Genomic DNA, 53898 nt, shown 5'->3' with positions numbered 1-53898 from the left:
TCGCCTCCCTTGAACGGCTCGTCGAGCGGATGCTCGCTGCCGGCGTCGACGGCATCTTCGCCCTCGGCAGCTCCGGCGAGACGGTCTTCCTCACCGACAGCCAGCGGGACCAGGCTCTCGAAACCATCGTGAAGACCGTCGGCGGCACCGTCCCGGTCATCGCGGGCTGCATCGAGCCCACCACCCGCCGGGTCGTCGACCGGGCCGAGGCCTCGACGCGTCTGGGTGTCGACGGCCTGGTGGCCACCGCACCCTTCTACGCCATCGTCGGCCCGCACGAGGTCGAGCGGCACTTCCGGTCGCTCGCCGCGGCGGTCGAGCTGCCGCTGCTGGCGTACGACATTCCGGTCTGCGTGCACACCAAGCTGTCGCCGGGTCTGCTGACCCGGCTCGCGGCGGACGGCGTCCTCGCCGGCGTCAAGGACTCCAGCGGCGACGACGTCTCCTTCCGCCAGTTGGTGCTGGCGATCGCGGAACACTCGCCGAACGCCGACTTCAGCCTGTTGACCGGCCACGAGGTGGTGGTCGACGCGATGATGCTCGCCGGCGCCTCCGGTTCCGTCCCCGGACTGGGCAACGTGGACCCGGCCGGTTACGTACGCCTGCACCGGGCCTGCGTCGACGGCGACTGGGATGCCGCCCGCGCCGAGCAGGACCGCCTGACCCGGCTGTTCCGGATCGTCGACGCGGCCGATCCGGCGACGGCGGCCGGGGCCACCCGCGGGGTGGGCGCGTTCAAGACCGCCCTGGCCCTGCTCGGTGTCATCGACAGCAACGCCGTGTCGCTGCCCCTGCGACCGCTCGACGCCGACGAGGCGGCCCGGGTGCGGGGCCACCTGGAACTGGCGGGGCTCGTCTAGCCATGCCCACGGTACGCACGCCCCCGGTTGTCGCCGCGCTCGACATCGGAGGCACCAAGACGGCCGCCGCCATCGTGACCCGCGACGGCGAGGTCATCGACCGACTCACAGCCCCGACCCCTGGCCGGGCCGGGGCGACCGCCATCCTCGACAACGCAGCCGATCTCGTCGGTCGGCTGCGGTCGAGGGTGGCGGGACGAGTCGGTGCCCTCGGTGTCGGCAGTGCCGGTGTGATCGACCCCCGGACGGGCCTGGTGCTGTCGGCCACCGACGCCCTGGCCGGCTGGGCCGGTACGGACCTGCGGGGACGACTGCGCGAGCAGTTGGGCGTACCCGTGTCCGTCATCAACGACGTCCACGCGCACGCCCTCGGTGAGGCGCGGCACGGCGTCGCGGCCGGCTACGACACGACGCTCTTCATCGCCGTCGGCACCGGCATCGGCGCCTCCTTCGTCGTCGACGGCGACGTGCTCACCGGCGCCCACTCGACGGCCGGCCACGCCGGCCACCAGCCCTCGCCGTACGCCGGGCAGTTGCAGTGCACCTGCGGCGGCCAGGGCCACCTGGAGGCCATCGCCTCCGGCCCCGCCCTCACCGAGGAGTACGTGCGGCGCACCGGCCAGCGGGTCGACGACCTGCGGTCGGTCGCCGCGCGGGCCGCGGACGGCGACGCGGCGGCCCGGGACGTGATCCTGCTGGGCGGGACCGCCGTCGGCTCGGCGGTCGGCGGGCTGGTCAACATGCTCGACCCCGGTGCCGTCGTGATCGGCGGCGGCGTCGCCGGCCTCGGCGACCTCTGGTGGCAGGCCCTTCGCGCCGCCGTACGGCGGGAGACCCTGCCCAGCCTGGACGACGTGCCGGTGCTGGCCTCCACCCTCGGTTCGGACGCCCCACTTCTCGGGGCCGCCACGCTCGCCTGGAAGGGCATCTCATGAACGCGCTCATCGAAGGACTCCGCCACCGGCTGGTCGTCTCCTGCCAGGCGTACCCCGGTGAGCCGATGCGCACCCCGGACACGATGCGCCGGGTGGCCCTCGCCGCCGCCCAGGGCGGAGCCGCCGGCATCCGCGCCCAGGGCCTGGCGGACATCGCGGCCATCCGGGAGGCCGTCGACCTGCCGCTGATCGGCCTGTGGAAGGACGGGAACGACGACGTCTTCATCACCCCCACGCTGGAGCACGCGCTGTCGGTGGCCCGGGCCGGCGCGCACGTCGTCGCGCTCGACGCCACCGCGCGGCCCCGGCCGGACGGCCGGAGCCTGCGCGAGACCATCGCCGCCGTCCACCAGTTGACCGGGGCTCTGGTGATGGCGGACTGCTCCACCCTCGCCGAGGGGATCGCCGCCGCCGCGGCGGGCGCCGACCTGGTCGGCACCACCCTGGCCGGCTACACCGCGTACACCACCAAGCAGCCCGGACCGGACCTGGACCTGGTCGCCCGGCTCGCCGCCACCGTCGACGTGCCGGTGGTAGCTGAGGGCCGGATCCACACGCCGGCGCAGGCTGCGCAGGCGCTGCGGGCGGGGGCGTGGTCGGTGGTCGTGGGTACGGCGATCACCCACCCCGCCACCATCACCGGCTGGTTCGCCTCGGCGATGGCCGCCCGGTAGCGCAACCCCCCCACACACTGACAACCCTGCTGTCACGGAGGCCATGCTGTGGCTCTGAGCGATCTCACCCTCGCCGAGTGCTGGGCGTACCGACCCGAGTTGGACGTGCCGAAGGACCTGGACACCTTCTGGGAACGGACGCTGGGCGCCGACGAACCCACGGCGGCGACGTACGAGCCCGTGGACACGGGTCTGACCCAGATCCGCACGTACGCGGTCACCGTCGCCGGCTTCGGCGGCGAACCCGTGCACGGCTGGCTGCACCTGCCGGCGACCGCCACCGGGCCGTTGCCCTGCGTCGTCGAGTACCTGGGGTACGGCCGTGGCCGTGGCCTGCCCCACGAGAAGCTGTTCTGGGCCGCGGCGGGCTTCGCCCACCTGATCATGGACACGCGGGGTCAGGGCTGGAGCGCGGCGCCCGGCGTCACCGCCGACCCGGACCGGTACCCGGCGGGAACCGTCCCGGGTTTCCTCACCCGCGGCGTCACCGACCCGGACGACTTCTACTACCGCAGGCTGATCACGGACGCGGTCCGGTTCGCCACCGCCGCCGCCGCGCATCCCGCCATTGACGCCGACCGGATCGCCGTCACCGGCATCAGCCAGGGCGGCGGCCTGTCGCTGGCCGTGGCCGCGCTGGTCCCCGGTGTCGCGGCGGCCATGCCCGACGTGCCCTTCCTCTGTGACGTCCGGCGTGGCGTCCAGGTCGCCGGGGCGGGCCCGTACGGCGAGATCACCGAATACCTCGCCCTCTACCGCGACCGGGCCAGCCAGGTGTTCCACACCCTGTCGTACGTCGACGCCGCCGTGCTCGCGTCCCGCGCCACCGCGCCCGCGCTGTTCTCCGTCGCCATGATGGACCGGACCTGCCCGCCCTCGACCTGCTTCGCCGCCTACCACCGGTACGGCGGTGACAAGGAGGTGCGCGTGTACGAGTTCAACGACCACGAGGGTGGCGCGGCGCACCAGCAGGTCGAGCAGCTCACCTGGCTGCGCGCGCTCTTCGGCTGCTGAGGGCGGCCCCGCCGCCCGGCGTCAGCGTGGTTCCCAGGCGTCGGGCAGGGCGGTGAGCTTGCGGACGTGCGCGGGCAGCCGACCGCTGACGATCTCGGCGAGGCTCACCTCGTCGACGACCCGCCGTACGGCCGCGCGGACCGCCACCCACAGGCCGGGCAGGTTCTCCGCCGCGCCCTCGTAGCGGGTCTCCTCGGGCCGCAGGCCGCGTACACCCGCGAGGGGGCCCTCCACCGCGCGCAGCACCGCGCCGACGGTCACCTCGCGGGGCGGACGGGCGAGCGTGTAGCCACCCTCGGCGCCGCGCTGGGCGCGCACGATGCCGGCCCGGCGCAGATCGGCCAGGACCGCCTCCAGGAACTTGCGGGGCATGTCCTGTTCGGCGGCGATGGCCTGGGTGGACATCAGCGAGGGGTACGCGGTCGCGAGGCTCAGCGCCGCCCGTACCGCGTAGTCGCCGCGCGCGGAGATCTGCACTCCGCCATCATGCCCGCCCGGTGCCGCCGCCCGCCCCGGTGGGCTTCCCGGACCGCGTGGCGTGACCGCCGTTGGCCGGTTCGGCGGCGGCGCCGGAGCGGAACCGCCCGCCGTTGGCGCCCGTCGGTTCGGCCGCCGCTCGGGGCCGGACGACCCGGCCGGTGGCCGGCTGATCACGGGTGGCGCGGAACGCCCCCGGGCTGACCCCGATCTCACGGGTGAAGAACCGGCCGAAGTTGGTGGGCTCGGAGAAGCCGAGCTGACGGCCGATCTGGGCGATCGGTTCGTCGCTCGCGGCGAGCAGCCGGGCGGCCTGCAACGCGACCCGCTCGTCGATGACCTGTTTGGCGCTGCGACCGGTCACGGCCAGGCAGGCCCGGGTCAGGGTCCGCACCGAGCAGCCGAGCGCGGCGGCATAGTCCTCGACCCGCCGGGTCAGCTGGTAGCCGTGCTCCACCTCCCGGCCGAACCGCTGGAACGTCTCGACCTCCGGCCGGTGCCCGGACCGGGCCAGGCCGGGCAGGGTCAGCCGCAGCAGCAGCACGGCGAGCTGGTGGCGCAGCAGCGCACGACCGGCCGGGGCGCCGCCATGCCGCTGGCAGTCCACCGCCAACTGGCTCACCTCGTTGATCACCGCGTCCTCGTCCTCGCCGGCCAACTGTCGCCAGGTCTGCGGGGCGTCCGGATCGACGGCCAGGCCGTGCAGCGCCTCGGCGGTCCAGCCGACCACCGTCGCGTCGAACTGTGGGCCGACACAGCGCAGCACCTGGCCGGCGCGGACCCGCAGCAGCGTGCCGGGCCGGCACGGCAACAGGTGGAAATCCAGCTCGGCGTCGCCGTGACCCCTGGTGGTGAGGATCAACAGCTCCCGCTCGACGAACACCGGCCGCCGCCAGCCGGGGTCGCCGGCCAGGTCGGCAAGCGCGAACGTGGAAATCTCGTCGGGTACGGGTGACGCCGTTCCGATCGATGGCGCGGGGGAGGGATCGGTGGAGACCATCGCCTGCGACGGTAGCCCGAACCGCAGGTCACCGCATCCCGATCTCGTGTGCGGCGGCGGCGAGGCTTGTCGCGATCCCCGCGGCCGGGCTACGTTACCCGGCGGTAGCGCTGTGCGGTCCGCGGCCGCCCGGCGCCCGCCGTCCGCCCGACCGCCCGGCGGACCCGCCGACACGCGATGGGATGGGCATGACGCAGCTGTTCTCGGTCGAAGGCAAGACGGTCCTGGTCACCGGCGGATCGCGGGGGATCGGGCTGATGATCGCCCAGGGCTTCGTCCGCGCCGGCGCCCGCGTGATCATCTCGTCCCGCAAGGCGGACGTCTGCGAGGCGGTCGCCAAGGAACTCTCCGCCGAGGGCCACTGCGAGGCCATCCCCGCCGACCTGGGCACCGACGCGGGCGCCGAGGCCCTCTCCACCGCCGTCCGGGAGCGCGTCGACCGCCTCGACGTGCTGGTCAATAACGCCGGCGCCACCTGGGGCGCCCCGCTGGACAACTACCCGGAGGCCGCGTTCGACAAGCTCTGGGCGGTCAACGTCAAGGCCGTCTTCCGGCTCACCACCGCGCTGCTGCCGGCGCTGCGCGCCGCCGCCAGCGCCGACGACCCCGCCCGCGTGATCAACATCGGGTCCATCGACGGCATCCGGGTGCCGTTCATGGAGGTGTACGCGTACTCCGCCACCAAGGCGGCAGTGCACATGCTCACCCGCAGCCTCGCCCACCAACTGGCCGGCGAGCAGATCACCGTCAACGCGATCGCGCCCGGCCCGTTCGAGAGCAAGATGATGGCGTTCGCCCTCGACGACCCGGCGAGCAGGGCCGCCATCGAGCAGCAGGTGCCGCTGGGCCGCATCGGTCGCCCCGAGGACATGGCCGGCACCGCCATCTACCTCTCCTCGCGGGCCGGCGCGTACCTCACCGGCGCGGTCATCCCCGTCGACGGCGGCATCACCACCCACGGCTGAGCGCCGGCCACCCCCGGTCGGGCTGCCCGCGTACCCCCGGGGTGTGCCAGGGCCGCGCGGACTCGGCAGATCCGCGCGGCCCTGTCTGGCCGGTGTTGCTCTTTTTCTCAGCGACCGGCGAGCAGCCGGTTCACCGCCGTGTCGACGTCCAGGTGCTCGGCCTCGCGGCCGCGCGGGACGACGACGTACGTCCGTCGAAGGAAACGCACCAGGACGCTGCGCGGCACCTCGAAGAGGGCGTTGCCGTCCGGTGACGAGAGGGCCAGCGCGACGAAGTCGCCCCGCGGTGTGGCCCAGGGCCAGACCCGCACATCGCCGATGCCCGCCGGCTCGTCCAGGCCGGTGACCAGAAGTTCGCGAGCGAACGACCAGCTCACCGCCTCGCCCCCGGCCGATTCGGCATGGAACAGGACATGGACCGCATACGGGTCAGCAGGGTCGTAACGCAGACTGGCACGCACCGGCAAGGCGGTGGCGTCAGGTGCGACGAGCCTTAGCGACGTCTCGACCTCTACGGTCGTCGGTCGGATGACACTCATGGACGTTCTCCCCCCGGCACCGCTGCGGAACGCGCGTGTCCCGCTTTTCCCATACTCAGGTGCTACTCCTGGCTACGCTCCGCCATACGCTGACTTCACCCAGTGGTGGGAAGGGGGACGGAAAGACCGCGTGAATGTGAGCATTCATGTAGGATTTCCGGTTCTGCCCAGTGCGTGATTCCGCCCGGCGTCGGGTGGCTCAGTCGTCGACTTACTCCGGTAACGTCCAGTCGGCCGTTGCAGTGACGGGCCCGAGCGACACTGGGGGGTGAAATGGTCACGAACCGATCCTCAGTGGATCCGGTGGCCGCGTCCGGTCCGCCGAAAGTCGCGGTCCGAGCAGCCGAAAAGCGGGGGTACGACGTGCCGATGGAGCAGCCCGAGCGACCCGGACGGTCGACGCCCGACACGGGCCGTACCGGCGGCGTCCTCGTCGTCGGCGAGCCGCCGAAGCGACCCCACTGGCGGCAGCGGATCTCGACGACCCTCGACCTGATCCGCGCCAACCCCACCGGCCGGATCGCCCTCAAGATCTTCATCGCCATCGCCGGCGCGCTGGTCGTCACCATCGGCATCGCCCTCATCCCGCTGCCCGGGCCGGGCTGGCTCCTGGTCATCGCCGGCCTCGGCATCTGGGCCGTGGAATTCCACTGGGCCCGCCGACTGCTCGGCTTCACCCGCCGACACGTCCACGGCTGGACCCGCTGGGTGACGCGACAGTCGCTGCCACTGCGCTTCGTGCTCGGGGTCGTCGGCCTGCTCTTCGTGGGCGCTGTGGTCTGGCTCTCACTCAAGCTCAGCTTCGGCATCGACGTGGTGGCCGAGGCGATGCGGTACCTCACGACGCACTGACCCCGGATTTCCGGTCTCGTTCCACGATCGGGTAGAGTCAACGGCGCTGAGGGCGATTAGCTCAGTGGGAGAGCGCTTCGTTCACACCGAAGAGGTCGCTGGTTCGATACCAGCATCGCCCACTCTCAGTTTCTGCAGGCCAGAAGCCCGTTGCCGGATCAATCGGTAACGGGCTTCGCCGTGGGCGTGCTCACGCTGCTCACCCTGGTATTCGTCGCCCTCCTCCCGTCGGGGCTGACCGCCCTGCTCGGCTCGTTCACCAATGTGGCCGTGGCGGCGTTGCTCGTGCTCGGCGGGTATGCCTGGGTTGTGAGCCGCGCGGTCCGGCGCCATGGCACCGCCCCGATCGCCGCAGTGGGTGTCACGCTGCTGGCCACGGCGGCCTGGCTCGCGGTGGACGATGCCTGGCGGAGTCGGCCGGAGCCGCGCGGCAGCGACGCCTTCTACCAGACGGGTGTCAGTGTGTCGGTGGCCGTCGAGACCGGGCCCGACGTCGAGACCGCCGTCGCCGTCGCGGCGCTGCTGCTCGGAGCCGCCCTGACCGTGCTGGCCTGCGCGAGGCTCAGCACGACCCACAGCGAGACGCGCTGAGCCCGGCGCCCTCCAACGGTGACTTCTGAATGTCGAGCGCGCGCGTCTGCCGATGAGCGGCTGTTCGCTTCGCGTTGCGCTCCGGATTGCCTACCCTTTTCCCTATGACCGTCATCTCCGTCATGCTCGCGGTGCCCGATGCCGCAGCAGCCTCTGCTTGGTACCAGCGAGCCCTTGGTGCCACTGAGCTGTGGAACCTGGGATCGGTTGTCGGACTCCAGCTCGACGGGGCACCGTTCTTCGTCGCGGAACCCGCGAACAACGGCTGGGAGAGCCCGACGGCGCTCGGCAGCACCTCGGCGCGGGTCGAGGTCTTTGTCGACGATCCAGACGCCGTCGTCGGTGGTGCTGCTGCGGCAGGAGCCGACTACCACGATCCGGTACGCGACCACTCCGCGCCATGGGGCACGCACCGCCAGGGCGGCTTCTTCGACCCATGGGGTCATCTCTGGCTCGTGGGAGACAAGTCGCCGCTACGGCGTCATGGGTAGTCGATGTGGCGTGGGGACGGACCGATCTCGACAGACCGCCGGGCTGAGAGAGCGTCCGGAACTGCCGCTGACAATGCGCGACGATTCGTGAGCGACGCTATCCGGACACCGAGCATCGGCGCCGACTCGTCCGACCCGTTGACTCGCCACGGGTCCGGGTCTGGCCGGATCGTCCAGCCGGGGCAGCAGCGATCATGTGATGCCGCGCCTCCGGTAGTCGGTGCCTGAATTATTTAGCGGCAGCGGTGGCATGCCCGTCGGGTAGTCGCCGCCGATGCGGTACGTGAATGCAACTTGGACCGCGCGCGGGTGAGAGCGGCGACCAGGTCCATGTGGTCGTTCGTGGTTTAGCGGACGACGAGCGCGTCGCCGATGCGTAGGACTTCGCCGTCGTGGTGGATGTGCTGACCGTCGTTGAACGCGGTGCTGGTTATTCGGAACCGTGACGGGTGGGTGAACTCCTCGCTGGTGAGAGTCCACGGTACTGCGGGGTCCGCGCCCGGCACTGCGGCGAGAAGGACGGCACAGCCGTCGTGAGGTACGTCGTAGTCGTCGTGGGGCTCGTCGTACCGTGCGTGACGTAGCACGACCGGGCCGTAGTGGATCGCCTCAGGTGGCACCGTGGGTGGTATGTGACGCCACCGTCGTTCAAGCTCCACGAACGCCGTCTGACGCTCTGCTCCACGACGCGTGCTCGCGCTGAGAATGGCGCTGCCCGCGTCGGCCGCGATACGGCAGATGTCGAGGATCGGCACGCCGGCGGCAAGGTTCGGATAGTGGTGGACGAGTCGAGCATGGTTCATCAACATGACGAGCGCTTGGGCGGCGGCCCGTTGCGGTGCGCTCAGGGTCGACGTCTGTAGCGGCTTCCGTCGTTGTGGCCGTGCGTGTGGCGTGGTGAGGTCGGCTGCCTGGCCTGCCGTTGACTCGTTCCATCGCGGGTCGTCGGGCCAGACTGAAGCCTCGGTCGCCAGCAGGCGACCGGTCCGCCCAATTGTCACGGCCAACCCGGCGTCAGTGCGGCTTACGGCCATCCCGATCCGGTCCTCGGCGTCGAACTGCAATTTGGTGACCCCGTTGAGGGTGAGCCTCAGCGGCGCGGCCGGCCAGGGCTTCCTGGATCCGTCCCGCGAGATGCGTCCGGCAGTGGGTGTGAACCGTCGTGGAGTGGCCAGGGTCAGGTGTACTTGCAATCCCTCGTCCGACGGTTGGGCGGTGAGCGAGCGCACGCTGCCGTTGGCGAGGTCGTAGTCGTGGACAAGAGCATCGATGATTCCAGCGGTCAGCCGAAAGGCGCCCGGGAAGACGCGTCCTTGGTAGTCCCGATGTACGGAACGCTCCGGCCTTGCGGTGGGAAGCACCTTGTCCAGGCTCGGGTCGAGATCGACCATCAGCCGGCGTCGGTCGGCCCCGAGGTCAGCCATCCACCGCAGGCCGGCGCTTGCTCGTCTGGATCGAAGTGGCCAGGGAGCACATGCCGCGCTCACCAAAGGCACGGCGTTATTGTCCCAGATATCAGCGATGCGGCCGATACGAGTCGCGTCGAAGCTCCGGGCGTCCGTGGCCATTGCGGCGATCTCCCCGATGGAGCGATCGAGCAGCCCTGCGAAGGCTTCCAGCAGCGAGCTCACGTCGGCGAGTATGGCACCGCGCGAAAAGGACGGCCGCGTCGACCACGAGGCGACGTGCCAGGGGGACGCTCCACGATCGATGGGGCTGCTGGCGCCCGCGCTGGTGCCAACCAAGGCAACGGGCCGGGAGCAGGTTGGACGCAGCGGGCTGTCTAGAACAGCCTTGAACTGCGTCCAACGGCATCGAACTGCCCTGACGGTGAGGTGGAGGCGGCACCGCTGCTAAAGAGCGTGCAGGTCATCGATGGTCAGCCTGAATTCATCGAACTGATGGCCTGTGGGAGTGGGCGGCACATCGTCGCTATGGTCGGTGTCGTGGAGACACTGGGCCGACTTGCCGGAGTCACGGTCGACTGCCGGGATCCGCAGCGACTGGCTGACTTCTGGTCCGTGGTGCTTGGAGGACGCGTGACGGAGTCTCTTCCCGGCTGGCGGCGCGTCACTGTCGCCGGGGACGGCCCGGTGCTGACATTCCAGCCGGTTCCGGAGCCCAAGGCCGGCAAGACGCGACTACACCTCGACATCGCCGTTACCGACGTTGACGAAGCGGTCGATCGGATCGGGATGTTGGGCGGGCGGTGGACAGGTGAACGGCATGACTACCACGAGGGCGCGGTCCTCGTCATGACCGACCCGGAGGACAACGAGTTCTGCGTCGTGCAGTACTACCGGGTGTGATCTGGTTCGGCTTTCGACCGAGCATCCGAGACCTGCTGATGGCGTCGTACGCACCGTCGTCGTTGCACACTGATCACAAGCGGCCGCGAGAGCGTGGAGCCGTCGACACACTCTTCTGCCGCTGACAAGGCGCGGTGCTCGTGGGCGTGCTTTCCCAATTACCGATGCGGCTGAGGGAGCCAGCGCTGGTGCCAACCGCAGCGCTGGGCCGGCAGTTCAGGAGCGGTCGGCGGCCCGGTGCGAGCCCGGTCTAGGGGGAGCAGGCTGGGAGCAGTCGGCGGCATACGGGATGGTGAGCTGCGGTGGCAAGTCTGTAGGGGTACCGAGGAGAGGCAGCTTGGTGCCGACGCGTGAAGATTTCACACAAGGTGCGCAGTGGTGCTTCCGGTTATGCGATCAACCGATCATGCTTCATGGGTGATCGCCATCGTCGTGCTTGGCGCGCTGCCAGCTGTGGCGTGGTGGCTCGCGTCATTCGACCACCGCCTCACCAAGGAAACGGCTTCACGGTCGTCGACATGACGGGCTATCCGATGGAGTGGCGGATCGCGATGGCGAAGAGAGCCGACGACTCGGGGCGGAAGGACGTCATCCGCATCGGCTTCTGCTGTACCAGTTCTGTTGCTCGGCATGGGGGTCCTGGTGTTGGCGGTGCTGTTCGACGACGACCTGGAGTGGTGGATCCAGGGCAGGGTGCTGGCGCACGTCATGAGGCTGGTCCCCGCCGACGTGGCCGCAGTCGACGAGTTCGACGAGTGGCTCAGCCCCGGCCGGGCAATGGGATATCTGGACATCCGGAAGATCGACGATCCGGAGGCCGCCAAGCGGCTCGTGCGTGCGCTGTCCGTGGGCGCCCGCAGGGCCCTGGAGGAGACGCAGGAGCAGGAACCGACAGACGAGGAGATGGTCGAGTTCTACCGTGGCCTCTGCCGAACGGTGGACAAGGCGGTTCGGCTTCCTCGTTTCTCGTGACGTGTCGTCGCGTCACATGGTCGGTCGTTGATTGAGTGATGCCACCGCCGCCGGGCCCACCGACCCGGCGGGGTGACGAAAACGGGGCGTCCCCTCAGGGGTACGCCCATACGACCCGTAGTCGCCCTGGATGTCGGCACCTCTCGCTGTCGGCATCGACCAGGTGAGCATGAACATCAGCTACTCGCCGCGAGGGGGTCGACGTCGTCTTGGGCCTGGCGGAGCTGCACGGCCTGATCGTCGACGACCTTCAGGATGACGAGGTCACCGGCTCGGGTGGGGACTACCAACGCACGTCAGCTCGGCAGCTTCTCCGAGCAGTTCCCGCTGCTCTTTTGTGACCATCTACGGGCACATCCCCGGCCGCCAGCGAGTACGCCGATGTGGAACGCCGACCGGCGGCGCAGTTTCGCCACGACCGGCCGGCCTACGTCGGGGCCAAAGGCTCGATCGTCTGGAAGGTCATCCGGCACGCGGACGCCTGGGCTCAGCACATCGGAGGTGGTCAGGGTGGATTCGGCCTTGCCAGTTGTCCGCACGCCGGCTGTCAACGAGCTTCGTATCGTGCCGATGGTGTGCTGTGAATCCTGCTTCACCGGCGTGGCGCGCTGGGATGCCTTCTGGCGCCGGTGCGTGGGCTAGGTGAACGGTGCTTGCGCCATGGTTGCGTGAGCTGCCGTTTCCTTCTGCGAGAGGCGGCTGTGAGGAAGACTGGGACGGTCAAGCGGCGGTTCGCTTGCTCGATGTCTGTCGTATCGCGAAGGGGTCGCGTGCCTGCCCCCTCGCGGCTGTTGGCAGACCCGTGACCTGAACGGCCATCCTGTAGGAGGGCGAGAGTGAGTAGTGCGGATCTTGGCGCTCGCAGTGACCGTGGCAGTGCGTACGCCGAGCTGTCTCGCCTGGTCCGGGGCGCGGGTCTCCTCGACCGTCAGCCCTGGCGCTACGCGACGCGGATCGCGCTTGTGCTGGGTTGTCTCGGCGTCCTGGGCGTGGTGTTCGTCCGGCTCGGACCGTCGTGGTGGCAGACGGCTGTCGCAGCCGCCGTGGCGATGTTCCTCGGGCAGTTGGCCTTCGTCGGTCACGACGCCGGGCACCGGCAGATCTTCCGATCCCGTCGGGCCAACGATGTTCTCGGCCTCGTCTGTGCGAATCTGCTGACCGGGATCAGTTTCGGATGGTGGGTCGACAAGCACAACCGCCACCACGCCCATCCGAACACCGAGGGCCGCGACCCCGATCTCATGGTGGCTCCGCTGTCTTTCACTCCGGGCCAGGCTGCGACGCAGCGTGGCCTGCGGGCGCTCTTCGTCCGGCACCAGGCGGCACTGTTCTTCCCTCTGCTGTTGGGGGAGGGTGTGCACCTGCACGGCGCCAGCGTCCGGGCGATCATCAGCCGTCCTGGGCTCCGGCACCGACCGGTGGAGGCCGGCCTGCTCGTCCTGCACTTCGCCGCGTACCTCGGGGCCGTGTTCCTGGTTCTGAGCGTTCCGCAGGCGATCGTGTTCATCCTGGTCAACCAGGCCCTGTTCGGTCTCTACCTGGGCAGTTCCTTCGCACCCAACCACAAGGGGATGCCCATCCTCACCGAGGCCGACGACCTCGACTACCTGCGCCGACAGGTCCTCACCTCCCGCAACGTACGTGGTGGTCGACTCCTCGACGCGCTCCTCGGCGGGCTGAACTACCAGATCGAACATCACCTGTTCCCCAGCATGCCGCGACCCAACCTGCGCCACGCCCAGCCGCTGATCCGCCAGTTCTGCACCGAGCATGGCATCGCCTACCACGAAACCACTCTGATCCAGTCCTGGGCGCAAGGGCTGGCCCACCTGCGGGCGATCGGGACCGGAGCGACCCGCCAGGGCAACGGTTGAGTCTGGTCAGCGGTTGCCCTGGTCGCCGACCAAGGCCCCGGCAGGCCACCGCCGCGAGACGGCTGCTGGGGATTGCTGTCGGGGTCGGGGTGGGTGACCGGCGGTCAGGAAATCTAGGTTCCGACGACTAGATATCTTCGGTGGTGTGGCATACTCTTCTTCGAGTCGAGAGGAAAGATCCGTCAAGACGTAGACGGGCTGTCCGGCCGTGGGATCACGACGGGCGGCGAGGAGAGGAACATGCTTCACCGTTCCTCCCGAGAGGTAGTAGGAGCACGTCAGTTACGGCGTGACGCACGCCGGTTGCAGGTGGGGCCAAGGCTCTTTTCGGGGCTCCAGCTGATGTTCGCCGTACGTGTCGGGGCCATGAAGTCGCGTGGGCTCCGGTGCCGGCGGACCGTACGACAGCAAGGGGAAGAAGTAGCAGAGGAAAGGGAGGGCCTTACACCGTTGGATCGCCCGCCGTCGGCTGTCATGTCAGGCCGGGCGGACACCGCAGTTTCCATCGAACGAGAGGTGGTCTCCGGTCACGCATATGCGATCCTCGCGCCCGATGCCGTCAGTGGCGGCTGGTGCGGATACGACAAGCCGACGTTTCTGTCGGAAGATGGTGTTCTGACCCGTAACCCTGGGCCCCGGCGCTTATGCGCCGGGGCCCTCGACGTGGAGGTGACATGGGGCAAAACCCCGAGGACATGTTCGGCGATGAGAACTACCCGGCCTACACCATCGGCCAGGCCGCGGAGATGCTCGGCGCCACGCAGGACTTCCTGCGTCGCCTGGACGAGGCGAAACTGATCAACCCGCACCGCTCCAGCGGCGGGCACCGCCGCTACTCCCGCTACCAGCTGCGCCTGGCCGCCCGGGCGCGGGAGATGGTCGATCAGGGCACCGCCCTGGAGGCCGCCTGCCGGATCATCATTCTCGAAGACCAACTCGAGGAAGCCCTCCGGCAGAACGAGAAGCAATAGCGTGCGCGGCGAACCGGCGGGCGGCGCGTAGCGCCCGATCATTGGCAGCGGCGGTACGGACGGCGTGGGTGCCGGGAATGGTGCACACGGCCCGCGTCGGCACGGTCATCCCACTGGAGTGAGGTCAGGTGACCCGACGGCCTGCCGGTGTTCGGCCGGGCTGAGACCGCGTACCCGTTTGAAGGCCGCGCTGAGTGCGAACGAGCTGCCGTAGCCGACCTGGCGGGCCACCGCGGCGACGGTGGCGTCCGGTTCGCGCAACAGGTCGGCGGCCAGCGCGAGCCGCCAGTTGGTGAGGTACGCCATCGGCGGCTCGCCGACCAGTTCGGTGAACCGGCGGGCCAGCACCGCCCGCGAGGTACCGGTCCCGGCCGCGAGGGTGGCCACCGTCCACGGCTCTGCCGGGTGGTCGTGCAGCAGCCGCAACGCCGTGCCGACCACCGGATCGCCGTGCGCTCGGTACCAGGCGGGCGCCGCCGCCTCCGGCCGGGAGAACCAGGCCCGGAGTACGGCGATGAGCAGGAGGTCGAGCAGCCGGTCCAGGACCACATCCTGCCCCGGCTCGTCCTTGGTCATTTCGTCGTCGAGCAACGGGATGAGCGGGCTGTCCAGTGCCCCGGCCGGCAGCACCAGGAGATGGGGCAGGACCCTCAGCAGCCGTTGGCTGACCTCGCCCTGCAACTGGTACGTGCCACTGAGCAGCACCGCCGCCCCGTCGGCGCGTTCGCCCCAGGTCCGGATACCCAGGTCCATCACGTCGCACAACTCGTCCCCGGTGGGCGTGGTGCTGCGCTCACCGGGATGAATGACCGCCTGCGGCGCCGTGGCCGGGTCGTCGGCGATCGTGTACGGCTCCGGGCCACGGATGATCGCGACGTCGCCGGGGCGTAGCGGCACCGCAGCGCCCTGGTCCGGCACCACCCACGCTGTGCCGCGCAGCATGGTGACAAGGGTGAGGGGCGCGCGATCCTGGATCCGTACCGACCAGGGCGGGTCGAACACCGACCGCATCAGGAACGCGCCGCGCGCCCTCGGCCCGTCCAGCAGCCCCGCGAGCGCATCCATGCGCTCAGGTTAGCCCTGCGACGTGGACCGTCGAGACGCCAGGACATGCGATCGAGAGTCTCGCCCATTCCCGGTGCGCTCGCCCTCGAATTGACTGGTTGGCATGACGAAGACCGTTGATGAGCAGCCAATCCTCGTACTGGGCGGCACCGGCAAGACCGGCCGCCGGGTGGTGGACCGGCTCGCCACACTCGACCGGCCGGTGCGGGTCGGCTCCCGCTCCGGCGAGCCGCCGTTCGACTGGACCGACCAGCGCACCTGGGCACCCGTACTGGACGGGGTTTCGTCGGTCTACCTGGTGTACTACCCGGACCTGGCCGCACCGGACGCCGTCGCGACGATCCGCTCGTTCACCGAACAGGCGGTGTCCGGCGGGATCGAACGGCTGGTTCTGCTTTCCGGCCGGGGCGAGGAGGAGGCCACGCTCAGCGAGCGGGTGGTCCAGGACTCCGGAGTGGCCTGGACGATCGTGCGGGCGAGCTGGTTCAACCAGAACTTCAGCGAGGACTTCCTGACCGACTCGATACGCGGCGGCCAGGTCACCCTCCCGGCCGGGAACGTGCCGGAGCCGTTCGTCGACGCCCGCGACATCGCCGACATCGTGGTCGCGGCACTGACCGACGACGGGCACGCGGGGCAGCTCTACGAGGTGACCGGCCCGCGGCTTCTCACCTTCGCCGAGGCGACCTCGGAGATCGGCGACGCGCTCGGACGGGAGATCCGCTACCGATCGGTTTCGCCCGAGGAGTACGCCGCCGTGATGGCCGGGTACGACGTGCCGGCGGAGCTCGTGGCGGTGCTGACCGAGCTGTTCGGCAAGGTGTTGGACGGCCGCAATGCGCGGCTCGCCGATGGTGTGCAACAGGCGCTGGGCCGCAGGCCGCGCGACTTCACCGACTATGCCCGCGAAGCCGCCGCCGCTGGCGCATGGGACACGTCACCCGCTGGAGACCGGGCATGAACGCCACAGTGGCTGCCTGGTCGGCCGCGGCGACAGTGGTGGTCACAGGTGCGATCACCGGTGTCTACTACGCTTTTTCGGTGGCGGTGATGCCCGGTCTGAACGCCGTCGCCCCCGGTACCGCGATCCCGGCCATGACGAGCATCAACCAGAGGATCCAGAATCCGCTGTTCTTCGTCACGTTCTTCGGCCCGCTCGTCGCCGCCACGGTGACCGGTGTGTTGCTGTTGCTCCTCGGGAAGCGGTCGGCGGGTGTGCTGTTCCTGATGGCCGCGGCGGTGTACCTGGTGGGCGCGTTCATCCCGACGGTGGTCGTCAACGTGCCGATGAACGAGAACCTCGACGCCGCGGGCGTGCCGACCGATCCTGCGGAGGCGGCCCGGGTGTGGGCCTCCTACTCGTCCGCCTGGACGTCGTGGAACTCGGTACGCGCCGGTGCCAGCCTGATCAGCCTGCTGCTGGCTGGTCTCGGGACCTACCTCTCGGGCACGTCCCGATGACGTCGCCGTCCGGTGCTGGCAGGGTGGACGCTGTGACGCGGCATCACGTCGTGGCGCGGATTGTTATCTCCGGGCCGACGACAGGTGTCACGCCCGGCTCAGGCCGAGCGCCTCGTCCACCCGGTCCAGCACCGTCATGTCGTCATGGCCGACGCCGCGCAGCAGGTCGATGGCGGTCGCCCGGATCTGCCCGACGATCATGGTGACCGGCAGCGGCGGATCGGACCGGAGCAGGCCCGCGGCGATCCGGACCGCTTCCAGGGCCGCCGCGTCGGCGTGGTGAGCGTGCCGGTCGGCGTCGACGCCGCTGAGGTCGCTGGCCAGCGCCTCCCCGGCCGACCGTACGGCGGCGGTCAGCGCGCCGATCGCGGCGGCCAGCTCCGGCGGTGTGGCGGTGTGCCGGCGGGTCAGGGTCGCACTGGCCCGGGCCAGCACCCGAATGTTGCGGGCGGCGTAGTCGAGCTGCCGCAGCGTCGCTTCCACGTCGGCGAGCTTGCCCAGGTGCCGGCGGCGCAGCCCCAGCCGCAGCGTCTCACCGGTGGCGAGCACGGCGGTCTGCAACTGGGCGACGCAGTCGTCCACCTGCCGGGCCTGGTCCAGCGCGGCGCGGGCGGCATCTTCGTCGCAGCTCTGCAGCGCCGCGTTCACCTCATCGAGCAGGTCGGCCAGGTCGGTGTAGCTGCGCCGGGCCTGCGACACCAGCGGCGCCAGCGGGTCGCGGGCGGCCCTCAGCTGGCTGGCGGCCAATGCCACCGCGCCGCCGATGAGCGCGTCGATGAAGCGGAACGGCATCAGCGTCCCGTGCGGCGCGGCGACCACCACCAGGTACATGGCCGAGACGGTGGCCTGCACGACCAGGGCACGGCGGGCACCGATCACCACGAGCGTCGTGGTGGTCAGTACCAGCACCAGCAGGACCGTGCCGGTGCCCGGGCCCAGCGCGTACACCAGCAGCTCCGCGACGAGCACGGCGGCGGCCACGGCGAGCAGGATCTCGACGGTCTGCCGCAGCCGTCGCCCGCGGGACTCACCGAGCACGACGAGCGCGGCGGTCGGGGCGTAGAACGGGTCGGGGTGACGGATCACCACCGCTGCCACGAGCCAGGCGATCACCGCGGCGGCGGTCAGCTCGATCACGGTCATCCCGTCGCCCCGCAACCGCGCGACGGCGTCGCGCCCCCACGTCCGCACCGGTGACACCCCTTCCGCCCCAGCGGACCGGGGACGGCCGCCGATTGATCTTCCGCGAGGACGGGCACTACCCCGCCCGTGACCTGCTCAATCGTCAGGTGGTGGGCGGCACTCGGGACGGGAGGCCGGTGACGCGCGGTCAGTCGTCTCCGTCAAACTCGGCCGCGTCGACGAGGCCACCCAGTCAGTACGGGGATGTGCCGGACCGTAGTCCGTCGACGAGGAGCGCGACCATGCGTCGGCCGTAGCAGTCGGTTCGGTGGGCCGGCTCGAATTCCGCTTTGTCGGTCAGGGGTTGATCAGTTTCCAGTCGCCTTCGGAGATGACGTCAACTGTGCCATCGACCACCTTGATGGCGGTGTTGTCGTCGATGGCGTAGGTGGGGACCGGGATTCCGGACGCCCATTTCTCGATGCTGGACAGCTCGGTGTCCTCCATCTCCGGATGATTGAGGTGGGGGTACAGCGTGAAATCCACAAGCCCCAGCGCCCGGTCGGCGCCGTGCGCCATGTCGCTGCCGTCCGGGACGAAGTCAAGGTCAAATTCGGCGTCGCAGTTGTACGGGGTGACCGCGATGCTCCCCGCGCTGACCCCGACGTAGACCGTGTCACTCAGCGACGGTAGGAGGTCGGCCAGGCCCGACTGGCGCATCCAGTGGGTCAGGTAGAGCACATCGCCGCCCCAGACGAGGAGGGCATCGGCCTGCCGGACGGCCGGGACCCAGTTCTCTTCTCGGATGGTCGGCAGTGCGGTGAGCTCCAATATCCCCAGGGATTTCCAACCGAGCTGCGACAGCGGGATCGCGGCCGGGCCGTCAATCGCCTTCCATGCCCGCTCGGCTCCACCGGGGAAGGGGTAGACAGCGGTGGGGATGAACAGGGCCGTGGACTCGGCGATCGGCTTGCCCAGCAGGTCGACGAGCGCGTCGGCGATGCTCGGATTGCAGATGCCCGACGACGTGAGAAGGAACTTCATGAAATCACTCTCCTGGCGCCGCCGCATGACGGCGATGAGGTCGTCCATCAGGGTCGGCGTCTCGGATCGCTAACCCGAGCGACACATCGCTGGATCATCCGCTGACGGCCGTCCAACCGTCAACAGCCTCTCCGGTACGACGACCCGGACCCGCTGCCACGCGCCTCGCCCGCACTTTGCTCGCCCCGGACGCGGACTTCATGGCGATCATCGACATATGCCGCTACGATCCGATATCGAACCATCACCGAGCGTCAATGCGTGGCTGTTCGTGAGCCCTGGACGCTGGCAATCGGCGCCGCTACGAACGTGGTGCCCGGCCTGAGGATCACGCCGTTCCGACGAAGGGAATCCGGATGACGGAGAGCGCGCAGACCACCGAGAGCCGGACCGTTCCGCCCGCGCGACAGTACCCGTTCGGTGTGCCCGACCGCCTCGTCGTCGATCCGACCTATGGCGAGCTGCGCGAGAACGAGCCGATGACCCGGGTGCAGCTCCCGTACGGCGAGGAGGCATGGCTCGCCACCCGGTACGAGGACGTCCGTACGGTCCTCGGCGACGTGCGGTTCGGCCGCGCGCCGGCCGTTCAGCGCGACGAGCCCAGGCTCACCCCGCGCCAGCAGTACAGCGGCATGCTGACCATGGACCCGCCCGATCACACCCGGCTGCGCCGGCTGGTGGCGAAGGCGTTCACGGCACGTCGGGTCGAGGCGCTGCGACCCCGTACCCAGGAAATCGCCGAAGCGCTGGTCGACGACATGGTCCGGCTCGGTCCTCCGGCCGACCTGGTGGAGCACGTCGCCACGCCGCTGCCGATCCAGGTGATCTGCGAGCTGCTCGGAGTCCCGTACGCCGACCGCGACCGCTTCCACGTCTGGTCCGAGGCGATCGTCTCGACCACCTCGCTGCCCCTGGAGACGATCCAGGAGTACCTGAACAATCTCTGGGGCTACATTGGTGGTCTGGTCGCCGAGCGCCGCCGCGAGCCGGAGATCGACGACCTGCTCGGCGCGCTGGTGCGGGCCCGTGACGAGAATGAGGATCGGCTCAGCGAGACCGAGCTGGTGGAGCTGGCCGGAGGGCTGCTCGCGGCCGGCCACGAGACCACGGTGACCCAGATCCCCAACTTCGTCTACGTCCTGCTGCACAATCCGGACCAGCTCGCTCGGCTGCGGGCCGACCCGTCGCTGGTGCCGGCCGCGGTCGAGGAACTGTTGCGGTACGTGCCGCTCGGCGTCGGCTCCTCCTTCGCCAGGTACGCCAAGGAGGACGTCGAGGTCGGCGGGGTTCTCGTCCGGGCAGGTGAGCCGGTTCTCGGCTCGCTGTCGTCGGCGAATCGTGACGGCACCGTCTTCGCCGACCCGGACCGGCTGGACTTCGACCGCGGGCAGAACCCGCACCTGGGCTTCGGGCACGGCGTACACCACTGTGTCGGCGCGCAACTGGCCCGCATGGAGTTGCAGGTCGCCGTCGCCACAATCGTGACCCGCCTGCCCGGGTTGCGGCTCGCCGTACCGGAAGCCGAGCTGGAGTGGAAGCGCGGCATGTTGGTGCGGGGCCTGCTCGGCATGCCGGTGGCCTGGTGAGTACGGCGTGGCGGCTCGGGGTGGACTCGCGTCGCTGCATTGGCACGAGCATCTGCGCCGGCACCGCGCCCGAGCATTTCCGCCTGGTGGGCGGCCTGTCCGAGCCGCTGGCCGACGTCGTCGCCCCGGCCGACGTCGTCCTCGACGCCGCCGACTCGTGCCCGGTGGAAGCGATCACGGTCCGCGACGCCACCGACGACCGACTCATCGCGCCCGAGGAATGACCCACCCGGGGGTCGCGACGACCGTTCCGACCGCCCCAAGACCGGCGAAGCCATGGCTGGATTTGTGCTGTTTATCCAGATCGCAGGATGCGGGTGGCGTGCCCGACCAGGACGGGGCCGCCAAGGCTGATCATGGCAGGAGCCGGGCCTCGACGCAGGCGTTGGCATTACTGCGGACGCCGCCTATGGTGGAGACATGTCCCCGGTGACGTTCCGCTCTTCTGCCGTCACCGGTGTGGCGGCAATCGGGGCTGCCCACGTGGCGACGGCGGCGTGCCGGATGGTCGGGATGCGGGTGCCGGTTGTGCGCGAGTTGCACATCGCGTCCACGTTCCGGCTGTCGAGCCCGGCGCGAACCGGCCGAGGCCCCCCGCGGAATCGTTGCATCACGAAACGACCGCCAGGGCGAAGCTTTCAAGCTTCGGCCCTTTTCTTTTTCCCTTGAAAGGTAGAGGTAGACCATGAGCGTCGATCATCGAACCGTCGACCAGGGCTGGCTGGCTGATCTGCGAGCGTCCCTGGCGGAAGACTTCGCCACGCAGACGGCTCGGCTGCGGGAACTGACCGAGCTCAACGCGGACACCGGCGACCCGAGCGAGGCCCACAACCGGGCCGCACTGCTGGTGGCTACCCGCCGCAACATCGAGCAGATCACCGGTGCGTTGAGCCGCATCAGCGACGGCACCTACGGTGCCTGCAAGAAGTGTCGCCAGAACATTCCGGCCGAGCGGCTCGAAATCCTTCCGCACGCGCAGTTCTGCGTGTCCTGCCAGGCGAAGCACAACGGCTGACTCGCGGTGTGGCTGCCGTGCCCCGGTGGGCACGGCAGCCGCAGACCGTCACCCAGGAGATGACTCCGCCACGGTGACGATGTCCAGGACATCAAGGATTCCCAGGAGTCTGGCAAGGGTCACCGCCTCGTCGCGGGTCAGGGTCAGAGAGCAGGTGGCGTCGGGGTCGTCGGGGGACTCGTAGACGAGATCTCGCCGGCCACCTGGACGGTGCGTGACCACGCCCACGCGGCGACCGTCAGCGGTGGTGAACATGCGGCATATCCCGATACCGGGCAGCGGGGTCAGTTCGACAATCATGGGGACTCCAGCGGGCAGGGTGCGGATTCGCGCAGCGGCGCAGGCCGACGGAGTGTGGCGAGCCACGTGCGGCGGGCGCGGTGACAGTGCTGCCGGCCGGTCACGGAGGCCAGCCGGGCGCAACGATGGGGATCGGCGCGAGCGGGGCGAGTGGATCAGGCGAGGCCCCGCGCATGGCGCGGGGGAGCACGATCCGCCGACCAGGCGGGCACACAACCGGGGATCGCCCGCCGTGCGGAACGGAACACGATGCACAGCCCGATCGACCGGGTGGCGGAGAGCACCAGCACGAGCACGGCAAGCAGCAGCATCGTCGGCAGCGGCGCTCGCTCGCCGACGCGCCGGAGGCCGCGTCGATCGTGCATGCCCAAACCATAGCCGTCGCCCAGAGTGCGGACCACCTTCGCATCGGGTGACCACCCACGCCCCGCCAGCAACGCCGGTGACCGGCCTCGCGCGCCGGGCCCGACACCAGCGAGCACCAGGTCGGCGACCAGTTGCGAGGGCCGAAATGCTACGAAGAGACGTGCCCGAGATGACGAGTTCCCCTGATGCCACGTCCCTGGAAACTCCGCGGCTGCTGTTGCGTCGCTGGCAGAGCACCGATCTGGACGGCTTCGCCGCGGTGAACGCACAGCCTGAGGTCATGCACTACATCCATGACGGTCGCACCCTGGACCGGGCGGGGACCGCGGAGCGCCTGGCCAACTATCAGCGACACTGGGATGAGCACGGCTTCGGCCTGTACGCGGTGGAGGTCAAGGAAACCGGCGATCTGGCCGGTTTCACCGGGCTGGCGGTGCCGACCTTCCTGCCCGAGATCATGCCGGCCGTGGAGATCGGCTGGCGACTCGGCCGCGCGTACTGGGGCCGGGGCCTGGCCACCGAGGCTGCCCGGTCTGTGGTCGCTCACGCTCGCGCCGGGCTCGGACTGCGGCGGCTGGTCAGCATCCACATTGTCGGCAACGAGGCGTCGGCGCGAGTGATGGTCAAGCTGGGCATGACGCTGGACCGCGAGACCGTGCAGCCGGACACCGGCCGCCGGGTCCGGGTCTATGCGATGGATCTGTAGGCGGTCCACCCGGAGACCGTTCCAGTACTCAGCTCATGTCGACGGCGTACGTCCGGGTTCGGGTGCCGGTGTAGCCCGATCAGAAGGTCTCGCCACGGCGCCTTCCGGCCGTAGCCGGCCCCGTGGCGGATCCCCACAGCGGAAAAGCCCGTACGCTGGCGTAATGATCGACTTTCGCGCGGCCGTTGAAGCACGCGACGCCGATGCCCTTGAGGCGGCCCTGGCCGACGACGTGCTGTTTCGCAGCCCGGTGGCGTTCAAGCCCTATCCGGGTAAGGCCATCACCGCCGCGATCCTGCGGGGTGTGCTGCGGGTGTTCGAGGACTTCCGGTACGTCCGTGAGCTGAGCGGCGAGGGCGGTCGCGATCACGCGCTGGTGTTCGAGGCGCGAATCGGCGACGTCGCCGTCGAGGGCTGTGACTTCCTGCACCTGGATGAGAACGGTTTGATCGATGAGTTGACGGTCATGGTTCGTCCCCTGTCCGCCGCGCAGGCCCTGGCTGCCGCGATGGCCGCTCAATTCGAGCGGATCCAGCGTGAGGCGACCGCCGGCTAGAACGTCCGAGCTGGAGCGTCACGCAGCATGCCGAGCCGCTCGGGCACCGTGTCCTGCCCGGCGTCCACGAGCGAGATGAAGTGCTGCAGGTCGCGCATCGGCATCCTGGTGAGGAACACCAGGCGTCGCACCGCTCTGGCGTCGTGGACGCGGTGACCGTAGTGGTCCCGGGCCACCTCGACCAGCCCGGCCCGCTCGTAGTAGCGCAGCGTGTGAGAGGCGTGATGTCGAGCAGGTCGGCAACCGCCGCGATCGTCGTCGGCTCGGGGAGACGTCGGACAGGTCGGTGAGGTGTCCGGGCGGGAGTTGCCCGTCGCCGCTGTGTTCGATACGGCCGGCGGGCTACGACTACTTCATGAGGACACCGCCGAGAACGAGAGGAAGCTCGACCATGACGGCACATGTGGTGACGCCCGAGCAGTGGCTGGCGGCGCGCAAGGAGCTGCGCGAGCAGGAGCGTGGGGCGATGGAGGCGCGCGACGCGGTCAACGCCGCCCGCCGGCAACTGCCCTGGATGGCCATCGAGGACGAGTACGTCTTCGACGGCCGGCACGGCAAGGCACGGCTGATCGACATGTTCGAGGGCCGGTCGCAACTGATCATCCAGCACTTCATGTTCGATCCCGCGTGGGACGAGGGCTGCAAGCACTGTTCCCTGCTGACCGACGGCATCGGCGACCTGGCGCACCTGCACGCCCTGGACACGACGTTCGCGGTGGTCTCCCGCGCGCCGATCGACAAGATTGAGGCGTTCCGGCAGCGCATGGGGTGGAACGTGCCGTGGTACTCATCGCACGGCGGCACGTTCAACTACGACTTCCACGTGACGCTCGACGAGACCGTGGCCCCGGTCGAGTACGACTACATGGACAAGGCCACCCTGGCGGCATCGGGTGAGTGGTTCACCGAGGGCGAAGCGGGTGGCATGAGTGTGTTCGCCCGCGACGGCGAGAAGGTCTACTACACCTACTCCGCGTACGGCGACGGGATCGACGTGTTCCACACGACGTTCAACTACCTCGACCTGACGCCGAACGGCCGCCCGCTCGAGCCCGGCCGGCCGTGGTTGCGACACCACGACAGGTACTGAGCGTGCTGGTGGCGGGCATCCGTCCGGAGGCCCGCCACCGCTGCGGTCAGCCGTGCGGGTGCCGGCGGTAATACTCCACCAGCGACGTGTGCACCGGCTCCCAGCCCATCTCGCGCCGGGTCCGGTCCGCGCTCACGACGTGGTCCATGAGGTAGAGCTCCGCGATGGGAGCGATCTCCTCGGGCGGTTCCTGGTCGGCGGGCCAGCAGATCGCCCGGCCGCCGGCCGCCGCAGCCACGATGTCGGCCACCGGCAGATTCTCGGCCACACCGTTCCAGCGGGTGCCGCCGGCCGCCCGCTGGGCGACGGCCAAATAGAGCCGCGCCAGGTCCTCGACGTGCACCACGGGCCATTGGATGCCGGCATGACCCAGATAGACGCCGGTGCCGAGACGCTCCTGCACAGGCACCATCGTTCCCCGGATGACGCCGCCCCGGTTGCCGTAGATGAGCGCCGGCCGCACGATGATCCCGCCGCCGGCGACAACCCTTCTCTCCATGTCGGCACGCCAGGCCACCACCGCGGGCGGTCGTGGCACGGTGTCCTCGTAGGTGGTGCCGGGACCGAGGACGTCGGTGCCCGAGGTGTGGATCAACCGTGCCCCGGCTGCCATGATGGCCTCGGCGCTTCGGCTCTCGACGTCCCCCGGGACCCAGGCGATCTGGATGACGAGGTCGAAGCCATCCGCGGCGGCTTTCAGCGACGAAGGGTCGGTGATGTCGCCCGGCACCGGCCGGTAAGCCGGCGGCACCGGCCGGCCGTCGGGGCGCTGCAGCGCCGCGACCTGGTATCCGGCTGCGGCAAAGGCCTTGGCCACGTGGGAACCGGCGTAGCCGGTCGCGCCGATGACCAGAACGGTAGTTGATTGCGGGTCCTCGGGCATGCCGTCCATCTGTGCTCCGTTCGGTGAAGGGGGCGCCGGTGCGGGAGGGGTTGCAGGCCTTGGCCGGTCAGCAGGTATGCGTCGTCCGCCGCACCGACCATTGGGACGGCCTGCCCGAACTCCGCGTCCATGCCACCCACCAATTCCTGCAAAGCCGATCGGCGCAATAAATTTAGGCAAGCTCCCGGTGGCATGCGTCTTTGAAATTGCGCGGTCGGGACCCGGCTCCTTTTCTGCCGTCGTTCGGGCGACTGCCGGGCAGGGTCGTACTCCGGCAATTCCTCAGCACACGTACGAAGCTGGGCGCGCGCTCGCCCACTTCGGGATGCGCGCGCTGGCGCGCTTCGGCGGCTACGGGGCCGCCGCGCACACAACCTGCCCGGCGGTGGCATCGGGCTGGGCGGCGGCGACCGGACGGCCGCGTTCGGCGTGGCGGCGATGAAGCCGAGGGCGCGTACGGCGGTTCACCTCGACCTCTGCGGGCTGGAGCCCATATCCTCGCTACCGGAACGGCCGGCCGCCGCACCTCGGCGGGCCGTTCCGGGCGGGCGGTGCGGTCAGAAGTCCTTTTCGGAGACCTCTTCGACCGGGCGAACCTCGACGGCCCCGACCTTGGCGTCGGGGAAGCGGGAGGCGATCTCGGCGGCGCGCTCCGGGCTGCCACATTCGAGGAAGAAGACGCCGGCGAGGTACTCCTTCGCGTCCGGGAACGGCCCGTCGGTCGGGCTCGGCACTCCGTCGCGAGCGGACAGCCTGGTGCCCTCGGCCGGGGCGGTCAGTGCGGCAGCGGTCAGCAGCTCGCCGGAGGCACGGATCTCCTCGACCAGGTTGACGTGCTGAGCGACCCGATCGGCGCGTTCCTGCTCAGAGAGCGTCTCGCCGTCGTGGAGGAAAAGCGGGTGCTTCCAGGTTGAGGAGTTGGTGTAGATCAATACCACGTACCTCACGGGCAATCCTTCACGTTTGTCGTCCGCTGCCGAACGTCGGACGTGCTGGGCTGGTGACTGCCGCAGGCTACCGTCCGCGTCGGACACCTTTCAATCGTGCTCAGGAAGCGGCGCACACTCGAAGTTGCCAGCCATTCCGGCGACGCCAACCTCCGACGGGGGAGCTGGAAGAGGTGGTGGGCGATTCCCGTAGGGCTCCGATAATGGCGGGCATTTTCGGCGGTATGCCGAGCGGGTTCCGCGCCGAGTGGACGGGACAGGCCGGGACTGTCCCGGCCCGCACCGTGGTGTCAGCGTGCCGCTGTGGCGGTCACGTGGACGCGCTTGCCGATCCGTCCCGCCTCGGCGAGCAAGTCGGCTCCCCACCGTTTCCACAGGCCGTCGAGCCGGGAGGTCACGATGACGTCGTCGACTGCCCCGTCCTCCAGTGTGGTGCGTAGCCCGATGCCGTGCCGGACATCGTGCCGTCCCGGTTCCGCTGCGGCGAGTCGGGCGACGGCGTTCACGTCGAGGTCGTACAACACGGCGGCCGGCAGGCCGGGGGGCACCTGATCGCCGGCGCCGAGCACCGCCAGGCTCCCGCCGGCGGGCAGACTGGCCAGGACTCCGGCGATCTCGCCGGTGACGTCGCGGCCCTGAGCGGCCGCAGTCTGCTCCAGGACCTGGCGCAGCTCGTCCTCCCACGTCCAGTAATCGTCGCGGTAGCGCATCAGCAGGACCCAGCCCACCTCGAGCGGCGGGGACGGATGCTTGGCGAAGAAGCGGTCCATGTTGCGCAGCAGCTCGTCGAAGCGTGCCGGGTCCCGTGGGTGCGGCGACTCGATCGCCCACGCCGTCCGGCTCATGCGCAGGCCGACGCCGTCGCGCAGCAGGCGGTACGCCAGCTCGAGGTCCTCGAAGCCCCACCCGACGAAATCCTCATCGAAGCCGCCGACGGCCGCGAAGTCGGCGGCCGCGACCGAGCAGTTGAGGGTGAAGAAGTTCTGGTACGGCACCAGCAGCCGGGACAGGTCGAACTCGTGGGCCGCGAGATGTGCGTGCCGGACGTCCCGCAACGTCGCGCCGGCACGTTCCACGAGTTCGTCAGGTGTCGATTCGTCCAGTTGCCGCATGAGACCGGCGTCGACTCCTTCCGGGTCGTAGCCGTACGTGTACCCGACGATCGCCCAGCGGCCGGGGACTTCGCGGTGGGCGCGCAGGTGGGCGTCGACGAAGTCGCGGCCCACGAACGTGCCCGTGTCGAGGAAGATCAGTAGAGGTGCGGTGGCCAGCCGGGCGCCGGCGTTGCGCGCCGTGCCTACCCGGTTGCCGCGGTCCTCCTGGCGGTGATACTTCAGGCGCAACCGGTCGCGGAACTCTCCGACGGCCGCTTCGGTGTCGTCGCTGGATCCGTCATCCGCGACGATCACTTCGAAACGATCGGTGTCCAGGCTCTGCCCAACCAGTTGGGCCAGATTGCGGCGTAACAGGTCCGCCCGGTTGTAGGTCGGGATGATCAGCGAGGCCGGCGGGGTGTCGTGGGACATCGGTCTGCTCCTTTCGGTGATGACGGCGGCGGGATGCGGCCGGAGCCGCTCACCCCCTTCTGAGGCGTCGGATCCGGCACGACCCGGCCGACAGGGCAGCTACGGATGTGACGCGGGTCACGTTCCGGATGCGGCTGTGGATGTCTCGTTCGTGTCCCAGGGGTCCGACGAGCAGATAGAGACCGTCCGCAACCGACAGGGGAGTGAGCAGATGACTGACCACGAGGAGCGTGGGCCGCGTTCGCCCGACGGGGTGCCGGTGCTGCTGGAGACGCCGGATCGACCGGAGGCAGTCAGCGAGCCGGTAGGTGTCGCGGCGGCCGTTCGTGCGCGGTGGGCCGTGACCGGGGTCTTCTTCGTCAACGGCCTGCTGCTGTCGACGTACATCACGCGGATCCCGTCGATCAAGGCTGTTCACCAGTTCGGTGACGCGCAGTTCGGCATGATCCTCACGCTGCTCGGCGTCGCGGCGTTGCTGACCATGCAGTTCGTCGGCGGCATGGTGGCACGGTTCGGCAGTTCCCGGGTGATCCGCACGATGTTGCTGTGCATGCCACTGGCCCTGGCCGCTGTCGGTTTCGCGCGAACCGCCCTGCAACTCGCCGTCGCGGTGATCCTGCTCGGCATCGTGCACGGCGCGACCGACGTGGCGATGAACGGCCATGCCGTAGTGGTCGAGCGCGTCGGTCGGCGACCCATCATGAACGGCTGCCACGCGGCGTGGAGCATCAGCGCCGTGCTGGCGTCGCTCGTCGGCGTCGGTCTGATCAAGGCCGGCATCGCCCCGTCGTGGCATCTGGCCGGCGTTGCGATAGTGATGCTCGCGGCCGCCCTGCCGCTGACCGCGATGTTGCTGCCCGCGTCGGTCGACCGCAACCCGGTGCAGGCCTCCGCCGACGCCAAGCCCCGGGCGAGCTGGCGTACCGGTTGGAGCCGCCGGGTGCTGATGTACGGCGCGATGGGCGCGACGCTCATGGTGTGCGAGGCGGCCGTGACCAGCTGGAGTGGCATCTACCTGCACGAGATCCGCGGTGCCGAGCTGGCCGTGGCGTCGCTGGCCTTCACCGCGTACACCGCCTTCCAGACGTTGATCCGGCTGTTCGGTGACCGCCTCACCGAGCGCTTCGGCGGTGCGGTTCTGTTCCGGGTGAGCGGGCTGGTCGGCATCGCCGGCATCGCGGTGGTCGTCCTCGTACCCTCGCCCTACGTGGCGATCGCCGGGTTCGCCATCCTCGGCGCCGGCACCGCCGTGCTGCTGCCGCTGATCTTCAGTGCGGTCGGCCACGCCGGTGGCGACGGACCGGGCGCGACAACGTTCGTCGCGCGGGCCACGACCTTCGCGTACGGCGGCATCCTGCTCGGCCCGGCGATGGTCGGTTGGTTCGCCGCGGTCTTCGGTCTCACCTGGACGTTCGCCGGGCTGCTCCCGCTGATGGCGGCGATCGTGCTGAACAGCCGCGTCATGGGACAGGCGGACGCCGCCACCGACCGGGAGGCGGCCGCCTGAGCCGGGGGCAGGGACGGTGTGGGTGCTTTCCCCTTGCCCCGCCCGTCCCTGCCGCCGCCTCACTGCGTCATGTGCTGCGCATCGAAGCCGTAGCTGCCGATCAGCTCGGCCTCGGCGGCCTCCGGGCCGCCGGCCACCCGGGCCTTGAAGTCTCGCTGGAACGCCGCGAACGCCTCCACGCCGCCGAGGGCGTTGGAGCCGTCGGAGACGCCTACGTGAACGAACGTGACTCCGTCGGCGAGGCGGAAGGCCGCATAGCTCAGGCCGTCGGGCCGCTCGGCGGTCAGCTCGGCGAACACCTCCTCGATCAGGCGCTGATTCTCCTCGGCCGAGTCCGGCCGCATCTCGTACCGCACCACGAATCCCTGTCCCATCGCGTTCCCTTCTCCTTGCGGGCCGCCGACGGCGACCCGCTGCCGATGTGTGGTCGCTGGTCGGTCGGCGCCGGGCGTACTCCCGCAGGCCGGCCACGTAGAGGTTGGGGGTTTCCAGTGCGGGGAAGTGGCCCACCGCGCTCGTACTCCCGTCAGTGGACGATCGACGGAAAGTCGCTGTCGGCGTAGCGCCCGATGGGCCGTGCCGGTTCACGCTGATGAACGGCCATGGCGAGCGGTACCAGCGGCGGCACGGCCGGGTACGCCGACGTCCCGCCCCGCAGCGCGCCGGCGGGCTGCGGCGAGACGACTGCCCCGGCCGTCCAGGCGGTCCGCGGAGCGTCGATTCGGAACGGCTTCAACGCGCTCCTAACAGGTCGCGGCGATGGTTCGGGAATGGCATAGGCAGCAGTTTCGCGAGCCCGGTGAACGCGGGTGCACGCGAAGCATTCCCGCGCTGGCCATGCTATCGGGGGCCGCTGGCGGTGGTCGATCGGCGCGCGCAAGGAGCGCAATCTGCGAGAAGTCTGCTCCGGTGCTGCTGCCTACTCTGACTGCACCTGGTCGACCGTCATGAATGTGTGGAGGCAGCATGGGGGAGTCGAAACGCCTGCGGTCGTCCCGGGCTCCAGCGGCGCGGACCCTTTCGCGGCACGACAACTCTCACATCCAGGTCCGGGTCTTCGCCCACGCCCGTCAAGACCCGGTTGGGCACCTTCTCCATCCCGCTACCGCGGACGGCGGCCGCCGATGATCCGGCGTCGTCCGAGGCGGTTCTGCGCACCGCCGGGCTGGTCGATCCGCCGTAGGCGCTGACGCGGCCCGGCGTCGTCAGTCGCCTGTTCCCGCACCCCTGAGAACCCTGGCCTGCGTCGACGCCGGCCAGGGTCACCGTGCGAAAACGCGAACACCTATCGAAAGGGCCCCTGAGATGGCGATAACCGAGACCGCATCCGCGCCACCGAGCCGGCTGGACACCCGCCGCTGGCTCATTCTCGCCGTGTTGTGTCTGGCGAACTTCATGGTCATCCTCGATTCGCAGGTCACCATCCTGGCCGTGCCGTCCATCCAGTCGGCACTGCAGATGACTCCGGGCGCGGCGCAGTGGGTGCTGAGCGCGAACCTGATCACCTTCGGCGGCATGCTGCTGCTCGGCGGACGCGCCGCGGACCTGCTTGGCCGGCGTCGGGTCTTCATGGCCGGAACGGTGCTGTTCCTGATCGTCTCGCTGGTTTCCGGCCTCGCGTGGAACGGTGAGGTGCTGATCATCGCCCGGGCGCTGCACGGGGTCTCGGCCGCGCTCATGGCGCCAACCGCGTTGTCGATTCTGACCAGCGAGTTCCCGGAGGGCCCGCACCGGCACCTGGCACTCGGCGCGTGGGCGGGCATCGCCGGCGTCGGCGCCACCATCGCGCTGCTGGCCGGTGGCGTTCTCGTCGACGTACTCGGCTGGCAATGGATCTTCTTCCTCAACATCCCGGTGGCAATCGTGATGCTCGTCGTCAGCCCGCTGCTCCTGCGCGAGAGCACCGATGTCACCCTGCGCCGCCGGTACGACGTGGCCGGCGCGCTCTCCAGCACCGCGATGCTGGCGCTGCTCATCTACGGCGTGCAACTCGCGCCGACCGCAGGCTGGTTCGCCGGCCGTACTCTGGCGGTGTTCGGCGCCGCGGTGGCGCTGCTGATCCTGTTCGTGGTGATCGAGTCACGGTCGGAGGCGCCCCTGCTGCCCCTGCGGATCCTGCGGTCGAACTTCGTGGTGGGTGGCAACCTCTCGATGGTCACCATGGGCATGCTGGCCGTCGGCGTCTCGGTGCTCGTGTCCCAGTACGCCCAGGGTGACCTGCTCGGATGGTCGGCGACGGAATTCGGGCTGCGTCAAGCGATCATGCCGTTCATGGCGTTCGCTGGCTCGTTCATCGGCCAGCGGTTCGTCACCCGCTACGGCACCCGCGCGGTGGCGGTCGTCTGCCTGGTGCTCATGGGCGTCGGCCCGGGCATGATGATTTTCGCGGTGGGCGCCGGTGGCCCGTTCCTGCTGATCTTCGCGGCCATGTTCTTCTTCGGCTCCGGCCTCGGCCTCGGCACGGTCGCCGCCTCGGCTGCCGCCCTGACCGGCGTACGCGAGAACGACCTGGGCCTGGCCTCCGGCATGAACACGGCCGCGCAGCAGATCGGTGGCGGTTTCGGCGTGGCCATCGTCTCCACTGTCCTGGTCTCGTACTCGACCGGCGGCACTCCGCAAGCCGCCGAGATGGCGGGTTACCAAGCCGGCTTCGTCGCGTGCGTCGGCTTCGCCCTCCTCGGGCTGCTGGTCACGGTGCCCTTGCTGCGGGGCGTGCGGCGTCCCCAGCCCCGGGATCCGGCACTCGAGTTCGCGGTGCACGCGGACTGATCGCCCGCCCGGCTCGGCTGACCCCTCAGCTGAGCCGGGCGACGCGCCGTTCCAGATAACGGCGCTCCGGCAGACTTGTGGCGCGGCGAGCGGCCAGCTCGTACGTGTCGCGTGCCGCGTCGTGCTCGCCGGCCATCTCCAGAAGATGCGCGCGTACGGCGTGCAGCCGGTGACCGTCGGCCACCCGGGCGTCGTCGACCAGCGGCTCGAGCACGGCGAGCCCGGCGTGCGGCCCGTGCACCATGGCCACCGCGATCGCTTCGTTGAGTTGCACGACGGGATTGGGCCAGATGCGGGCGAGCAGTCGATAGAGCACGAGGATCTGCGGCCAGTCGGTGTCCTCCGCCCGAGCCGCCTCGTCGTGCACCGCCGCGATGGCGGCCTGCAACTGGTAGACCCCCAGCGGCGCCGACGACAACGCTCCAGTGATCAGCTTGACGCCCTCGTCGATGTAGTCGCGGTTCCACCGGGAGCGGTCCTGCTCGCCCAGCGGGATGAGGCTTCCGTCCGGCCCGGAACGCGCCGGACGACGCGCCTCGGTGAGCAGCATCAACGCCAGCAGCCCGGTCACCTCCCCGTTGCCGGGCAGCAGCCGGTGCAGCTCCCGGGTGAGGCGCACCGCTTCGGTGATCAGCTCCGGACGGTTCAACTCGGCCCCGGTCGTCGCGGCGTACCCCTCGTTGAAGATCAGATACAGCACCTGCAGCACGACCGCGAGCCGGTCCTCCAGTTCGCCCTCCGGCGGCAGGCGGAACTCGGAGCCGGCCGCCTTGATGCGCTGCTTGGCGCGGGTGATGCGGCGGCTCACTGTCGCCTCCGGAACCAGGAACGCCCGCGCGATCTGTGCTGTCGTCAGCCCGCCCACCGCGCGCAGGGTGAGCGCGGCCTGCGACAGCGGCGAGACGGCTGGATGACAGCAGAGGAACAGCAGGGTGAGCGTGTCGTCGGGAGAGCCCGGGGCGTCGGCTGGCGGCGCGTGCATCTGATCGGCGGGGGTGAGCGCCGCAACGGTCACCTCACGCTGCTGACGTGCCGTCTCGCTGCGCCGCGCGTCCACCAGCCGCCGGGTGGCAACTCGGATGAGCCAGCCCACGGGGTTGTCCGGAACGCCTTCCTGCGGCCACTGCACGGCCGCGGCCACGAGCGCCTCCTGCACGGCGTCCTCGCACGCGTCGAACGAGCCGTGCCGCCGCACCAGGGCACCGAGCACACGGGGCGCCAGCCCGGCCAGAACGTCGTTCATGCTCACATCTCCCAGCCGGACAGGCCCAGGACGGGCCGGATCTCGACCGCCTGGCTACCGGCCACGGGCAGGCGGCGTCCGATCTCGACAGCGCGGGCGTGGCTCTCGCAGTCGACGACGAAGAATCCGGCCACGTACCGGCCGCCGGACTCGACGGACCCCTCAACCAGCTGCGGGCCGTCGGCAGCGTCCTTCGTCTGTAGCGTCGTCGTGTTGATCGGGTCGGCGAGCGCGGTGGCGTCGATCAGTTCACCCGATTCGGCGAGCTCGTGCAGCAACGACTCGACAGGTGGCGGCCGGTCCTCTCCGCTGCCGGCCGCGGACCGGCCACCGCGCAGGAACATCGGGTGCACCCAGGCGCCGGGGTCGCCGTAGACGACCAGGACGAACCTCATGACGTCTGCCTTCCTGTGCGGTGAGCGGCCTGGCGGGCGGTGACGTGCGGAACGATACCCAGCAGATCCGGCCCCGGCGTTGTCCCACAACTCCAACTCCACCAGGTGCGGCTGGCGTACCAGATCGGCCGAGCCCGCGTCCGTCGGCCGCTCGGGATCGAGCAGCGCTGTGGGCCAGCGTTTCGGTCAGCCCGGTCGACCAGGGCCTGCGGCACGTCGCGGAGCGTGCGGTCGGAGTCCGGCGGGACCTTCGCCGGGATGGGCGCTCGTCCTCCCGGGGCGACCGGACGTCGATCGCCCCGGGTTCCGTTTGGCGGATGGCCGGCGTATTCCCTAGATCGACGCGGCCGGTGTCAGCTCGACGACACTGCCGGTGGCGCGGGACCGCTCGGCCGCCCAGACGACTCGGTGGGAGGAGATGCTCTCCTCGGGTCCGGAGGTGACACGTGAGCGGTCCCCGGTGGCGACCGCCGCGATGAACGCCTCGATGAGCGCCCCGTCGGCGCCTCCGTGCCCGTCCGCGGCCGAGGCGTCGCCGTCGGGATCCAGGTTGATGGTCTCGACGGTGTCGGTGAGGAAGTCGTGGACGTGCAGGGTACGACCGTCTCCCTCGATGCTGCCGAACGTGCCGAAGATCCGCGTCTTGCGAAAGTCGAGCGCGGTGAAGGCCGTCATCGTGAAGGCGACCGTGGTGCCGCCCTCATACTCGAGGTTGACCACCTGGTGGTCGACGACGTCGTTGCGGCCCGCGTAGACGCAGACGCCGTACGGGCCGTCCCTGAGGGCTTTGTGGACACCGTCCGCGCTGACGTCGTCGGTCAGTACGCCCAGCGGCCATGCCTCGTGGACGGGGTCACCGAGGAAGCGTTCGTAGATCCGGATCGCGGAGTAGGCACAGGATCGTTCGACCGGGCAGTCGACGCAGCGCTCGGTCGCTCCGGCTGGACGGTTCTCCGGCCGGAAGTGGGCGAGGCCGCCGAAGGAGGAGACCCGTCGGACCGGTCGGCCGATGAGGTGGCCGAGCCAGTCGATGTCGTGGCAGGACTTGGCGAGCAGCATCGACGAGGATTCGGCCTCCACCGCCCAGTTGCCGCGCACGTAGCTGTGGGCGTGGTGCCACCAGCCGACCGGCTCCAGGTGATCGATGCTGACGATCGCGCCGATCCGCCCGGAGTCGATCAGCCGCTTGAGTGTCTGGGAATAGGGCGTGTATCGGAGTACGTGACAGACGGCGAGGAGGACGTCGTTGTCGACGGCTGCGGCGACGATCCGTTCCGCCTGCTCGGGCAACGGGGCCATCGGCTTCTCCAGCAGGATCGCGTAGCCGCGTTCGGCGAAGGCCACCACCGGCTCGACATGCGCGCGATCGGGGGTCGCCACGATCACCGCGTCGGCGAGCCGAGGCTGTGCGGCGAGGTCTTCCCACGAGGCGAACCGGCGCTCCGCGGGTACGTCGAACTCGTCGGCCAGGGTGCTGCGGCGGGCGGGGTCGGGATCGGCGACAGCCGCGATCGTGGCGTTGGCGGTGGCGACGGCGAGCCGCGCGTAGGCGGCGCCTCGCGCTCCGGCACCGACGATCGCCAGTGTGATGGACATCAGGTGTCTCCTATTTGATGGCGCCGGAAAGGATGCCTTTGACGAAGTGGCGCTGGAAGAAGAGGTAGAGGATGACCACGGGGACGATGACGATGATCGTTCCGGCGCTGAGCAGCGGGATGTTGCGGCCGTAGGCCTGGATGAACTTGCCGAGCCCGGACGGCGCCGTCCGCATCGCCGGGTCCTGGATGAGGATCAGCGCGAGCAGGAACTGGTTCCACGCCCACATGAAGTAGAGAAGGCCGAGGGTGGTGAGCGCCGGCCGTGCGGTGGGCAGCAGGACCTGGCGCAGGATCTGCCGGCTGGTCGCGCCGTCCATCTCGGCGGCCTCGGTGAGTTCCGGCGGCAGCGACTCGAAGTGGCTCCGCATCCAGAACACCCCGAACGGCATGAACGCCCCGATGAGCGGCAGGATGACCGCCCAGTAGGTGTTGAGGAGTCCGACCGACTTGAGGTCGTAGTAGAGCGGGATGACGATCGACTCGTACGGCAGGGCCAGACCCAGCATGAGCAACGCGAAGATCGGCCCCCGGACGGCGAGCCGCATCATCGCCAGCCCGTATCCGGCGAGGGTCGCGAGCACCAGAGCGAGGGGTACGACGCCGAGCGCGATGATCAGGCTGGACCGCATGAGGTCAGCGAAGCCGCCTGTCGACCAGGCGTCGACGTAGTTGTGCCACTGCGGATCCGACGGCCACGCGAGGCCCGGGCTGAGATTGTCCTGTGGTTGCAGCGACGCGGCGAGGATCGCGTAGAAGGGAACCAGCACCGAGGCGGTGGCAGCCAGCAGCGACAACCGGGTCATCGACCGGATCATGTCTTCTCCCGGGTGAGGCGGTTCAGGGCGAACATGACCGCGCAGGTCAACAGGGACAGGACGACGGCGAGCGCACAGGCGGTGCCGACCTGCCCCGCGGTGAAGGTCAGCCGGTAGATGGCGACACCGGGCACCAGTGTCGACTCGCCGGGGCCGCCGGCGGTCATCACGTAGACGACGTCGAAGCTGGCCAGGGCAGCGATCACGGTGACGGTCGCGGCCACCGACATCTCCCGGCGCAGACCCGGCACTGTGACGTGCCAGAACTCGTGGATCGCGCCGGCGCCGTCGAGTCGGGCGGCTTCGTACAGGGCCGGATCGATCTTGCCGATTCCGGAGTACAGCAGCAGGAAGCAGAGCCCGGTCGAGACCCAGGTCCCGACGACTCCGACCGCCGGGTAGGCCCAGGTGAAGTCACCCAGCCAGGCCCGGGTGAGGTCGGACAGGCCGACCGCGCGCAGCAGCGCGTTGAACGGTCCGTCGTCGTCGAAGAACAGCTTCCAGACGCTGCCGACCGCGACCAGCGGAAGGATCTGCGGCAGGAAGATCACGGTACGGACGAAGGGCATGCCCTTCCAGGGCACGTTCGCGACGAGCGCCGCCAGCACCAGGCCGAAGCAGATCGGGATGACCGAGTAGAAGAGGATCAGCCCGAAGGCGTGGACCAGGGAGAGCCGCAGCGCCGGGTCGGCGAGGATCTCCCGGTAGTTGTCGAGCCCGGCCCAGGTGGCGACGCCGATTCCGTTCCAGTCCCAGAACGAGATCCAGAGGCTGTGCAGCCAGGGCGCGATCACGAAGGCCGCGTAGAAGAGCAGCGCCGGTGCGGTGTAGAGCAGCGGTACGAGTCGTGCCCGCGACCGCCGGGCCCGCACCGGCGTCGCGGGGGCGACGACGGTGCGGTCCCGGACGGCCACGCGGTTCGCGAGGCTGTCAGCCATGCGTCTTGGACCAGTCGGACTGGACGGCCCGGATGAAGGTGGCGGGGTCGACCTTGCCGGCGATCAGCTTCTGGGTCTCGGCGACCAGCGTGTCGTTCATGGTCGCGGTGGCGTTGTTGTTGAACCCGATGAGCCCGTCATCGGCGTTGACCTTGTTCCACGCGGCGATCAGGTCGGCGGAGATCGTGCCGGGCTCGGCGGTCACGGTGGAGGTGTCCGAGGGCAGGAAGCCCTGGGCGAAGGATGCCTTGGCAGCCTCCGGGCTGCGCAGGAAGTCCAGGAAGGCGGCGGCGGCCTGCGCGTTCTTCGACTTCCGCGAGATCCCGTACGCCACCGAGGTGCCGATCGCGGTGGCCTTGGGGCCGGGGAAGGCCACGAAGCCGGCGTCGCCCCGCAGCGCGTCGCCGATCTTCTTCGAGTCCCAGGAGCCGTCGACGAAGAAGACGCCGTCGCCCTTGGTGAACTTGTCCACCGCACCCTGCAGGTCGATGCCGTTGGCGTCCTTGGAGTAGTAGCCCTTCGTACCCCAGTCGGTGATGCTCTGGGCGCCCTTGGCGTTCCCGGCGGTGTCGAAGGTGGCTCCGCCCTCACCGAAGACCCACTTGGCGTACGCGGCCGGGCCGTCCGTGGACTGCCCGATGAGCTGGATCGGGAAGGAGGCGTGGCCCTCCTTGTTGCCGAGCTGGAGCGGGGTCTCGCCGCCGGCCTTGGCCTTGGCCAGGGCGGCCTCCAGGTCCTCGAGTGAGGCCGGAGCCGCGGCGATGCCGAGCTTCTTCAACTTGGCCTTGTTGTAGTAGAGCCCGACCTGCGAGAAGGAAGCGGGTGCCGCGTACAGGTCGCCGGAGCCGAGGGTGGTGCCGTCCTTGGCGACCCGCCACTGGTTGAGCTGCCCGGCCGGGTACGCCGTCTCCCAGCCGTACGCCTTCGCATACGGCTGAAGGTTGAGGATCAACTGGTCCTTGACCGTGGTGCCCACCGCGTTGAGCAGCACGATGTCGGGGGAGGTGTCGCTGGACAACGCGAGGTTGAGCGACTTGTTGTAGTCGTCGTACGTGGTGTCGACGTAGTTGATCTTGACGTTGGGGTGCTTCGCCTGGAACGCCGGGATGATGTCCTTCATGGCGGCACCCGACTCGGGGGTGGCGATCAGGTTGAGTTCCACAGGTCCGGACGGGACGCCGGTCTGGACGGCCGTGTTCGCGTCGGCGGCCGGTTCGTCGCTGGAGGAGCTGCCGGGTGCGCACGCGCCGAGCGCGAGGAGCACTGCTGCCGCGCTGAGCGCACTCTTCACCGATGGCAATGACTTCATGGGGGATCTCCCTGGGCAGGAGTAGTTTCGAAGGAAACTTGCGTTCGCTATAGTGAGCGGTCTACGAACCCACGTCAAGGGGCAGCGAATGACCGTAGGTGACGCTCTTCCGGGCGGGGACCAGAGCGCCCTACGGCATCTGAACACGCGCCGTGTGCTGCGGCTGCTCTACGAGGGGCCGTCGCTGACCATCAGCGGTGTCGCCCGCGAGACCGGGTTGTCCCGCCCCACCGTGCAGGGCATCCTGACCTCCCTGGTGGAGTCCCGACTGCTGCTGCTGGACGGTTTCGACACCGCCCGGACCGGGGGGCGGCCGGCGCAGCGGTACCGCTTCGCCGCGGACGCGGGCATCCTGGCCGGCCTCGACATCGGGGCGCACGCGGTGTCGGTGCGGATCACCGACCTCGCCGGAGCGCAGGTGGCGGCCGCCCGGGCCGCGATCGACCCGGCCCTGGACCCGACCGGCCGCATCGACGCCGCGGTCAACCTGCTGCGACGGACGATCCCGGCCGACTCACCTCGGCTGTGGGCGGCCTGTGCCGGCTCCCCGGGCATCATCGCCGACGGTGTGGTGCGGCTGAGCGTGGCCATCCCGGACTGGACCGGCACGGCTCTTGCCAAGGAACTCGCCGCCCGCCTGGACTGCCCGGTGAGCGCCGTCAAGGACGCCAACCTCGCGGTCCTCGCCGAGCACCGGGTCGGTGCCGCGCAGGGCGTCGACCACGTCCTGTACGTGCACGCCGGGCATCGCCTCGGCGTCGGTGTCCTGGTCGACGGCAGGCCGTTCGGCGGTGGCCGGGGGGCTGCCGGCGAGATCGGTCGGCACCCGGGCCTGGGCTGGGAGGCGGCCCCCCGAAAGCTGCTCTCCGACGCCGGGGTCGCTCCCGGCATGAATTCCCGCGAGTGGGTCTTCGCGCAGGCCAGACGGGGGGACAAGCGTGCGGTCCGGGCCGTCGACGACTACGCCCGGGCGCTCGCCGAGGGGGTGGGCGCCATGGTTCTCGCCATGGACCCGCAGGTGGTCGTGGTGGGCGGTGGCATCGCGCGCGCCGGCGAGACGGTGATGGAGCCGGTGCGGCGCCACCTCGCCGAGATCCTGTACGAGTTGCCAGGCCTGACGATCTCCGCGCTCGGCGACGACGCGGTGGCGATCGGCGCGGTCGAGACCGCCCGGGACACGGTCCGCGCGGAGCTCTTCACCGACGGCTCTTGACAGCGGCTGGGCTCGCCGGCATATTCCGAAAGAACTTTTCTTTCGTTACCCCCGGGAGTGCCACATGGCGCATCGCTTTCGAAGAGTTCTCGCCGCAGCCAGCTCGATGATCCTCGGAGTCACCCTCGCCGGCATCGTCACCGCCGCGCCGGCGCAGGCCGGCGACACCCCGCCCAGCCCGCTCGCCAAGCCGGGCTACACGCTCGACTTCTCCGAAGAGTTCGACGTCAGCACCCTGAACACGAACCGCTGGCTGCCCTACTACCTGCCGCACTGGACCTCCCCCGCCAACCGCGAGCTGGGCGCCAAGGCGCGCTACACGATCGCCGACGGCGTGCTCACCCAGCGGCTCGACGCCGACACCCCGGCGTGGAATCCGCAGTACGACGGCACAGTCAAGATCTCCTCGTTCCAGACCTACAACAAGGACTACTGGCACAAGTTCAACGGCTCGATGCCGTTGAACCACCACGAGCCCGACTTCAACGGCTACACCTTCCAGTACGGCTACGTCGAGCTGCGGGCCAAGAAGTCGAACGTCGGCGGGGGCGGCCACCAGGCCCTCTGGCTGGTCGGCACCGGGGACACCTCCAGCGCATCGCGCAACCCCGAGGTCGACATGGTCGAGACGTTCTTCTCCGAGCCGAACAACTGGCGGATCGCCGCCCACAGCTGGGGCGACCCGAACTTCCTGTCCAGCTCGTACGCGTCGATCGCCCCCGTGCCCAGCGGGTCGCCGACCACCGAGTTCCACACGTACGGCATGGAGTGGACGCCCACAGACATCAAGTTCTACTACGACGGCCAGCTCTACCGGACGATCAACGACGCGCCCAACATGCCGATGGGGCTGATCATGGGCATCTACACCGACGCCGGCTCCGGTCAGCACAACGACGTCTGGCCCAAGACCTGGAGTGTCGACTACCTCCGCGTGTACAAGAAGGACGGCGGCTACCCGGTGGCCTATCAGCGGCTGAAGAACCGGCAGACCGGCCAGTACGTCAAGGACGACGGCAGTGGCACCGCCAGGTACGCCGCCGCTGCCAGCACCGACCAGTCCGCCCAGTGGGCCGTCGAGAACGTCGACGGTTACGTCCGGTTCAAGAACCGTGCCACCGGCAACTACCTGCACGTGGAGAACCAGACCGGCAACGTGCAGACCGGTGCGGTTCCCGGCACCTACTGGTCGGCGCAGTGGGCCCAGGAGCCGGTCGACGGCCGCTTGCGCCTGAAGAACCGTTGGAAGGGCACCTACGCCCATACCGAGAACATGACCGGCAGCGTCCAGTACGGTGCCGCGCCCGCCAACTGGTGGACCAGCCAGTGGGCCCTCGAACCCGCCTCCTGACGAACCGCAACCCACCGGCGTCGCCCGCTCTCAGTTTCCGCAGGTGAAAGGCCGCTTCCCGGATTCGGGAAGCGGCCTTTCACCTGTCGTGCAGACGAGCGCAGCGGTCCGCCTCGGCGGCCGAGAGCGTCACCGAGCCGTCCCCGCACTGGTCCCGGGCGAACTCTCGCCCGGGACCGCACCGGGAACGGGGCCTACGGTTTGCGGGCGAGGAGCCCGACGAAGGTGTGATAGGTGTCGGTCTGCGCCGGAGCGGGCGTACCCGGGTCGGGACGCCACTCGGCCAGCGGCACCAGCCCCGGCTCCAGCACCGTCAGCCCGTCGACGAACGAGAGGATCTCCTCGTCGGTACGCCAGCGGCCGGTGCCCAGCGACTCGTTGAAGACCCGCTCGACCTCGCGGGCCTTGCGGGAGCCTTCGGGGTCCCGCTCACCCGGGTCGCGGAAGTGCGAGACCGCCACATAGCTGCCGGAGGGCAGCGCGTCGATCAACGCCGCCGCCACCGCACGCGGATCCTCGTCGTCGCCAAGGTGGTGCAGGATCGCGAAGAGCAACAGGCCGATCGGCCTGTCGAAGTCGAGGAACCGACGTACGTCCGGGTGGTCGAGGATCTCCTGCGGCTCCCGGATGTCCGCCTGGATCACCGTCGCGGTGCCGTCGGCGGCGAGCAGAGCCCGGCCGTGTGTCAGGACGATCGGGTCATTGTCCACGTACACCACCTGAGCCTTCGGGTTCTGCTCGGTGGCGACCTCGTGGACGTTGCCCTGGGTGGGCAGCCCCGATCCAATGTCGAGGAACTGGTCGATGCCCGCCTCGGCGACGAGGAAGCGGATCACGCGACGCAGAAAGGCCCGGTTCGCCTGACCGGCCGCCGGTCCATCGGGTGTGATCCGCAGGGCGTGTTCGGCGACCTGTCGGTCGACCTCGAAGTTGTCCTTGCCGCCGAGGAAGAAGTCATAGACCCGGGCCACGCTGGGGATGCTGGGGTCGATGCCGGGGGGTGCCGCCTTGTCGCGGGTCACAGGCGTCTCCATTCGATCGGGACGGGCGCAGGCTGAGGTCTGCGGGCGGTGCCGGGTTGCGGCGAGTGTAGCGATCGGGAGGGTTGAATTCCGCCCCGACTGGTACCGCTCCCAGCCAGCCGTCCCCTCACCAGCGCACTCATCGAGCGACGCGCCCACCCGGGCGCCGACTGGCGGCTGGAGACGATCGGCGACGGATCGTCGGGCCCACCGCTGGCCGGGATGCCGGCTGGCGGTGGGCCCGACGTCAGTAACCCGTCAGCGGCCCTGCAGGCGCTTGACGTTGTCGCCGAAGGTCCAGCCCTTCGACCCGTCCCAGTTCGCCGACCAGGTCATCAGGCCCTTGATGCCGGGAACGCTGTTGTACGCCTGCGTGACCAGCGATGTCGACATGTAGCCGCCGCCCGCCCCGTTCTGCGCGGGCAGGCCCGGGACCTGCTTGTCGTACGGCACGCGGATGGTGGTGCCCCCGATGGTGAGGCCGTTGTTCAGGCACTGCGTCTGCACCGTGAACCCCTGCACGGTGCCGGCGGGGTACGAGTCGCCGGCGCAGCCGTACATGCTGCCGTTGTAGTACTGCATGTTCAGCCACCAGAGCCGGCCGTTGTCCACGTACTTCTTGATGATCGGCAGGTAGGAACCCCAGATCGAGCCGTAGACCACGCTGCCGCCGGTGACGTAGGCGGTCTCCGGTGCCATGGTCAGGCCGAAGTTCGAGGGCATCCGGGCCAGCACTCCGTCGATGATCCGGATCAGGTTGGCCTGCGATGTCGACAGGGTGTTGATGTTGCCGCTACCGGTCAGGCCCGTCTCGATGTCGATGTCGATGCCGTCGAAGTGGTAGGCCGTCAGGATCGGCACGATCGTCGCGATGAACCGGTCGGCGACAGCGGTGGAGCTCAGGTCGATGCCCGCGGCGGCTCCGCCGATCGACATCAGGATCGTGGCGCCGGCGGCCTTGGCCTGGCACATCTCGGCCGGGGTGGCCACCTTCACGCCGGCGTCCATGCCGTTCTCCCAGAGGACCGTGCCGTCCGAGCGGATCACCGGGAACGCCGCGTTGATCACGTTGTAGCCGTGCTGGGTGAGTCGGCTGTCGGTGATCGGGATCCAGCCGAGTCCGGGGTGGACGCCGTTGGAGGCGCCGTCCCAGTTCTCCCAGTAGCCCTGCAGCACCTTGCCGGTGGGCCGCGACTTCACCGCGCAGGTCCCGCCAGTGGGCGGCGGCGTGGTGGGGGGAGCCGTGGTCGGCGGCGGCGTCGTCGGCGGCGCGGTCGTCGGTGGCGGCGTGGTGGGTGGAGCGGTCGTCGGGGGAGGCGTGGTGGGCGGCGGCGTGCTCCCCGAGCAGGCGCCCAGGTCACGCCACAGCGACGGGGTCGCGGCGGGGTTCCAGCCGGCGCCGGCGTACGCGGTGTGCGTGACCAGCGCCTGGTAGAGCCGGCCGCCGTAGGTCACCTGGGCGCCTGCCTGGTAGGTGGTGCCCTCGGCCCAGGCCGGTGCGGTGCAGGCGACCAGCGCGACGGCGTTGGCCGAGGACACGGCCGCCATGCTGCTGGGGACGAAGGCGATGGCGGCCGTGACGGTCATCGCCGCCCCGGCCACCACTGCGAATATTCGACGGCTTCTCATGGCTCACTCCCCGGCTTCGGCGACCCGTGACCTCCACATATTGACGTTGGTGCGCCTTAATAGCAAGGGTTGTTTACAGATAGCGGAAGTCGGGGCCACGTGCAGGTGGAGATGTGCCCTGGTCGTCGCCGAGAGCGCTGGCGCCCGGGTGCCGCGGCTACCGCTGCGAGAGGCGGCGACAACTGTCGTGCTGGATACTTCCCCGATGACCAATCCAGAGCTCGATCCGGACGTCTATCCACCCCTCGATCCTCGCGAGCCCGTTCCGGAGACCGCCGAGGAGCTGCTTCCCGGTACGCCGAGCGACCTGCCGGAGGCGCCCACCGAGCCGATGCCCGACGACGGCGATCCTCCAGGCGTACCCGAGCCGGCGTGACTGTCGTCCGGCGGCGCCGTCCCGCCTGCGTGCGGGCGGTCAGCAGGAGCGCGGCTGCCAGCTCACCTTCGTCACGTGCATGGGCACGTACAGGTCACCACTGCCGTTGGCTCGCGCGCAGACAGTGCCGGTGAGCGGCGTCCCGAGGTACGTGTAGGACCAGGTGATCTCGGCGTTCCGGGAGGTGTAGTTGTAGTAGTTGAAGGCCGGGGCGTAGCCGGACCACTCGGTGTTGGTCAGCACGGACGGCGTCTCGACCGGCCCCTGGGGCGGGTGGTTCCAGTTTGGCCAGATGCAGAGCATGCCCTGGGGGCAGTTCCCGGGGGCCCAGGGGCCGTCCGCCGCCTGGGTGGTCGCCGCCGAGGCGGCGGGGGCGGTGGCCAGCACACCTACGACGGACGCGGCGACGGCGATGGTCTTCAACAGCATGGTTCACCTTCTTAAATAGATGATCCTGAATGGGGATAAGCTACTGCGGGAAAGTTGAGACGTCAATGACCCGGGTGAGACCCGAGCGCGGTCACCGACCGAGGCGTGAGACACGTTGGCGATCATCGATGTCTGGCGGGATCGTCGACGTATGACAGGCGTGTTCCCTTCCTCGCTGATCCGCCGACTCCGGCCGGGTCTGCTGGCCGCCGTCGTGGTGTCGACGGCGGTGCTCATCAGCGCGTTCAGCGTCGCTCCGGCAGCCGACGCCGGGGCCGCGCCGCCGGCCGCGTACCCCGGAGGCGTCCCGGCCCCCGGCGGGCTCGCGGAGCCGACCGCCACCGTGCCGCCGGCCCCAACCACGGCGCCCAGTACGCCGAACACCTCGCCCTTCCCGCCGAGTGCGCCGACGAACCTGGCCGCCAGCGAGGTCCGCAGCGGGTCGGTCACCCTCACCTGGACTGCCGCCAAGCCGGGCTGCTGCGCCGTCACCGGCTACGACATCACGTACTACCAGGCGTTCGACGACGTCATCTACAGCGCCAGCGTCGGAGCCGTCACCACCGCCACGATCAGCAACTACATCCGGCCGGGCAGGCAGTACTCGTTCCGGGTGGCCGCCCGGGACAGCCTCGGACACCGCTCGGCCTCGACGGACGCGCTGACCGTGGTCACCCCGTTGATCGACACCGGCCCGGACACCACCCCGCCGAGCGCCCCGCAGAACCTGACCGTCGGCGAGGTGACCGCCTCGACCGCCACGCTGTCCTGGTCGCCGTCGACGGACAACGTCGGCGTGCTCGGATACAACGTCTACCAGTTCGACGGCTGGTTCAGCTCGACACTGATCGCCACCGTGCCGGGAACGACGTACACGGCGGCGCTGCCCGCGTCGACGCCGCTTCGCAACCTGATCTACGTACGCGCCCGGGACGCGGCGGGCAACGTGTCGATCGCGTCCAACACGGTCACCCTGCCCACGACGTCCACTCCGCCGCCCTCGCCGCCCTCGACCTGCCGGGTGACGTACCGGAACCAGTCGCAGTGGCAGGGCGGCTTCGTGGCCACGGTGACGGTCCAGAACCTCGGCGCGGCACCGCTCGACGGCTGGATCGTCACCTTCGGCTTCCCGGGAGACCAGCAGGTCACCTCGGCCTGGAACGCCACGGTCGGCCAGACCGGGACCAGCGTGACCGCCCGTAACGTCGACTGGAACCGCGCCCTCGCGCCGAACGGCTCCGCGAGCTTCGGCGTCCAGGGACGGTGGGGCGTCAGCGACGCGCCACCCACCGCCTTCTCGCTCAACGGCGCTCCCTGCGCGGTGGGCTGAACGCGTCCCCATTGGAGGATCCTCGTGCGCACACCCCACCGCCGCCGCAGAGCACTGCTCGGGGCGGTCACGGCCGGCATTCTCGCCGTCTCGACCACCCTCGGCGGTACGACCACGCCCGCCGCGGCCGCGAACACGCTCAGCATGCGGGGCGCCGACGTCTCCTCGTTGCAGCGGAGCCTGGATCTGGGCGCCAGGTACTACGACGCCGGAGGTGTCGCCCGCGACCCGCTGGACATCCTGAAGTCCGTGGGCGTCAACTACGTCCGGCTGCGCGTCTGGAACAACCCGGTCAGCGGCTACAACAACAAGAGCAGGGTGTTGGCCCAGGCGAGGGCGGCCAGGGCGAAGGGCCTCAAAGTGCTCATCGACTTTCACTACTCCGACACCTGGGCCGACCCCGGCAAGCAGTACAAGCCGGCCGCCTGGGTCGGCCACAGCCTGAGTCAACTGCGCACCGACGTCTACACCTTCACCTACGACGTCTGCTCCAGCCTCCGCGGCCAGGGCACCACGCCGGACAGCGTGCAGATCGGCAACGAGATCAACGTCGGGATGCTGTGGGACGAGGGCAAGGTCGTCAACAACGACTTCGCCCCGCTGGCCGGCCTGCTCAAGCAGGGCTACAACGCGACCAAGGCGTGTGGCAGCGGCATCCCGGTGATGATCCACACCGCCGACGCCGACAGCAACGCCAACGCGCGATGGTTCTACGACGGCATCCGCGCGCAGGGTGTGCAGTGGGACATGACAGCCCTGTCGTACTACTGCATGTGGCACGGGACCCTGGCGAACCTCTACAACAACATCGTCGACCTGCGCGGCCGCTACGGAAAGCCGGTGGTGATCGTGGAGACCGCGTACCCCTTCACCCGGAACAATGCGGACAGCGAGCCGAACGCCATCGGCGACGCGACCTGTGACGGCATCGGCGCGACGTGGTCCGGGCAGGCCCAGGAGTTCGACTGGGTCCAGAACACCGCCCGCAACGCGGGGGCCATCGGTGTCTTCTACTGGGAGCCGACCTGGTATGCCGTGCGGGGCAACGGCTGGGATCCGGCCAACATCAACGGCACCGGAAACCAGTGGGACAACATGGCCGTCTTCGACTGGACCGGGCGGGTGAACCCGAGCGTGCGCTGGACGCCCTGACCCGTCGTCTCCGCGTCGGACCGGGCCGGGATGGGTCGTGGGTCCGCGCTGGGGGTGGCCGCCACGCGCACGACCGCCCACGACGCGCGCCGAATGAGCGGCGCCGCCCAGTCACGGTCCCGGCCAGTGGCGGGCGGCGGGAGTGGCCACCGCGTCCCCTGAGCCGCCCGCCATGGCCGACCGGACCACGCGAAGGTTCGTGCGGACCACGACGCTGGCCATGAACACGCCGCACACGGCCTGTTCGATGCGCAGCCAGACCGGGAACGCGCCGGGCCAGGCGACGACAGCGACGATCGCGGCCAGCACCACCATGGCGATGATGCGGAGGCGGCGGAAGGAGCCGCGGTGCCCCGCCGCTGCGCGCCGGGACAGCACCAGGAGCACCGCCGCGCTGGCGGCGACAAGTGGTGTGCGGACCCAGACGGCCGTGGTGACGAGCGCGGGGTCGTGGCGCATGAGCACCACGGCTACGACGGTGGACACGCTGATCACCAGGAAGGCGGCCAGCAGTTTGACAACGGTGGTCAGATGGTCGTTCCTCATGCCGTTCAGCCTGCGTCCGTAGGCCGGGGTGAAGCATCGGCGCGCGGATCGATGTTCCGTCTCCACCCACGGTTGCAGACGGGTCTGCAACCGTGCGCCGATGCTGCCGTGGCGACATCGGTCTAGGTTCTAACGGTGCAGACCGAGGAGCCGACGCTGACCCGCCTGCGGGTCGTGCGGTGGATGCAACTGCTGACACCGCTGATGCTGTCGTGGTTCGTGTGGGCCGCCGCCACCGCCGAGCCTGGATTCGGGCTGACCGGCAGGCGATTGATCGTCGTGCTGGCCACCGCCGTGTTCGTGGTCGGGGTGTTCGGCCGCAACGCGGTCGCCGACCTGCCGATCCGACCGGCGTACGTGGTCTTCGTCGGGGCGATGCTGGTCAGCTCGGTGACGCTGGTGGCGGTGCAGCCCGGCGGGCCCGCCTCGGTGGCGGTGCTGGTGGCGGTGCTGTGCGCCGCGACCGGACTGATGCCCGTACGGGTGGCCGTCCCGGTGTTGATCGCGGCTTTCGTGGTGCTCGAGATGGTGGCCTCGATCACCGGGCAGGACTTCGGCTTCCTGGCCGTGCTCGCCGGGTTCGCCGTCCTGTTCGGCCTGATGTATCTGGCGTTCCGCCTGGCCGAGGCGCAGCGTGAGACCAAGCGGCTGCTCGCCGAGTTGGAGGCCGGTCAGGTGGCGCTGGCCGAGGCGGCCGGGCTGGCCGAGCGCCAGCGGCTGGCCCGCGAGATGCACGACGTGCTCGCCCACTCATTGTCGGGGCTGTCGCTGCAACTGGAGGGCGCTCGCATGCTGATCGCCGAGGATCCGACCGACCCGCGCCTGCCGGCGGTTGTCGACCGTGCCCACCACCTCGCCCGTACCGGCCTGCAGGAGGCCCGCCGGGCCATCGGCATGCTGCGCGACGACGACCTGCCCGGCCCGGACCGGCTGGCCGCGCTGGCCGCGCAGTTCACTCGCGACCAGGCCGTACCGTGCGACTTCGTGGTGTCGGGGGAGCCGCGCCCGCTGCAGTCGGAGGCGCGGCTGGCGCTCTATCGCGTGGCGCAGGAGGCGATGACCAACGTGACCAGGCACGCGTCCCCGGCGCGGGTTTCGCTGCACCTCACCTACGAGTCGACGGTCACCCGCCTGATCGTCGAGGACTTCGCCGCTCGACCGCCCGTGGTCCCCGACGAGACCGACGGTTACGGGTTGACCGGAATGCGTGAGCGGGCCGAGCTGCTCGGCGGGACCCTCAGCGCGGGCGCGACAGCCCAGGGGTTCCGGGTCGAGTTGGCGGTGCCGGCGTGATCCGGGTGCTCATCGCCGACGACCAGCGGGTCGTCCGCGAAGGGCTGGGCATGGTGCTCTCTCTGATGAAGGACGTCGAGGTGGTGGGTGGGGCCGCCGACGGCGCCGAGGCGGTCAGGCTGGTTCAGGCCGCGCGGCCGGATGTTGTGCTCATGGACCTACGGATGCCGCGGTGCGACGGGATCGAGGCCACCCGCCGCCTACGCGTCGAGGCGCCCGAGGTCAGGGTGGTGGTGCTGACCACCTACTCGGACGACCGGTCGGTGCTGGACGCGTTACGGGCCGGCGCCCGGGGCTACCTGACCAAGGACGCCAGCGGCGAGCAGATCCACGAGGCGCTGCGGCAGGTGGTCGACGACCACGCCGTCATCGACCCGGCCGTTCAGCGGCACGTCGTCGATGCCATCGCGGCCGAGTCGACGTCACCGCCGAGGTTTCCCGACGGTCTGACGCCGCGCGAGGCCGAAGTGCTGTCACTGATGGCCCAGGGCCTGTCCAACGCGGAGATCGCCTCTCACCTGACGGTGAGTGAGGCGACGGTGAAAAGCCACATCAACCACCTGTTCGCGAAGATCGGTGCCCGGGACCGGGCGCAGGCCGTCGCCTACGCCTTCCGACATGACCTGGGCGGGTCGTGACTCCCCGCTGACGCGCGCTCCCCACGATCAAGGGCATTGCTGGCTGGTTGCGTCGGTTACTGTCGCAGCGTGACGGACGCGGTCCCTCTGGCATCGGGCCGAGACGCTGACGTCTTCGCCATCGACGATCGGCGCGTCCTTCGCCGCTACCGCCACGGCGGTGACGTGGCCGCCGAGGCCGCGGTCATGGGGTACGTGGCCGGTCTCGGGTTCCCGGTACCCACCGTCCATCAGGCGCGCGGTGCCGATCTCGTCATGGAACGACTGGACGGGCGCACCATGCTGTCGGCGCTCCTGGCCGGTGAGGTGGATGCCGTTGAGGCGGCCACGTGTCTGGCGGATCTGCAACACCGGCTCCACGCGTTGCCGCCCCGGCTCGGCGAACGCGACGACGCCCGGATCCTGCACCTCGACCTGCACCCGGACAACGTCATGCTGACGTCGCGAGGGCCTGTCGTCATCGACTGGCGCAACTCCACCGAGGGGCCGGCGGAGCTCGATGTCGCGCTCTCCGCGGTCATCCTCGCCCAGGTGGCGGTCGAGGAGAACCATCACCTGGCGGCGCCGGCTGCAACGCTGTTGGCAGCGTTCCTCGACCGCGTCGGGGGCGGCCTGCTGACCGTGCTGGACAGCGCCCTGGCGATCCGGCGCAACGATCCGGCTCTCACCGGCCGTGAGCGGGAGCTGCTCGGCGCCGCTGCCGCCCTCATCATCGGTCACCGCTCAGGCCGGGAGACGACGTCGGTCGACGGCGTCTGACGTCCTCATGTCGCGGGCGCCCGCCTGTCCGACGTGGCATCAGTAGGGGATGGGACGCTCGTCGCCGCCGCTTTCTCGTCAGGGACGCTTGCGGAACGGGGCGAGGACGGCGCGGATCTGGTCGGCCGCGCCCCAGTCGTCGTCGAACTGGGCCAGCACGGCGAGGTGTTGCCGCAGCTGGACGATCGGCATCCGGGCCTGCCAGCCGCTGTCGAGCGAGGTCAGGTCGGCGTACACGTCGAACATCCGTCGCGCCTCGGGCGGGGGAGCGGTGGACCACACGTGGGCGAGGTCGACCTCGGCCCACATGTACGACACGGCCGGATCGATCAGCGCGGGCTGCCCGTCCGGAGTGGCCAGGATGTTCTGTGCCCACAGGTCGCCGTGCGTGAGGCAGGCAGGCCGGTCCGGCAGCAGGTCGGGCAGGCGGTGACACAAGCGCTCCAGCGCGGCCCGTTCGCCGGCGTCCAGCGCCGCCTCGACGCGGGGCTGCCCGAGCCACCGCAGCAGCCGGTGCTGCGCGAAGAAGGCGTACCCGTCGTCGCTCCACGTGTTGATCTGGCGGCGACGGCCCAGCCAGTTGTCGTGGTGCCATCCGAAGCGGGGATGGGTCGTGCTCGTGTGCAGGTGCGCGAGGACGTGCGCGAACTGCTCCCAGAAGACCTCGCTGCGTGGCCTCGGCTCCAGCATCGACAACACGAGCAGCTCCCGGTCCGCCAGGAGCACCTCGGGTGTCGCCACACCGCCGAGCTCGCGGAGGGCGGCCAGCCCGTCGGCCTCCGCGACGAAGACGTCGTCGGCCGGAGCTTCGGCGAACGCCTTGACGAACACCTGCGGCGCGTCCCGTCGGGTGGCGATGCCCGCGAGCGCCGCGAGGCCGCCCGTCACCGGTTCCACCGCGACGATGTCGGGCATCCTGGGTCGGAGCAGGCGCTCCAGCAGGCCGGTCGTCGAGCGCATCGGGTCCGACTCCTCGGGTGCGGCGGTTCGCGTCGCGCAATCCTAGGCGGCGTACGGCCCCTTGTGGAGGATCAAGGGGGCCATCGAGGGGTCACGGTGTGAGGCCGGCCCGGATCGCCAGGATGGCGGCGCCCACCCGGTCCCGGCTGCCGGTCTTGGCCAGCACGTTGGTGACGTGGGTCTTGACGGTGCTCATCGACAGGTAGAGGCGCTCGGCGATCTCGTTGTTGTTGAGCCCGGCACCGACCAGGGCGAGCACGTCGGTCTCCCGAGGCGTCAGCTGGTAGACCGCCAGGTCCACGCGGGCGGCCGGTCCGGTGGCGCGGAGCCGGTCGAGAACGGCGCCGGTGACCTCGGCGGAGAGGATGGCCTCACCGGCGGCGACGGCGCGTACCGCGGCGATCAGGTCGGCCGCGCCGCACCGCTTGAGGAGGAACCCGCGCGCGCCGGAGGCGATGGCGTCCAGGACGTAGGCGTCGTCGTCGAAGGTGGTCACGACGATCACGGCCGGAGCGTGCGGGATCGCGGCCAGCTCGCGGGTGGCCTGCAGGCCGTCGAGCACCGGCATGCGGATGTCCACGAGGGCGACGTCGATGCGGGGGTCACGACGCACGGCATCGAGGAACTGCCGGCCGTCGGCAGCCTCGACGGCGACGTGGATGTCGGGTTGGGTCCGCAGGATCAGGCTGAAGCCGTCGCGGATCAGCTGCTGGTCGTCGACTATCGCTACCCGGATCACGGGTTCGTCACCGGCAGGTTGACCTGCACCATCGTGCCGCCGCCGGGGCGCTGCGTCAGCTCCCAGCTCCCACCGCGCGCCCGTACGCGCTCCTCGATGCCCAGCAGGCCCGAACCACGCCGGGGTGTCCGGGGCGGCCCGACGCCGTCGTCGCTGACCCGCAGGCGGGCGTGGTCGCCGAGGCGGACCAGTTCGACCCACGCCGCCGTGGCCTTCGCGTGGCGGGCGATGTTGGTGAGGGCCTCCTGGGCGATGCGGTAGGCGGTCAACACGCCGACCTCGTCCAGACCCGGCTCGGGGTCCACGCGTACCCGTACCGTCACGCCCTGCTGGCGCAGCGGCTGCGCGAGCAGTTCGTCGATGTCGGACAGGCGGGGCTGCGCGCTCACCGCGATCGCCGCCTGCGGATCGCGCAGGTGCACGACGAGCGTGTCGAGCTCACTCAGCGCGGTGCGACCGCTGTCCGCGATCGCCCGCAGCGCCGCCCCCGGGTCGGCGCTGAGCTGACCCGCCTCGGCCTGGACCACCATCGCGGTGACGTGGTGACCGACCACGTCATGCAACTCGCGGGCCAGGTTGGTGCGCTGTTCGAGCCAGGCCGCCTGGCCGCGCAGGTCGTCCGCCTCCCAGGTCAGCGCGCGGCCGCGGGACCACGACCGCAGCAGGATCGCCAGGAGATAGCCCACCGTCACGAAGACGAACGGCTGCTCGTACATGCCGCGCCCCGTGAGCAGCGCGGTGGCGAGGGCGCCGGCCGCGCCGAGCAGGCCAGCCAGCCACCCCAGCCACGGACGCCGGGCGGGGTCTTCGCACGTCGAGACGAACACCAGGCAGGCGGCTGCGAGGCCCAACTGCACCGACTCGCCGGTGCTCACGATCGCCACGAACCCGGCGCAGGCCGCGAAGACCAGGGCGCGGTAGCGCTGCCGCAGCGCCGCGGCACCGAGGCCGACGGGCACCACCAGCCACGCCCAGCCCGCCGGCACGGACAGGCCACCCTCGGCGGTCGTGATCACGAGAGCGATGATCAACCCCGCCGCACCGTACGCCAGCCGGCGCACCCGCTCGGGGTCCCGCAACCACTCCCGGATGTCGGTCATCACCTGGACAGTCTCCGCGACCAGTTCAAAGGTCGGCCAGTACCTGGGTACCAGATCGGGCGGCACCCCGGTGCTGCCCCGGCGAGCAGATCGGCACCACGGCACGTTCCGCCGAGACGCGTACCGCACGACGCTTCTGGGGTGACTCTCGTCGACTCCCGCGCCGCCATCAGTGTCGGCCCTCTCCGTACGGTTCCCAACTACATCACCGCCGTCCGCACGGTCGCCGCGGTCACCGTCGGGGTCGCCGCCCTCGTCGCGGGATCGGTGGTATTTCTGGCGGTAGCGTACGGTATTTACTGGATCGGGGACATGCTCGACGGCTGGGCCGCCCGGCGACTCGGGCAGGAGACCCGGGCCGGGGCTGTCCTCGACATCGTGAGCGATCGCGCGTGCACCGCCGTACTCTGCGTGGGCCTGGTCTCCCTCGTGCCCGACGTCGCGGTCGTGGCCCTGGTGTTCCTGCTGTCGTTCCTGGTGCTGGACACCATGCTGTCGCTGGCCTTCCTGTGCTGGCCGGTGCTCAGCCCCAACTACTTCCACCTGGTCGACCGCCGGGTGTGGGCGTGGAACTGGTCGCCCGTGGCCAAGGCCGC

The 53898-nt window shown here is 69.9% G+C and carries 59 protein-coding genes and 1 tRNA gene (2 of these 60 only partly in view); 32 read left to right on the top strand and 28 right to left on the bottom strand.

From position 1 onward, the window contains the following. The 4 genes in view from AB0B39_RS14720 to AB0B39_RS14705 are tightly spaced (at most 48 nt apart) and all read left to right on the top strand, a layout consistent with a single transcriptional unit that may run on beyond the window. Positions 1–860, top strand: partial view of a dihydrodipicolinate synthase family protein gene (locus AB0B39_RS14720; RefSeq protein ID WP_234581683.1) — the 3' portion only. 79 nt of this gene lie to the left of the window's left edge; only the last 860 of its 939 coding nucleotides appear in the window; the start codon falls outside the window, past its left edge; the stop codon is at positions 858–860. Between the two features lie 2 nt (positions 861–862). Then, a complete protein-coding gene (locus AB0B39_RS14715) occupies positions 863–1795 on the top strand; it encodes an ROK family protein (RefSeq protein ID WP_357574544.1) in 933 nt (310 codons plus the stop codon). Next, on the top strand, positions 1792–2469 hold the full coding sequence (locus tag AB0B39_RS14710; RefSeq protein WP_357495516.1) for an N-acetylmannosamine-6-phosphate 2-epimerase: 678 nt from the start codon (positions 1792–1794) through the stop codon (positions 2467–2469). The genes AB0B39_RS14715 and AB0B39_RS14710 overlap by 4 nt, the downstream gene beginning before the upstream one ends. 48 nt (positions 2470–2517) lie before the next feature. Then, positions 2518–3483, top strand: coding sequence for an acetylxylan esterase (locus AB0B39_RS14705; protein WP_357574543.1), 966 nt, complete (start codon positions 2518–2520; stop codon positions 3481–3483). Positions 3484–3504: 21 nt separating this feature from the next. Here the strand turns inward: AB0B39_RS14705 and AB0B39_RS14700 are convergent, their stop codons facing one another. Then, positions 3505–3960 (bottom strand): Rrf2 family transcriptional regulator, encoded by a 456-nt coding sequence (locus AB0B39_RS14700; protein ID WP_357495512.1) that lies wholly within the window; start codon positions 3958–3960, stop codon positions 3505–3507. Between the two features lie 7 nt (positions 3961–3967). Next, complete coding sequence (locus AB0B39_RS14695) at positions 3968–4960, bottom strand: helix-turn-helix transcriptional regulator (protein WP_357495510.1); 993 nt, start codon at positions 4958–4960, stop codon at positions 3968–3970. A 188-nt stretch (positions 4961–5148) separates the two neighbouring features. Between AB0B39_RS14695 and AB0B39_RS14690 the strand changes: the two genes are divergently transcribed. Then, positions 5149–5925, top strand: a complete 777-nt coding sequence (locus AB0B39_RS14690; RefSeq protein ID WP_357574542.1) for an SDR family oxidoreductase — start codon at positions 5149–5151, stop codon at positions 5923–5925. 107 nt (positions 5926–6032) lie between these two features. Here AB0B39_RS14690 and AB0B39_RS14685 read toward each other — a convergent pair whose 3' ends face one another. Next, entirely contained in the window at positions 6033–6464 is a 432-nt protein-coding gene (locus AB0B39_RS14685; protein ID WP_007457244.1) for an SsgA family sporulation/cell division regulator, read from the bottom strand. Positions 6465–6737: 273 nt separating this feature from the next. Here AB0B39_RS14685 and AB0B39_RS14680 point away from each other — a divergent pair, with 273 nt between their 5' ends. The 4 genes from AB0B39_RS14680 (at position 6738) to AB0B39_RS14665 (ending at position 8398) form a co-directional block, all read left to right on the top strand. Continuing rightward, the gene (locus AB0B39_RS14680) at positions 6738–7316 is read left to right on the top strand and encodes a PGPGW domain-containing protein (RefSeq protein ID WP_357574541.1); all 579 of its coding nucleotides are present in this window, start codon (positions 6738–6740) and stop codon (positions 7314–7316) included. Between the two features lie 50 nt (positions 7317–7366). After that, positions 7367–7438, top strand: a tRNA-Val gene (locus tag AB0B39_RS14675). A gap of 58 nt (positions 7439–7496) precedes the next feature. After that, positions 7497–7907: a hypothetical protein gene (locus AB0B39_RS14670; protein ID WP_357574540.1), complete on the top strand. Its 411-nt coding sequence runs from the start codon at positions 7497–7499 to the stop codon at positions 7905–7907. Between the two features lie 104 nt (positions 7908–8011). Then, a complete protein-coding gene (locus tag AB0B39_RS14665) occupies positions 8012–8398 on the top strand; it encodes a VOC family protein (RefSeq protein ID WP_357574539.1) in 387 nt (128 codons plus the stop codon). A gap of 347 nt (positions 8399–8745) precedes the next feature. Here the strand turns inward: AB0B39_RS14665 and AB0B39_RS14660 are convergent, their stop codons facing one another. Next, on the bottom strand, positions 8746–10029 hold the full coding sequence (locus tag AB0B39_RS14660; protein ID WP_357495501.1) for a hypothetical protein: 1284 nt from the start codon (positions 10027–10029) through the stop codon (positions 8746–8748). Between the two features lie 204 nt (positions 10030–10233). Between AB0B39_RS14660 and AB0B39_RS14655 the strand changes: the two genes are divergently transcribed. The 4 genes from AB0B39_RS14655 (at position 10234) to AB0B39_RS14640 (ending at position 14524) form a co-directional block, all read left to right on the top strand. Continuing rightward, entirely contained in the window at positions 10234–10707 is a 474-nt protein-coding gene (locus AB0B39_RS14655) for a VOC family protein (protein WP_357495499.1), read from the top strand. 630 nt (positions 10708–11337) lie between these two features. After that, complete coding sequence (locus AB0B39_RS14650; RefSeq protein WP_357495497.1) at positions 11338–11679, top strand: hypothetical protein; 342 nt, start codon at positions 11338–11340, stop codon at positions 11677–11679. Between the two features lie 836 nt (positions 11680–12515). Beyond that, the gene (locus tag AB0B39_RS14645) at positions 12516–13553 is read left to right on the top strand and encodes an acyl-CoA desaturase (protein WP_234581694.1); all 1038 of its coding nucleotides are present in this window, start codon (positions 12516–12518) and stop codon (positions 13551–13553) included. A 674-nt stretch (positions 13554–14227) separates the two neighbouring features. Continuing rightward, positions 14228–14524 carry a helix-turn-helix domain-containing protein gene (locus tag AB0B39_RS14640; RefSeq protein WP_234581695.1) on the top strand — a complete coding sequence of 99 codons (297 nt, stop codon included), beginning with the start codon at positions 14228–14230 and terminating at the stop codon, positions 14522–14524. A gap of 105 nt (positions 14525–14629) precedes the next feature. Here the strand turns inward: AB0B39_RS14640 and AB0B39_RS14635 are convergent, their stop codons facing one another. Next, positions 14630–15589 (bottom strand): AraC family transcriptional regulator, encoded by a 960-nt coding sequence (locus AB0B39_RS14635; RefSeq protein ID WP_357495490.1) that lies wholly within the window; start codon positions 15587–15589, stop codon positions 14630–14632. Between the two features lie 103 nt (positions 15590–15692). Between AB0B39_RS14635 and AB0B39_RS14630 the strand changes: the two genes are divergently transcribed. Next, positions 15693–16550, top strand: coding sequence for an NmrA family NAD(P)-binding protein (locus tag AB0B39_RS14630; RefSeq protein ID WP_357495488.1), 858 nt, complete (start codon positions 15693–15695; stop codon positions 16548–16550). Beyond that, positions 16547–17050, top strand: coding sequence for an anthrone oxygenase family protein (locus AB0B39_RS14625; RefSeq protein WP_357574538.1), 504 nt, complete (start codon positions 16547–16549; stop codon positions 17048–17050). Before AB0B39_RS14630 ends, AB0B39_RS14625 begins: the two co-directional genes overlap by 4 nt. 87 nt (positions 17051–17137) lie before the next feature. On the opposite strand, the gene AB0B39_RS14620 is transcribed toward AB0B39_RS14625, so the two are convergent. Together AB0B39_RS14620 and AB0B39_RS14615 are read right to left on the bottom strand one after the other, a co-directional pair. Then, positions 17138–18241 carry an FUSC family protein gene (locus AB0B39_RS14620; RefSeq protein WP_357574537.1) on the bottom strand — a complete coding sequence of 368 codons (1104 nt, stop codon included), beginning with the start codon at positions 18239–18241 and terminating at the stop codon, positions 17138–17140. Positions 18242–18529: 288 nt separating this feature from the next. After that, positions 18530–19216, bottom strand: coding sequence for a Type 1 glutamine amidotransferase-like domain-containing protein (locus tag AB0B39_RS14615; protein ID WP_357574572.1), 687 nt, complete (start codon positions 19214–19216; stop codon positions 18530–18532). Positions 19217–19572: 356 nt separating this feature from the next. On the opposite strand from AB0B39_RS14615, the gene AB0B39_RS14610 reads away from it, so the two are divergent. From AB0B39_RS14610 to AB0B39_RS14600, 3 genes are all read left to right on the top strand, one after another. After that, positions 19573–20802, top strand: a complete 1230-nt coding sequence (locus tag AB0B39_RS14610) for a cytochrome P450 (protein WP_357495482.1) — start codon at positions 19573–19575, stop codon at positions 20800–20802. After that, positions 20799–21026, top strand: a complete 228-nt coding sequence (locus tag AB0B39_RS14605) for a ferredoxin (RefSeq protein WP_234587540.1) — start codon at positions 20799–20801, stop codon at positions 21024–21026. Before AB0B39_RS14610 ends, AB0B39_RS14605 begins: the two co-directional genes overlap by 4 nt. A 461-nt stretch (positions 21027–21487) precedes the next feature. Continuing rightward, positions 21488–21817, top strand: a complete 330-nt coding sequence (locus tag AB0B39_RS14600; RefSeq protein WP_234587543.1) for a TraR/DksA C4-type zinc finger protein — start codon at positions 21488–21490, stop codon at positions 21815–21817. A gap of 48 nt (positions 21818–21865) precedes the next feature. Here AB0B39_RS14600 and AB0B39_RS14595 read toward each other — a convergent pair whose 3' ends face one another. Then, positions 21866–22117 (bottom strand): potassium transporter TrkA, encoded by a 252-nt coding sequence (locus AB0B39_RS14595; RefSeq protein WP_234587545.1) that lies wholly within the window; start codon positions 22115–22117, stop codon positions 21866–21868. Between the two features lie 155 nt (positions 22118–22272). Further along, positions 22273–22482 carry a hypothetical protein gene (locus AB0B39_RS14590; RefSeq protein WP_357495479.1) on the bottom strand — a complete coding sequence of 70 codons (210 nt, stop codon included), beginning with the start codon at positions 22480–22482 and terminating at the stop codon, positions 22273–22275. A gap of 170 nt (positions 22483–22652) precedes the next feature. Between AB0B39_RS14590 and AB0B39_RS14585 the strand changes: the two genes are divergently transcribed. After that, complete coding sequence (locus AB0B39_RS14585; RefSeq protein ID WP_357495702.1) at positions 22653–23189, top strand: GNAT family N-acetyltransferase; 537 nt, start codon at positions 22653–22655, stop codon at positions 23187–23189. Positions 23190–23352: 163 nt separating this feature from the next. Then, the gene (locus AB0B39_RS14580) at positions 23353–23745 is read left to right on the top strand and encodes a nuclear transport factor 2 family protein (RefSeq protein WP_357495477.1); all 393 of its coding nucleotides are present in this window, start codon (positions 23353–23355) and stop codon (positions 23743–23745) included. Here AB0B39_RS14580 and AB0B39_RS14575 read toward each other — a convergent pair. Beyond that, the gene (locus AB0B39_RS14575; RefSeq protein WP_357495720.1) at positions 23742–23876 is read right to left on the bottom strand and encodes a hypothetical protein; all 135 of its coding nucleotides are present in this window, start codon (positions 23874–23876) and stop codon (positions 23742–23744) included. The two genes, AB0B39_RS14580 and AB0B39_RS14575, sit on opposite strands and share 4 nt — an antisense overlap. 260 nt (positions 23877–24136) lie before the next feature. Here AB0B39_RS14575 and AB0B39_RS14570 point away from each other — a divergent pair, with 260 nt between their 5' ends. Then, entirely contained in the window at positions 24137–24835 is a 699-nt protein-coding gene (locus AB0B39_RS14570; protein ID WP_357495475.1) for a DUF899 domain-containing protein, read from the top strand. A gap of 46 nt (positions 24836–24881) precedes the next feature. Here the strand turns inward: AB0B39_RS14570 and AB0B39_RS14565 are convergent, their stop codons facing one another. The 3 genes from AB0B39_RS14565 to AB0B39_RS14555 form a co-directional block, all read right to left on the bottom strand. Beyond that, the gene (locus AB0B39_RS14565) at positions 24882–25727 is read right to left on the bottom strand and encodes an NAD-dependent epimerase/dehydratase family protein (protein ID WP_357495473.1); all 846 of its coding nucleotides are present in this window, start codon (positions 25725–25727) and stop codon (positions 24882–24884) included. Between the two features lie 548 nt (positions 25728–26275). Beyond that, on the bottom strand, positions 26276–26665 hold the full coding sequence (locus AB0B39_RS14560; protein WP_234587559.1) for a YciI family protein: 390 nt from the start codon (positions 26663–26665) through the stop codon (positions 26276–26278). A gap of 290 nt (positions 26666–26955) precedes the next feature. Beyond that, complete coding sequence (locus AB0B39_RS14555; RefSeq protein ID WP_357574536.1) at positions 26956–28191, bottom strand: glycosyltransferase; 1236 nt, start codon at positions 28189–28191, stop codon at positions 26956–26958. Between the two features lie 211 nt (positions 28192–28402). On the opposite strand from AB0B39_RS14555, the gene AB0B39_RS14550 reads away from it, so the two are divergent. Then, positions 28403–29698 (top strand): MFS transporter, encoded by a 1296-nt coding sequence (locus AB0B39_RS14550; protein ID WP_357495469.1) that lies wholly within the window; start codon positions 28403–28405, stop codon positions 29696–29698. 59 nt (positions 29699–29757) lie between these two features. On the opposite strand, the gene AB0B39_RS14545 is transcribed toward AB0B39_RS14550, so the two are convergent. Then, on the bottom strand, positions 29758–30072 hold the full coding sequence (locus tag AB0B39_RS14545) for a hypothetical protein (protein ID WP_357495467.1): 315 nt from the start codon (positions 30070–30072) through the stop codon (positions 29758–29760). Between the two features lie 152 nt (positions 30073–30224). After that, on the bottom strand, positions 30225–30434 hold the full coding sequence (locus tag AB0B39_RS14540; RefSeq protein WP_357495465.1) for a hypothetical protein: 210 nt from the start codon (positions 30432–30434) through the stop codon (positions 30225–30227). A gap of 569 nt (positions 30435–31003) precedes the next feature. On the opposite strand from AB0B39_RS14540, the gene AB0B39_RS14535 reads away from it, so the two are divergent. Continuing rightward, on the top strand, positions 31004–32467 hold the full coding sequence (locus AB0B39_RS14535; RefSeq protein ID WP_234587572.1) for an MFS transporter: 1464 nt from the start codon (positions 31004–31006) through the stop codon (positions 32465–32467). A gap of 25 nt (positions 32468–32492) precedes the next feature. Here the strand turns inward: AB0B39_RS14535 and AB0B39_RS14530 are convergent, their stop codons facing one another. The 6 genes from AB0B39_RS14530 to AB0B39_RS14505 all read right to left on the bottom strand — a co-directional run bounded on the left by AB0B39_RS14530 (position 32493) and on the right by AB0B39_RS14505 (position 38765). After that, positions 32493–33710 carry a DUF6596 domain-containing protein gene (locus AB0B39_RS14530; RefSeq protein ID WP_234587574.1) on the bottom strand — a complete coding sequence of 406 codons (1218 nt, stop codon included), beginning with the start codon at positions 33708–33710 and terminating at the stop codon, positions 32493–32495. A 2-nt stretch (positions 33711–33712) separates the two neighbouring features. Then, entirely contained in the window at positions 33713–34105 is a 393-nt protein-coding gene (locus AB0B39_RS14525; RefSeq protein WP_357574535.1) for a YciI family protein, read from the bottom strand. 333 nt (positions 34106–34438) lie between these two features. After that, on the bottom strand, positions 34439–35701 hold the full coding sequence (locus tag AB0B39_RS14520; RefSeq protein ID WP_357574534.1) for a Gfo/Idh/MocA family oxidoreductase: 1263 nt from the start codon (positions 35699–35701) through the stop codon (positions 34439–34441). 10 nt (positions 35702–35711) lie between these two features. Continuing rightward, a complete protein-coding gene (locus tag AB0B39_RS14515; protein WP_357495452.1) occupies positions 35712–36518 on the bottom strand; it encodes a carbohydrate ABC transporter permease in 807 nt (268 codons plus the stop codon). Continuing rightward, complete coding sequence (locus AB0B39_RS14510) at positions 36515–37456, bottom strand: sugar ABC transporter permease (protein WP_030328490.1); 942 nt, start codon at positions 37454–37456, stop codon at positions 36515–36517. Before AB0B39_RS14510 ends, AB0B39_RS14515 begins: the two co-directional genes overlap by 4 nt. Next, a complete protein-coding gene (locus AB0B39_RS14505; RefSeq protein ID WP_357495449.1) occupies positions 37449–38765 on the bottom strand; it encodes an extracellular solute-binding protein in 1317 nt (438 codons plus the stop codon). The genes AB0B39_RS14510 and AB0B39_RS14505 overlap by 8 nt, the downstream gene beginning before the upstream one ends. A gap of 88 nt (positions 38766–38853) precedes the next feature. Here AB0B39_RS14505 and AB0B39_RS14500 point away from each other — a divergent pair, with 88 nt between their 5' ends. Continuing rightward, positions 38854–39978 (top strand): ROK family transcriptional regulator, encoded by a 1125-nt coding sequence (locus AB0B39_RS14500; protein ID WP_357495447.1) that lies wholly within the window; start codon positions 38854–38856, stop codon positions 39976–39978. A gap of 64 nt (positions 39979–40042) precedes the next feature. Beyond that, positions 40043–41329 carry a family 16 glycosylhydrolase gene (locus AB0B39_RS14495; RefSeq protein WP_357495445.1) on the top strand — a complete coding sequence of 429 codons (1287 nt, stop codon included), beginning with the start codon at positions 40043–40045 and terminating at the stop codon, positions 41327–41329. A 194-nt stretch (positions 41330–41523) separates the two neighbouring features. Here the strand turns inward: AB0B39_RS14495 and AB0B39_RS14490 are convergent, their stop codons facing one another. Together AB0B39_RS14490 and AB0B39_RS14485 are read right to left on the bottom strand one after the other, a co-directional pair. Then, positions 41524–42351, bottom strand: a complete 828-nt coding sequence (locus tag AB0B39_RS14490; protein ID WP_357574533.1) for an SAM-dependent methyltransferase — start codon at positions 42349–42351, stop codon at positions 41524–41526. Positions 42352–42609: 258 nt separating this feature from the next. Continuing rightward, positions 42610–43980: a glycosyl hydrolase family 18 protein gene (locus AB0B39_RS14485; protein ID WP_234587597.1), complete on the bottom strand. Its 1371-nt coding sequence runs from the start codon at positions 43978–43980 to the stop codon at positions 42610–42612. A gap of 205 nt (positions 43981–44185) precedes the next feature. Between AB0B39_RS14485 and AB0B39_RS14480 the strand changes: the two genes are divergently transcribed. Next, a complete protein-coding gene (locus AB0B39_RS14480) occupies positions 44186–44356 on the top strand; it encodes a hypothetical protein (RefSeq protein ID WP_234587599.1) in 171 nt (56 codons plus the stop codon). Positions 44357–44395: 39 nt separating this feature from the next. Here AB0B39_RS14480 and AB0B39_RS14475 read toward each other — a convergent pair whose 3' ends face one another. Beyond that, entirely contained in the window at positions 44396–44785 is a 390-nt protein-coding gene (locus AB0B39_RS14475) for a hypothetical protein (RefSeq protein ID WP_357495440.1), read from the bottom strand. Between the two features lie 151 nt (positions 44786–44936). On the opposite strand from AB0B39_RS14475, the gene AB0B39_RS14470 reads away from it, so the two are divergent. Both AB0B39_RS14470 and AB0B39_RS14465 read left to right on the top strand, forming a co-directional pair. After that, positions 44937–46115: a cellulose binding domain-containing protein gene (locus AB0B39_RS14470; RefSeq protein ID WP_357574532.1), complete on the top strand. Its 1179-nt coding sequence runs from the start codon at positions 44937–44939 to the stop codon at positions 46113–46115. A 24-nt stretch (positions 46116–46139) separates the two neighbouring features. Next, a complete protein-coding gene (locus AB0B39_RS14465) occupies positions 46140–47267 on the top strand; it encodes a glycosyl hydrolase 53 family protein (RefSeq protein ID WP_357495436.1) in 1128 nt (375 codons plus the stop codon). A 111-nt stretch (positions 47268–47378) separates the two neighbouring features. Here AB0B39_RS14465 and AB0B39_RS14460 read toward each other — a convergent pair whose 3' ends face one another. Beyond that, a complete protein-coding gene (locus AB0B39_RS14460) occupies positions 47379–47813 on the bottom strand; it encodes a hypothetical protein (protein WP_357574531.1) in 435 nt (144 codons plus the stop codon). Positions 47814–47948: 135 nt separating this feature from the next. Here AB0B39_RS14460 and AB0B39_RS14455 point away from each other — a divergent pair, with 135 nt between their 5' ends. The 3 genes from AB0B39_RS14455 to AB0B39_RS14445 all read left to right on the top strand — a co-directional run bounded on the left by AB0B39_RS14455 (position 47949) and on the right by AB0B39_RS14445 (position 50503). Continuing rightward, positions 47949–49106, top strand: coding sequence for a histidine kinase (locus tag AB0B39_RS14455; protein ID WP_234587605.1), 1158 nt, complete (start codon positions 47949–47951; stop codon positions 49104–49106). After that, a complete protein-coding gene (locus tag AB0B39_RS14450; protein WP_357574530.1) occupies positions 49103–49744 on the top strand; it encodes a response regulator transcription factor in 642 nt (213 codons plus the stop codon). Before AB0B39_RS14455 ends, AB0B39_RS14450 begins: the two co-directional genes overlap by 4 nt. A gap of 69 nt (positions 49745–49813) precedes the next feature. Next, on the top strand, positions 49814–50503 hold the full coding sequence (locus AB0B39_RS14445) for a phosphotransferase (protein ID WP_357574529.1): 690 nt from the start codon (positions 49814–49816) through the stop codon (positions 50501–50503). 78 nt (positions 50504–50581) lie between these two features. Here AB0B39_RS14445 and AB0B39_RS14440 read toward each other — a convergent pair whose 3' ends face one another. From AB0B39_RS14440 to AB0B39_RS14430, 3 genes are all read right to left on the bottom strand, one after another. Next, entirely contained in the window at positions 50582–51463 is an 882-nt protein-coding gene (locus AB0B39_RS14440) for a fructosamine kinase family protein (protein WP_357574528.1), read from the bottom strand. A 91-nt stretch (positions 51464–51554) separates the two neighbouring features. Beyond that, positions 51555–52202, bottom strand: a complete 648-nt coding sequence (locus AB0B39_RS14435; protein ID WP_234587609.1) for a response regulator transcription factor — start codon at positions 52200–52202, stop codon at positions 51555–51557. Further along, positions 52199–53302 carry a sensor histidine kinase gene (locus tag AB0B39_RS14430; RefSeq protein WP_357574527.1) on the bottom strand — a complete coding sequence of 368 codons (1104 nt, stop codon included), beginning with the start codon at positions 53300–53302 and terminating at the stop codon, positions 52199–52201. Before AB0B39_RS14430 ends, AB0B39_RS14435 begins: the two co-directional genes overlap by 4 nt. Before the next feature lie 141 nt (positions 53303–53443). Here AB0B39_RS14430 and AB0B39_RS14425 point away from each other — a divergent pair, with 141 nt between their 5' ends. Then, a protein-coding gene (locus AB0B39_RS14425) for a CDP-alcohol phosphatidyltransferase family protein (protein ID WP_357574526.1) crosses the window boundary here: on the top strand, positions 53444–53898 show its 5' portion. Its footprint extends 139 nt past the window's final position; 455 of the gene's 594 nt are visible here — the first part of the coding sequence; its start codon is at positions 53444–53446; its stop codon lies beyond the right edge, outside the window.

The sequence above is a fragment of the Micromonospora sp. NPDC049114 genome, from assembly GCF_040648635.1.
Lineage (GTDB): Bacteria > Actinomycetota > Actinomycetes > Mycobacteriales > Micromonosporaceae > Micromonospora.
Note: the sequence above shows the minus strand (reverse complement) of the source record. Positions and strands in the feature narration are given on the sequence as shown.

Bases quoted from the DNA above. Each gene is read 5' to 3' on its own strand.
- AB0B39_RS14715 (WP_357574544.1), top strand. From the start codon at position 863: ATGCCCACGGTACGCACGCCCCCGGTTGTCGCCGCGCTCGACATCGGA.
- AB0B39_RS14710 (WP_357495516.1), top strand. From the start codon at position 1,792: ATGAACGCGCTCATCGAAGGACTCCGCCACCGGCTGGTCGTCTCCTGC.
- AB0B39_RS14695 (WP_357495510.1), bottom strand. From the start codon at position 4,960: ATGGTCTCCACCGATCCCTCCCCCGCGCCATCGATCGGAACGGCGTCA.
- AB0B39_RS14690 (WP_357574542.1), top strand. From the start codon at position 5,149: ATGACGCAGCTGTTCTCGGTCGAAGGCAAGACGGTCCTGGTCACCGGC.
- AB0B39_RS14685 (WP_007457244.1), bottom strand. From the start codon at position 6,464: ATGAGTGTCATCCGACCGACGACCGTAGAGGTCGAGACGTCGCTAAGG.
- AB0B39_RS14680 (WP_357574541.1), top strand. From the start codon at position 6,738: ATGGTCACGAACCGATCCTCAGTGGATCCGGTGGCCGCGTCCGGTCCG.
- AB0B39_RS14665 (WP_357574539.1), top strand. From the start codon at position 8,012: ATGACCGTCATCTCCGTCATGCTCGCGGTGCCCGATGCCGCAGCAGCC.
- AB0B39_RS14650 (WP_357495497.1), top strand. From the start codon at position 11,338: ATGGGGGTCCTGGTGTTGGCGGTGCTGTTCGACGACGACCTGGAGTGG.
- AB0B39_RS14640 (WP_234581695.1), top strand. From the start codon at position 14,228: ATGGGGCAAAACCCCGAGGACATGTTCGGCGATGAGAACTACCCGGCC.
- AB0B39_RS14635 (WP_357495490.1), bottom strand. From the start codon at position 15,589: ATGGATGCGCTCGCGGGGCTGCTGGACGGGCCGAGGGCGCGCGGCGCG.
- AB0B39_RS14630 (WP_357495488.1), top strand. From the start codon at position 15,693: ATGACGAAGACCGTTGATGAGCAGCCAATCCTCGTACTGGGCGGCACC.
- AB0B39_RS14625 (WP_357574538.1), top strand. From the start codon at position 16,547: ATGAACGCCACAGTGGCTGCCTGGTCGGCCGCGGCGACAGTGGTGGTC.
- AB0B39_RS14615 (WP_357574572.1), bottom strand. From the start codon at position 19,216: ATGAAGTTCCTTCTCACGTCGTCGGGCATCTGCAATCCGAGCATCGCC.
- AB0B39_RS14610 (WP_357495482.1), top strand. From the start codon at position 19,573: ATGACGGAGAGCGCGCAGACCACCGAGAGCCGGACCGTTCCGCCCGCG.
- AB0B39_RS14600 (WP_234587543.1), top strand. From the start codon at position 21,488: ATGAGCGTCGATCATCGAACCGTCGACCAGGGCTGGCTGGCTGATCTG.
- AB0B39_RS14595 (WP_234587545.1), bottom strand. From the start codon at position 22,117: ATGATTGTCGAACTGACCCCGCTGCCCGGTATCGGGATATGCCGCATG.
- AB0B39_RS14590 (WP_357495479.1), bottom strand. From the start codon at position 22,482: ATGCACGATCGACGCGGCCTCCGGCGCGTCGGCGAGCGAGCGCCGCTG.
- AB0B39_RS14585 (WP_357495702.1), top strand. From the start codon at position 22,653: ATGACGAGTTCCCCTGATGCCACGTCCCTGGAAACTCCGCGGCTGCTG.
- AB0B39_RS14580 (WP_357495477.1), top strand. From the start codon at position 23,353: ATGATCGACTTTCGCGCGGCCGTTGAAGCACGCGACGCCGATGCCCTT.
- AB0B39_RS14570 (WP_357495475.1), top strand. From the start codon at position 24,137: ATGACGGCACATGTGGTGACGCCCGAGCAGTGGCTGGCGGCGCGCAAG.
- AB0B39_RS14565 (WP_357495473.1), bottom strand. From the start codon at position 25,727: ATGGACGGCATGCCCGAGGACCCGCAATCAACTACCGTTCTGGTCATC.
- AB0B39_RS14555 (WP_357574536.1), bottom strand. From the start codon at position 28,191: ATGTCCCACGACACCCCGCCGGCCTCGCTGATCATCCCGACCTACAAC.
- AB0B39_RS14550 (WP_357495469.1), top strand. From the start codon at position 28,403: ATGACTGACCACGAGGAGCGTGGGCCGCGTTCGCCCGACGGGGTGCCG.
- AB0B39_RS14545 (WP_357495467.1), bottom strand. From the start codon at position 30,072: ATGGGACAGGGATTCGTGGTGCGGTACGAGATGCGGCCGGACTCGGCC.
- AB0B39_RS14535 (WP_234587572.1), top strand. From the start codon at position 31,004: ATGGCGATAACCGAGACCGCATCCGCGCCACCGAGCCGGCTGGACACC.
- AB0B39_RS14530 (WP_234587574.1), bottom strand. From the start codon at position 33,710: ATGAACGACGTTCTGGCCGGGCTGGCGCCCCGTGTGCTCGGTGCCCTG.
- AB0B39_RS14525 (WP_357574535.1), bottom strand. From the start codon at position 34,105: ATGAGGTTCGTCCTGGTCGTCTACGGCGACCCCGGCGCCTGGGTGCAC.
- AB0B39_RS14520 (WP_357574534.1), bottom strand. From the start codon at position 35,701: ATGTCCATCACACTGGCGATCGTCGGTGCCGGAGCGCGAGGCGCCGCC.
- AB0B39_RS14515 (WP_357495452.1), bottom strand. From the start codon at position 36,518: ATGATCCGGTCGATGACCCGGTTGTCGCTGCTGGCTGCCACCGCCTCG.
- AB0B39_RS14510 (WP_030328490.1), bottom strand. From the start codon at position 37,456: ATGGCTGACAGCCTCGCGAACCGCGTGGCCGTCCGGGACCGCACCGTC.
- AB0B39_RS14505 (WP_357495449.1), bottom strand. From the start codon at position 38,765: ATGAAGTCATTGCCATCGGTGAAGAGTGCGCTCAGCGCGGCAGCAGTG.
- AB0B39_RS14500 (WP_357495447.1), top strand. From the start codon at position 38,854: ATGACCGTAGGTGACGCTCTTCCGGGCGGGGACCAGAGCGCCCTACGG.
- AB0B39_RS14495 (WP_357495445.1), top strand. From the start codon at position 40,043: ATGGCGCATCGCTTTCGAAGAGTTCTCGCCGCAGCCAGCTCGATGATC.
- AB0B39_RS14485 (WP_234587597.1), bottom strand. From the start codon at position 43,980: ATGAGAAGCCGTCGAATATTCGCAGTGGTGGCCGGGGCGGCGATGACC.
- AB0B39_RS14480 (WP_234587599.1), top strand. From the start codon at position 44,186: ATGACCAATCCAGAGCTCGATCCGGACGTCTATCCACCCCTCGATCCT.
- AB0B39_RS14475 (WP_357495440.1), bottom strand. From the start codon at position 44,785: ATGCTGTTGAAGACCATCGCCGTCGCCGCGTCCGTCGTAGGTGTGCTG.
- AB0B39_RS14470 (WP_357574532.1), top strand. From the start codon at position 44,937: ATGACAGGCGTGTTCCCTTCCTCGCTGATCCGCCGACTCCGGCCGGGT.
- AB0B39_RS14460 (WP_357574531.1), bottom strand. From the start codon at position 47,813: ATGAGGAACGACCATCTGACCACCGTTGTCAAACTGCTGGCCGCCTTC.
- AB0B39_RS14440 (WP_357574528.1), bottom strand. From the start codon at position 51,463: ATGCGCTCGACGACCGGCCTGCTGGAGCGCCTGCTCCGACCCAGGATG.
- AB0B39_RS14430 (WP_357574527.1), bottom strand. From the start codon at position 53,302: ATGACCGACATCCGGGAGTGGTTGCGGGACCCCGAGCGGGTGCGCCGG.